This window comes from Streptomyces sp. NPDC002835 (assembly GCF_053591995.1).
In genome coordinates, this window is sequence record NZ_JBSFUW010000014.1 from 113,422 (window position 1) to 169,177 (window position 55,756).

At 72.1% G+C, this 55,756-nt stretch carries 53 protein-coding genes, 2 tRNA genes and 1 riboswitch (1 of these 56 cut by a window edge); of the genes, 17 read left to right on the plus strand and 38 right to left on the minus strand.

The genetic code is table 11. The annotated features are described in order from the left end of the window. Positions 1-160 precede the first annotated feature (160 nt). From ACWD01_RS17770 to ACWD01_RS17780, 3 genes are read left to right on the plus strand one after another with little or no spacing between them, the layout of a single operon-like run. The gene (locus tag ACWD01_RS17770; protein WP_451162754.1) at positions 161-610 is read left to right on the plus strand and encodes a hypothetical protein; all 450 of its coding nucleotides are present in this window, start codon (positions 161-163) and stop codon (positions 608-610) included. After that, positions 607-1,353: a hypothetical protein gene (locus tag ACWD01_RS17775; RefSeq protein ID WP_451162756.1), complete on the plus strand. Its 747-nt coding sequence runs from the start codon at positions 607-609 to the stop codon at positions 1,351-1,353. Before ACWD01_RS17770 ends, ACWD01_RS17775 begins: the two co-directional genes overlap by 4 nt. Positions 1,354-1,362: 9 nt before the next feature. Further along, positions 1,363-2,271 carry a transporter substrate-binding domain-containing protein gene (locus ACWD01_RS17780; RefSeq protein ID WP_451162758.1) on the plus strand — a complete coding sequence of 303 codons (909 nt, stop codon included), beginning with the start codon at positions 1,363-1,365 and terminating at the stop codon, positions 2,269-2,271. 116 nt (positions 2,272-2,387) lie between these two features. Here ACWD01_RS17780 and ACWD01_RS17785 read toward each other — a convergent pair whose 3' ends face one another. Both ACWD01_RS17785 and ACWD01_RS17790 read right to left on the minus strand, forming a co-directional pair. Continuing rightward, positions 2,388-3,086, minus strand: coding sequence for a GNAT family N-acetyltransferase (locus ACWD01_RS17785; protein ID WP_451162760.1), 699 nt, complete (start codon positions 3,084-3,086; stop codon positions 2,388-2,390). Positions 3,087-3,204: 118 nt separating this feature from the next. Next, positions 3,205-3,278: transfer RNA gene (locus ACWD01_RS17790), tRNA-Pro, on the minus strand. A 162-nt stretch (positions 3,279-3,440) separates the two neighbouring features. Between ACWD01_RS17790 and ACWD01_RS17795 the strand changes: the two genes are divergently transcribed. After that, complete coding sequence (locus ACWD01_RS17795; protein WP_451162762.1) at positions 3,441-3,914, plus strand: DUF309 domain-containing protein; 474 nt, start codon at positions 3,441-3,443, stop codon at positions 3,912-3,914. A gap of 239 nt (positions 3,915-4,153) precedes the next feature. Next, positions 4,154-4,954 carry a tetratricopeptide repeat protein gene (locus tag ACWD01_RS17800; protein ID WP_451162764.1) on the plus strand — a complete coding sequence of 267 codons (801 nt, stop codon included), beginning with the start codon at positions 4,154-4,156 and terminating at the stop codon, positions 4,952-4,954. On the opposite strand, the gene ACWD01_RS17805 is transcribed toward ACWD01_RS17800, so the two are convergent. Beyond that, positions 4,955-5,353 (minus strand): DUF488 domain-containing protein, encoded by a 399-nt coding sequence (locus ACWD01_RS17805; protein ID WP_451162766.1) that lies wholly within the window; start codon positions 5,351-5,353, stop codon positions 4,955-4,957. A gap of 208 nt (positions 5,354-5,561) precedes the next feature. Between ACWD01_RS17805 and ACWD01_RS17810 the strand changes: the two genes are divergently transcribed. Further along, entirely contained in the window at positions 5,562-7,985 is a 2,424-nt protein-coding gene (locus ACWD01_RS17810) for a SpoIIE family protein phosphatase (RefSeq protein WP_451162875.1), read from the plus strand. Positions 7,986-8,048: 63 nt separating this feature from the next. On the opposite strand, the gene ACWD01_RS17815 is transcribed toward ACWD01_RS17810, so the two are convergent. Together ACWD01_RS17815 and ACWD01_RS17820 are read right to left on the minus strand one after the other, a co-directional pair. Further along, positions 8,049-9,494: a glyceraldehyde-3-phosphate dehydrogenase gene (locus ACWD01_RS17815; protein ID WP_451162768.1), complete on the minus strand. Its 1,446-nt coding sequence runs from the start codon at positions 9,492-9,494 to the stop codon at positions 8,049-8,051. Positions 9,495-9,684: 190 nt separating this feature from the next. Further along, a tRNA-Pro gene (locus tag ACWD01_RS17820) sits at positions 9,685-9,758 on the minus strand. A 248-nt stretch (positions 9,759-10,006) separates the two neighbouring features. Between ACWD01_RS17820 and ACWD01_RS17825 the strand changes: the two genes are divergently transcribed. Then, positions 10,007-10,657: a transketolase gene (locus ACWD01_RS17825; RefSeq protein ID WP_451162877.1), complete on the plus strand. Its 651-nt coding sequence runs from the start codon at positions 10,007-10,009 to the stop codon at positions 10,655-10,657. 81 nt (positions 10,658-10,738) lie between these two features. Continuing rightward, positions 10,739-11,626, plus strand: coding sequence for a transketolase family protein (locus tag ACWD01_RS17830; protein ID WP_451162770.1), 888 nt, complete (start codon positions 10,739-10,741; stop codon positions 11,624-11,626). 40 nt (positions 11,627-11,666) lie between these two features. Here ACWD01_RS17830 and ACWD01_RS17835 read toward each other — a convergent pair whose 3' ends face one another. From ACWD01_RS17835 to ACWD01_RS17885, 11 genes are all read right to left on the minus strand, one after another. Next, positions 11,667-12,440 (minus strand): L,D-transpeptidase family protein, encoded by a 774-nt coding sequence (locus tag ACWD01_RS17835; protein ID WP_451162772.1) that lies wholly within the window; start codon positions 12,438-12,440, stop codon positions 11,667-11,669. Between the two features lie 167 nt (positions 12,441-12,607). Further along, the gene (locus ACWD01_RS17840) at positions 12,608-12,973 is read right to left on the minus strand and encodes an MmcQ/YjbR family DNA-binding protein (RefSeq protein WP_451162774.1); all 366 of its coding nucleotides are present in this window, start codon (positions 12,971-12,973) and stop codon (positions 12,608-12,610) included. An 88-nt stretch (positions 12,974-13,061) separates the two neighbouring features. Beyond that, positions 13,062-13,628: a GAF domain-containing protein gene (locus tag ACWD01_RS17845; RefSeq protein ID WP_451162776.1), complete on the minus strand. Its 567-nt coding sequence runs from the start codon at positions 13,626-13,628 to the stop codon at positions 13,062-13,064. Then, positions 13,625-14,260, minus strand: a complete 636-nt coding sequence (locus ACWD01_RS17850) for a GTP-binding protein (protein ID WP_451162778.1) — start codon at positions 14,258-14,260, stop codon at positions 13,625-13,627. The genes ACWD01_RS17845 and ACWD01_RS17850 overlap by 4 nt, the downstream gene beginning before the upstream one ends. Next, positions 14,238-14,609 carry a DUF742 domain-containing protein gene (locus ACWD01_RS17855; RefSeq protein ID WP_451162780.1) on the minus strand — a complete coding sequence of 124 codons (372 nt, stop codon included), beginning with the start codon at positions 14,607-14,609 and terminating at the stop codon, positions 14,238-14,240. The genes ACWD01_RS17850 and ACWD01_RS17855 overlap by 23 nt, the downstream gene beginning before the upstream one ends. Before the next feature lie 2 nt (positions 14,610-14,611). Further along, positions 14,612-15,046 carry a roadblock/LC7 domain-containing protein gene (locus tag ACWD01_RS17860; protein WP_451162782.1) on the minus strand — a complete coding sequence of 145 codons (435 nt, stop codon included), beginning with the start codon at positions 15,044-15,046 and terminating at the stop codon, positions 14,612-14,614. A 6-nt stretch (positions 15,047-15,052) separates the two neighbouring features. Then, on the minus strand, positions 15,053-16,876 hold the full coding sequence (locus tag ACWD01_RS17865) for an ATP-binding protein (protein WP_451162784.1): 1,824 nt from the start codon (positions 16,874-16,876) through the stop codon (positions 15,053-15,055). Between the two features lie 362 nt (positions 16,877-17,238). Continuing rightward, positions 17,239-19,284 carry a beta-galactosidase gene (locus ACWD01_RS17870; RefSeq protein ID WP_451162786.1) on the minus strand — a complete coding sequence of 682 codons (2,046 nt, stop codon included), beginning with the start codon at positions 19,282-19,284 and terminating at the stop codon, positions 17,239-17,241. A gap of 45 nt (positions 19,285-19,329) precedes the next feature. Continuing rightward, positions 19,330-20,667 (minus strand): extracellular solute-binding protein, encoded by a 1,338-nt coding sequence (locus tag ACWD01_RS17875; RefSeq protein WP_451162788.1) that lies wholly within the window; start codon positions 20,665-20,667, stop codon positions 19,330-19,332. A gap of 69 nt (positions 20,668-20,736) precedes the next feature. Next, a complete protein-coding gene (locus tag ACWD01_RS17880; protein WP_451162790.1) occupies positions 20,737-21,687 on the minus strand; it encodes a carbohydrate ABC transporter permease in 951 nt (316 codons plus the stop codon). 3 nt (positions 21,688-21,690) lie between these two features. Beyond that, complete coding sequence (locus tag ACWD01_RS17885) at positions 21,691-22,632, minus strand: carbohydrate ABC transporter permease (protein WP_451162792.1); 942 nt, start codon at positions 22,630-22,632, stop codon at positions 21,691-21,693. Positions 22,633-22,922: 290 nt separating this feature from the next. Between ACWD01_RS17885 and ACWD01_RS17890 the strand changes: the two genes are divergently transcribed. Beyond that, a complete protein-coding gene (locus ACWD01_RS17890; protein WP_451162879.1) occupies positions 22,923-23,909 on the plus strand; it encodes a LacI family DNA-binding transcriptional regulator in 987 nt (328 codons plus the stop codon). A 330-nt stretch (positions 23,910-24,239) separates the two neighbouring features. Here the strand turns inward: ACWD01_RS17890 and ACWD01_RS17895 are convergent, their stop codons facing one another. Beyond that, entirely contained in the window at positions 24,240-25,481 is a 1,242-nt protein-coding gene (locus ACWD01_RS17895; RefSeq protein ID WP_451162794.1) for an MBL fold metallo-hydrolase, read from the minus strand. Between the two features lie 219 nt (positions 25,482-25,700). On the opposite strand from ACWD01_RS17895, the gene ACWD01_RS17900 reads away from it, so the two are divergent. Together ACWD01_RS17900 and ACWD01_RS17905 are read left to right on the plus strand one after the other, a co-directional pair. Next, a complete protein-coding gene (locus ACWD01_RS17900) occupies positions 25,701-26,297 on the plus strand; it encodes a carboxymuconolactone decarboxylase family protein (protein WP_451162796.1) in 597 nt (198 codons plus the stop codon). Between the two features lie 140 nt (positions 26,298-26,437). Next, a complete protein-coding gene (locus tag ACWD01_RS17905; protein WP_451162798.1) occupies positions 26,438-27,058 on the plus strand; it encodes a TetR/AcrR family transcriptional regulator in 621 nt (206 codons plus the stop codon). Positions 27,059-27,310: 252 nt separating this feature from the next. On the opposite strand, the gene ACWD01_RS17910 is transcribed toward ACWD01_RS17905, so the two are convergent. Together ACWD01_RS17910 and ACWD01_RS17915 are read right to left on the minus strand one after the other, a co-directional pair. Further along, positions 27,311-28,336 (minus strand): DUF6745 domain-containing protein, encoded by a 1,026-nt coding sequence (locus ACWD01_RS17910; RefSeq protein ID WP_451162800.1) that lies wholly within the window; start codon positions 28,334-28,336, stop codon positions 27,311-27,313. A 115-nt stretch (positions 28,337-28,451) separates the two neighbouring features. Then, positions 28,452-28,778, minus strand: coding sequence for a hypothetical protein (locus ACWD01_RS17915; protein WP_451162802.1), 327 nt, complete (start codon positions 28,776-28,778; stop codon positions 28,452-28,454). Positions 28,779-28,958: 180 nt separating this feature from the next. On the opposite strand from ACWD01_RS17915, the gene ACWD01_RS17920 reads away from it, so the two are divergent. The 5 genes from ACWD01_RS17920 (at position 28,959) to ACWD01_RS17940 (ending at position 34,302) form a co-directional block, all read left to right on the plus strand. Then, complete coding sequence (locus ACWD01_RS17920) at positions 28,959-29,918, plus strand: STM4015 family protein (protein ID WP_451162804.1); 960 nt, start codon at positions 28,959-28,961, stop codon at positions 29,916-29,918. A gap of 2 nt (positions 29,919-29,920) precedes the next feature. Then, complete coding sequence (locus tag ACWD01_RS17925) at positions 29,921-31,069, plus strand: STM4014 family protein (RefSeq protein WP_451162806.1); 1,149 nt, start codon at positions 29,921-29,923, stop codon at positions 31,067-31,069. 139 nt (positions 31,070-31,208) lie between these two features. Next, complete coding sequence (locus ACWD01_RS17930) at positions 31,209-32,015, plus strand: STM4013/SEN3800 family hydrolase (RefSeq protein WP_451162881.1); 807 nt, start codon at positions 31,209-31,211, stop codon at positions 32,013-32,015. Positions 32,016-32,029: 14 nt separating this feature from the next. Further along, positions 32,030-33,406: an STM4012 family radical SAM protein gene (locus ACWD01_RS17935; RefSeq protein WP_451162808.1), complete on the plus strand. Its 1,377-nt coding sequence runs from the start codon at positions 32,030-32,032 to the stop codon at positions 33,404-33,406. A gap of 8 nt (positions 33,407-33,414) precedes the next feature. Further along, positions 33,415-34,302 (plus strand): STM4011 family radical SAM protein, encoded by an 888-nt coding sequence (locus ACWD01_RS17940; RefSeq protein ID WP_451162883.1) that lies wholly within the window; start codon positions 33,415-33,417, stop codon positions 34,300-34,302. Between the two features lie 31 nt (positions 34,303-34,333). On the opposite strand, the gene ACWD01_RS17945 is transcribed toward ACWD01_RS17940, so the two are convergent. The 3 genes from ACWD01_RS17945 to ACWD01_RS17955 all read right to left on the minus strand — a co-directional run bounded on the left by ACWD01_RS17945 (position 34,334) and on the right by ACWD01_RS17955 (position 38,827). Further along, positions 34,334-35,125 carry an SGNH/GDSL hydrolase family protein gene (locus tag ACWD01_RS17945; RefSeq protein WP_451162810.1) on the minus strand — a complete coding sequence of 264 codons (792 nt, stop codon included), beginning with the start codon at positions 35,123-35,125 and terminating at the stop codon, positions 34,334-34,336. A gap of 170 nt (positions 35,126-35,295) precedes the next feature. Further along, the gene (locus ACWD01_RS17950) at positions 35,296-36,249 is read right to left on the minus strand and encodes a M23 family metallopeptidase (RefSeq protein WP_451162812.1); all 954 of its coding nucleotides are present in this window, start codon (positions 36,247-36,249) and stop codon (positions 35,296-35,298) included. A 2-nt stretch (positions 36,250-36,251) separates the two neighbouring features. Beyond that, positions 36,252-36,410, minus strand: a riboswitch (cyclic di-AMP (ydaO/yuaA leader). 302 nt (positions 36,411-36,712) lie between these two features. Continuing rightward, a complete protein-coding gene (locus tag ACWD01_RS17955; RefSeq protein ID WP_451162814.1) occupies positions 36,713-38,827 on the minus strand; it encodes an alpha-galactosidase in 2,115 nt (704 codons plus the stop codon). 206 nt (positions 38,828-39,033) lie between these two features. On the opposite strand from ACWD01_RS17955, the gene ACWD01_RS17960 reads away from it, so the two are divergent. Further along, complete coding sequence (locus ACWD01_RS17960) at positions 39,034-39,846, plus strand: tyrosine-protein phosphatase (protein ID WP_451162816.1); 813 nt, start codon at positions 39,034-39,036, stop codon at positions 39,844-39,846. 45 nt (positions 39,847-39,891) lie between these two features. On the opposite strand, the gene ACWD01_RS17965 is transcribed toward ACWD01_RS17960, so the two are convergent. The 16 genes from ACWD01_RS17965 to ACWD01_RS18040 all read right to left on the minus strand — a co-directional run. Then, entirely contained in the window at positions 39,892-40,065 is a 174-nt protein-coding gene (locus tag ACWD01_RS17965; protein ID WP_451162885.1) for a DUF6126 family protein, read from the minus strand. After that, complete coding sequence (locus tag ACWD01_RS17970; protein WP_451162818.1) at positions 40,065-40,667, minus strand: helix-turn-helix domain-containing protein; 603 nt, start codon at positions 40,665-40,667, stop codon at positions 40,065-40,067. Before ACWD01_RS17970 ends, ACWD01_RS17965 begins: the two co-directional genes overlap by 1 nt. A gap of 78 nt (positions 40,668-40,745) precedes the next feature. Next, complete coding sequence (locus ACWD01_RS17975) at positions 40,746-42,140, minus strand: aspartate aminotransferase family protein (protein ID WP_451162820.1); 1,395 nt, start codon at positions 42,138-42,140, stop codon at positions 40,746-40,748. Between the two features lie 41 nt (positions 42,141-42,181). Further along, entirely contained in the window at positions 42,182-43,201 is a 1,020-nt protein-coding gene (gene hpnH, locus ACWD01_RS17980; protein ID WP_451162822.1) for an adenosyl-hopene transferase HpnH, read from the minus strand. A gap of 5 nt (positions 43,202-43,206) precedes the next feature. After that, a complete protein-coding gene (locus ACWD01_RS17985; protein ID WP_451162824.1) occupies positions 43,207-43,851 on the minus strand; it encodes a phosphorylase family protein in 645 nt (214 codons plus the stop codon). After that, positions 43,851-45,875, minus strand: a complete 2,025-nt coding sequence (gene shc, locus ACWD01_RS17990; protein ID WP_451162826.1) for a squalene--hopene cyclase — start codon at positions 45,873-45,875, stop codon at positions 43,851-43,853. The genes ACWD01_RS17985 and shc overlap by 1 nt, the downstream gene beginning before the upstream one ends. Before the next feature lie 171 nt (positions 45,876-46,046). Next, positions 46,047-47,165, minus strand: coding sequence for a polyprenyl synthetase family protein (locus ACWD01_RS17995; protein WP_451162828.1), 1,119 nt, complete (start codon positions 47,163-47,165; stop codon positions 46,047-46,049). Beyond that, the gene (gene hpnE, locus ACWD01_RS18000) at positions 47,162-48,541 is read right to left on the minus strand and encodes a hydroxysqualene dehydroxylase HpnE (protein WP_451162887.1); all 1,380 of its coding nucleotides are present in this window, start codon (positions 48,539-48,541) and stop codon (positions 47,162-47,164) included. Before hpnE ends, ACWD01_RS17995 begins: the two co-directional genes overlap by 4 nt. Positions 48,542-48,725: 184 nt before the next feature. Next, positions 48,726-49,676: a presqualene diphosphate synthase HpnD gene (gene hpnD, locus ACWD01_RS18005; RefSeq protein WP_451162830.1), complete on the minus strand. Its 951-nt coding sequence runs from the start codon at positions 49,674-49,676 to the stop codon at positions 48,726-48,728. After that, entirely contained in the window at positions 49,673-50,581 is a 909-nt protein-coding gene (hpnC, locus tag ACWD01_RS18010) for a squalene synthase HpnC (RefSeq protein ID WP_451162832.1), read from the minus strand. The genes hpnD and hpnC overlap by 4 nt, the downstream gene beginning before the upstream one ends. A gap of 439 nt (positions 50,582-51,020) precedes the next feature. Beyond that, positions 51,021-51,815 carry an ABC transporter ATP-binding protein gene (locus ACWD01_RS18015; RefSeq protein WP_451162834.1) on the minus strand — a complete coding sequence of 265 codons (795 nt, stop codon included), beginning with the start codon at positions 51,813-51,815 and terminating at the stop codon, positions 51,021-51,023. After that, positions 51,808-52,737, minus strand: coding sequence for an ABC transporter permease (locus ACWD01_RS18020; RefSeq protein ID WP_451162836.1), 930 nt, complete (start codon positions 52,735-52,737; stop codon positions 51,808-51,810). Before ACWD01_RS18020 ends, ACWD01_RS18015 begins: the two co-directional genes overlap by 8 nt. Positions 52,738-52,825: 88 nt before the next feature. Then, positions 52,826-53,710: a glycosyltransferase family 2 protein gene (locus ACWD01_RS18025; RefSeq protein WP_451162838.1), complete on the minus strand. Its 885-nt coding sequence runs from the start codon at positions 53,708-53,710 to the stop codon at positions 52,826-52,828. Beyond that, positions 53,707-54,486, minus strand: coding sequence for a CDP-alcohol phosphatidyltransferase family protein (locus ACWD01_RS18030; RefSeq protein ID WP_451162840.1), 780 nt, complete (start codon positions 54,484-54,486; stop codon positions 53,707-53,709). The genes ACWD01_RS18025 and ACWD01_RS18030 overlap by 4 nt, the downstream gene beginning before the upstream one ends. Further along, the gene (locus ACWD01_RS18035; protein WP_451162842.1) at positions 54,464-55,525 is read right to left on the minus strand and encodes an iron-containing alcohol dehydrogenase family protein; all 1,062 of its coding nucleotides are present in this window, start codon (positions 55,523-55,525) and stop codon (positions 54,464-54,466) included. Before ACWD01_RS18035 ends, ACWD01_RS18030 begins: the two co-directional genes overlap by 23 nt. Next, positions 55,513-55,756: the final stretch of a phosphocholine cytidylyltransferase family protein gene (locus ACWD01_RS18040; protein ID WP_451162844.1), read on the minus strand. 506 nt of this gene lie beyond the right edge of the window; only the last 244 of its 750 coding nucleotides appear in the window; its start codon lies beyond the right edge, outside the window; the stop codon is at positions 55,513-55,515. Before ACWD01_RS18040 ends, ACWD01_RS18035 begins: the two co-directional genes overlap by 13 nt.

A 55,756-nucleotide genomic window follows, 5' to 3' on the forward strand; every position in this document is an offset into this window, starting at 1 on the left:
GAGCGGCCCCGGCACGCGGAGCCGGGCGGGCATCTCCCCCATGATGCCCGCCCGGTTCCGTCGCTGCGCGCGGGCGGAATTGTGATCCGTGTGACGTCAAGTCACTTCCGTTGCACAGGGAGTTCAGTAGAGTTGTGGGTGATCCAGGAGGGGAGAGCGCATGTCCGAATTACTGACGGCCGCGGCTTTCATCGCGCCGTTCATCAGCACCGCGGCGACGTCGTTCGCCGGCGCCGTCGCCCAGTCCGCGCAGACCGCGGTGGCGGACAGCGCGGTGGAGCGGGGGCGGGTGCTGCTGGGCAGGGTGCTGCGCCGGGGCGCCGACGACCCCGTCCCGACCGAGGACGACACCGCGGCGGCCACCGCCATCGAGGAACTCGCCCCGGACGACCGGGAGATCCTGGAGACCGCGGTCGGCGAATGGCTGGCCGACGGGGACGACCTGAGCGCGGATTCCCTGCGTACGCGCATCCGCGTCGCCCATCAGGAGTACCACGCGGGCGACCGGAACAGCGCGACGTCGTACGGCAACAACTCCCCCGCGATCGGCAGGCTGGACACGGCCACCTTCAACTACGGCTCGCAGCCCGGGCAGGGGGGCGGTAGTTGAGCGGCGACCCGCCGACGCGACGCGGCAGCGCCACCACGACGGGTGACAATTCGCCGGCGATCGGCATCATCGGCAAGGTGGTTCTCAGCCTCTTCGCTGGAGACGCCGTCGACAAGTTCGCAGACAAGGCGAAACGCTGGAACGGCTGGAACTGGCCGCCTTTCCTTCTGATCGTCCTGCTCGGCGGCTACGCCCTGATCACCGCGCCCGACGGGCCGCTGCGTCAGTTCGTATGGGTCTACCTCGCCCTCGGTGTCGCGGTGGGCCTGGCGCTCACCCGGCTCATCGCGCCCGCCGGCGAGAAACGGGCCCGCCGCTGGCGCGTTCTCATGTCGGCGACGGCGCTGATCTGCGCGGTGGCCGGGACGGTCGGCATGGACCATCTCGCGGACCACGGCGAGATCAATGTCACCGGCCGGACCGACATCAAGGGCGGCGAGACGGTCACCAACGGCTCCCGGCTCCGGCTCGTGGTCGACAGCCCCGTCGACCGCTCCCGGCTGCGCATCACGCTGGCGATTCGGGACGCGGCCCGCGCCGCCCAGTTCTGCGCGCCGGAGACCACCTACTCCGCCGAACTGCGGGGGAACACGAGCACCCGCGTCGAAGAGGTCAAGAGCGGACAGACGATCGAGTTCCCCCTCGGCGGCCTGCAGGGCGAGATCGAGGTAGGGATCATCCTGAGCACCGACGAGGGCTGCGAGATGGGCCTGTTCGTCGCGGACGCCGTACTTCACGACTGAGAGGACACAGTGGCTGCCACCCCTGAATCCCGGCGCTCCGCCCCGCGGCTCCTCAGACGCGTCCTCGGGATCGCCGCGGCCGTGACCGTGCTGGTGAACCTCGCCTCCTGCTCCTCCGGCGAGCCGGCGCCCGAGTTCCTGGGCGTCAAACGGATCACGGTCGCGATGCACAACGACCTGCCCGGTGTGTCGTACTCGTCCAACTACGACCGGTCGGGACTGGACTTCCTGGTGCTCCAGCACATCCAGGAGGAGCTCGACGTCGCGTTCAGCGAACCCGTCGACGTCTCCTCGGGCGACCGGGTGACCCAACTCCTGGACCGCAAGGCCGACATGACGATCGCCTCGTTCTCCATCACGGCGGACCGGATGGACCTGATCGACTTCGTGGGCCCCTACCTCAAGACCCGGCAGGGTTTCCTCGTCGGCCCGCAGGGAGCCGACGTGGAACGCCTGTCCGACCTGCGCGGCAGCCGGATCTGCACCTGGCAGGGCACCACCTCGCAGGAGGCCCTCGACGGCATCAGGGAGACCGTCGGCGCGGACCCGGTCACCCACACCGACGCGTCCGACTGCATCGAGCAGCTCATCAGCGGCCAGGTACAGGCGGTCTCCACCGACCAGGCCATCCTCTACGGCTTCGCCCGGCAGCACGAGAAGGACGGCCTCCGGGTGGTCCCGGACGTGACGATAGGAGCACCTCAGTACTACGGCATCGGGCTCCCGAAGGGCCACGAGGAGGACTGTACCCGGCTCAAGACCTGGCTCAAGAAGCATGTGGGCACCAGCACGTGGATCAGGGACATAGAGACCTCCCTCCCCGCCCTCACGGAGCAGGACCGCGCCTGGATCAGCAGCCACAAACCCAACGGCGCGGAAATCGAGGCCCGCTCCTGCCGGAACAGCATCAGCCCGTGACCCGGCGCGGTCCGGGCCGGGTCCGGCCTGGGGCCGGGCCGGGCCTGGTGCGGGTGCGCACCGGCGGTCGCGCGCTCGGCGCGAAACCGGCGGGCCGGCCTGAGGGCCAGGGCCCGTTACGGTGTGCGGAAGCCGCGGAAGGTCACCGGCTTGCGGGTTTCGAAGCCGATGCGTTCGTAGAGGGCGATCGCCCGGGTGTTCGCCTCGGCGACGTGCAGGAAGGGGCGTTCGCCTCGGGCCACTATGCGTGCAACGAGCGCGCTCGCCAGGCGGGCGGCGTGGCCCTGGCCGCGGGACGCGGGGTCGGTGCAGACTGCGCTGATCTCGGTCCAGCCCGGAGGCCGGAGACGTTCGCCCGCCATGGCCACCAGCCTGCCGTGGTCACGGATGCCCAGATACGTGCCGAGTTCGTAGGTGCGCGGCCAGAACGGCCCCGGCTGAGCCCGGGCCACGAGGTCGAGCATCTCGGGCACATCGTCCGCGCCCAGTTCGACCACGCCGGCGTCGTCACGAGGATCGGCCGGGTGCCCGCTGTCCGGCCAGATCATCTGGCGGCCTTCGAGCACGAAGACCGGCTCCCACTCCGACGGCGGCGTCGCCGGGCAGCTGAACATGTCGGCGAACGCGCCCGGGCCGAGGAGCCGGGCGAGGTCGGTCCACTCCGCCGGATCCGGATCGGCGGAGACCGCGGCGAAGGTCGCGACGTCCGCCATATAGGTGGCGGCCCGGCCGACTTGGCGGGCGAGATGGGCGTGATGACCGCGCAAGGACTCGCGTACCGGCTCGTCGAGTGCGACGACGTCGCGGTTCACCATCGTGCTGTCCCTCTCGTGATGTTGCGTGAACGGCCGACCGACCGGCTGACCCCCGAGAATGACCAAAGGCCGTATCGGATTGACTCCGATACGACCTCTGGCCTGCGACTCCGCAGAGTCGGGACGACAGGATTTGAACCTGCGACCCCTTGACCCCCAGTCAAGTGCGCTACCAAGCTGCGCCACGTCCCGATGCGCCGTCCGGCCGATTTCCCGGCCCGAGCGCGCAAGAGAACATTACCTCACTCCGCAGGCCCGCCGAACGCCCGGCCCGGCCGACGCGGCCCGCGTCGCCGCAGGTACTCCGCCGTGGCCCGCCATCGCCGGCCGGTGCGGAGGAGGGACACTTGCTGCATGGACAAGGCACGCAGAGACCGCGACGCCGAGGGCCGCGCCCGCAACGCCCGCCCCCGGGACGGCCTGGGCCGTCCCCTCCCCCACGGCGCGCCCGGCGTGGAGCGCCAGCCGGAGGGGTTGGTGCGCACGCCCGCCGAGACGCTCTCCGAGGCACAGCGGCTGCTCGACGCGGGTATGCCGTTCCACGCGCACGAGGTGTTCGAGGACGCCTGGAAGTCCGGCCCCGAGGAGGAACGCGAGCTGTGGCGGGGCCTGGCGCAGCTCGCGGTGGGTCTCACCCACGCCGCGCGCGGCAACACCACGGGCGGCGCCCGGCTGCTGCTGCGCGGCGCAGAGCGCATCGTGGACTTCCCGGGCCCGCACGGCATCGACGTGCCGGGGCTGAGCCACTGGGCCAGGGAACTCGCGGAGCGGATGACCGGCCCGGTGGATCCGGCCGCGGAGGCGCCGCGGCTGACGGGCCGGACCTGACGGGACGCCGCGCACCGGCTCAGCAGCCGCTGCGGGACGTGAAGTCCCTGGCGCTACGCACCACTTCGCGTACGTCCTCGTCGAAGGCGCCGCGCCTGCGGCGGACCGGATCGCCCCAAGCCCCGGGGCCCTTGCCTTCGTTACCAGCCCGAACTTTCCTGGCCAGGCGTCTTCACCTAGCCTCACCCGCTGTGAAGATCGCACGGATGATACGGGGCCGCTCACGGCAAGCGGCCGCCTTGGAGGGCCTCCATCGGCTGTGGAAGGAGGGCCGGTACGAGGAGGTCGAGGCCGGGGCCAGAGCGCTCGAGGCGGAGTCGGGGCGTCTGCGCAAACGAGGCCGGAGGACCGCGGTGGCATGGCATGCCAAGGCCCTGGCCACGGCGGCGGCCTGTGTCCAGGGGCGCGGGCCGCAGGTGCGGGACGAGCTGGAGACCCTCATGACCGAGCTGAAGGACCTGACCGGGAGCGGGCGGGCGCTCCTGCTGATGGTCCGGAGCAACCACATGCTGGCCCTCAACAGTGAGGGGCGCTACGGCGAGGCGGAGGCCGAGGGGCTGGACATACTGCGCGGCCTGGCCCGCCTCAAACATCTGACGCCGGTGTGGAACATCGAGTTGTGCGTGCTGGACAACCTGGTCGACGCCCTGTGCGGGCAGTCCCGCTACGAGGAGGCCGAGGCCGTCGCCCGGGGGAACCTGCCCCGGGCCGAAGGGGCCACGGCCGCCGCTCTGCACCGCGGTCTGGTGCACAGCCTGAACGGGCAGGGGCGCCACCAGGACGCGCTCACCGAGGCGCGCCGGCTCGCCCCGCACCGGGACCGGAGCCTGGCCGGGAGCCTGTACATGGAAACGGCCGCCGCCCTGCACGGTCTGGGCCACCGGAGCGAGGCGGAAGCGGCGGCCCGCGGGGCGCTGACCGACTGCGAGCGGCATCTGCACCCGGACCATCCCCGCATCGGGGAGGCCCGCGCGCTGCTCGCCCGCATCACGGCGGACGAACCGCCGGCGCCGGCAGCCGAAGAGGCCGTGCACGGCTGATCATTTCCGGGGCCGCCCGGCATGGCCCCGGGGAGCTGCCTGGAGGAGGCTCCGGAGCACAGCGGCATGGCTGCGGTCGGGCTCCTTGGCCGCAGTCAGCAGCGTCAGCGGGCCTTCGGCGGCCAGGGCGCGCAGCCGGCTCAGGGCCTCCGCCGCGGCGGTGTCCGCGAGCTCCGCCTCGTAGCGCCGGCGGAACTCCTCGTACTCGCCGTCCGGGCCGTGGTACCAGCGCCGGAGCTCCGTCGACGGGGTCACCGACTTGGGCCACTCGTCGACCCGCGCCTCGTCCTTGCTCAGGCCACGCGGCCAGAGCCGGTCGACGAGGACGCGAACCCCGTCGTCCGGGTCCGGCGCCTCGTAGACCCTGCGGAGCCTCACCTTGCCGCTGCCTCGCTGCATGCCCCCCAGCGTCACAGGCCGAAGGCGTGAGTGCGACCGGGCTCACGCCCGGAACCGGGCTGTCCGGCGGCAGTCCGCCCTTCGCCGTGGGCGCGCCCCGCGCCACCGCCTCACGATCAATGTCGTCTCCTGACTAGCTCCCACCACGTGAACAACGGCAGCATGGGAGCAGCGCGGTACCTGACCGCGTACGGAGGCGGTGCGCGCATTGACACGGGCGAACTTTGCGTTCTGCGGGGCCGAGCTGGCCGCTGTCTACGTGCTCACGGAGAGTGGTGACGAGCTGCGGCTCGCCGAGGTGGTCGGCGACCGCGGCGGGTCGTACGGGCTGCCGTCCGTGGTGTCGCTGGGCGGCCGCTCCCCCGCCACGGACGCCTACCGGGCCGCCCGGCCGCTGTGGCTGAGCGCGGCGGAGCTGGCCGCGTACCTCTCGGCCGACGCCCGCGGGGTGTCGCCCGTCGGAGCCGGGACGCTGCCCGCCAAGTTCTCGCTCGGCGCGCTGCCGCTGGGCCACGGCACCACCCAGCTCGGCTGCCTCATCGTGGCCGGTGAGACGGCGGACGGCTTCGACGCCGACCGCCGCAGTCTCCTGGAGCTCTACGCCGATCAGGTGACGGCCGGACTGGAGTCCGTACCGGCCCGGATCGCGGGCCGGACGGCCCCGCGGGCGCACCCGGGGCCGACGCTGGTGCCGCTCCACAGCGGGGCGTTCACCCTGACGCTGGACACCGGGGAGATGGAGGCGGACGCTCGGGTGCTGGAGCTGCTGGGCATCGCGCAGGAGGACTTCGACGGGCGGGTGGAGACCCTGCTCGCCTGCGCCGTACCGGACGACATCCCGGCGCTGATGGCCGTGGTCGAGCCTGGCCGGCTTTCTTCCTCCTCGGGCGAGCAGCTGGCGTTCCGCATCCGCCGGCCAGGCGGCGAGCTGCGCTGGCTGGGCCTGCGCTGCCGCCTGCGGTTCGGTGCCGACGGCGCGCCGGAGCGGGTGCTCGGGGTGGTCGCCGACGCCGTGTACCTGCGCCCGACGGACGACGAGGTCGCCGTCGTGCAGGGGCTCTCGGCACGGCTGGCGGGGGCGACGACGGTCCGGGACGTCAGCCGTACGGTCGTCGAGACCCTGCGCCAGCCGCTGGCCGCCAGCCGGATCGCCGTCGCGGAGGTGGAGGCCGACCGGCTGCTGGTCACCGTGCTGGATCCGCCGGACCCGGACGCGTGGCCGGGCGTGTGGCAGACGGAGTGGCGGTCCGAGTGGCCGGACGCGTCGTGCCACGCGCTGCCCACCCTGGAGAGGGCGCTGCGGGACGGCCATATGAGCCTGTGGCCGCCGGGAGCCGATCTGGAGCCCGGCCTCATCGGTATCGGGCCTGGCGGGCTGGCGGTCGTACCGCTGCCGGCGGACGGGCGCCTGGTCGGGGTGTGCCTGGTCGGCTGGGACGCGGCGCACGAGTTCGCCCCGGAGGAGCGGTCGCTGCTGACGGCGGTAGCGGGCCTGGTCGGCAGCGCGCTGCGGCGCGCGCACGCCCTGGACGCGGGACACGAGCTGGCCAGGATGCTCCAGCGCAGCCTCCTGCCCCGCAAACTCCCGCTCCTGTCGGGAGGGGTCGCCGTGGCCCGCTATCTGCCCGCGACGGCCGGCCTGGAGGTGGGCGGCGACTGGTACGACGTGATTCCGCTCGCCGACTCGCATGTGGCACTCGTCATCGGCGACGTCCAGGGCCACAGCGCCGCGGCGGCCACCATCATGGGCCAGATGCGCACGGCGGTACGGGCCTACGCGGTGGAGGGCCATCCCCCGGACGTGGTGGTCTCGCGCGCCAACCGGCTGCTCGTCGGCATGGAGACGGATCTCTTCGCGACCTGCCTGTACGTGGACCTGGACATGGAGGAGGGCATCGCCATCTTCGTGCGCGCCGGGCATCTGCAGCCGCTGCTGCGGCACCCGGACGGCACGACCGAGGAACTGGCCGTCGACGGCGGGCCGCCGCTGGGGGTGCTGGCGGAGGCTGAGTTCTCCATGACCGAGGCCGGTCTGCTGCCCGGCACCCTGCTCACCCTGGTCACCGACGGCCTGGTGGAGTCCGCCCATCTCCCGCTGGAGGAGGGCATCCGGCGGGCGAACGAGGCGCTCGCCGCGGCCGACCCGTCCGACATCGGCCGGGTCGCCGACGAACTCCTCGGCACCGTGACCGGACGCGACGACGACGTCGCGGTGCTGCTGCTGCGCTACGACGGGACCCGGGTGCGTCCGCTGCGGACCCACTGGACGGTGTGGCGGCTGACCAACGCCGTGCTGCACGCCCGCCGCTTCACCGCGCGCACACTGCGTTCCTGGGGTCTGACCCACGAGATCGACATGGCACTGCTGGTGGTGTCCGAGCTGGTCACCAACGCCATCGCGCACACGCAAGGTGAGGTGGACCTCGACCTGACCCTGTCGTCGGACCGGCTGCGGATCGCCGTGAACGACACCTCGCCCCGCTCCCCCGTCAAACCGGCGAACGTCGACTGGGAGGCGACGGGCGGCCGGGGCCTGCTGATCGTCGAGGCGACGACGGCGGCGTGGGGCTCGCTGCCCCTCAGTGGCGGCAAGCAGGTGTGGGCCGAGATCGAGGTGGGCGGGCAGGGCTGACCGTACGCCACCGGCCGCCCACCTGCGGTGGGCGGCCGGGACGACACCGGAACGGTCGGCGGATCAAACCGCCGGGGCCGGGAAGGTGGGGTACTCCACCCCGGAGACGTGCTGGACGACCCGGATGACCTGGCACGAGTAGCCGAACTCGTTGTCGTACCAGAGGTAGAGGATCGCGTTGTCGCCGTCGACCTTGGTGGCGCCGGCGTCGACGATCGAGGCGTGGCGCGAGCCGATGAAGTCGTTCGACACGGCGTCGGGGGCGTTGGTGAAGTCGATCTGGCGGCGCAGCGGAGAGGTCAGCGAGACCTCGCGGAGGTGATCGAGGACCTCCTCGCGGGTGGTCTCGCGGCCGAGGCGCAGGCTGAGGATCGCGATCGAGACGTCCGGGACGGGGACGCGGATCGAGCTGCCGGTGATCGGCGCCTTCAGGTCGGGCAGCGCCTTGGCGACGGCGGAGGCGGCGCCGGTCTCGGTGATGACCATGTTGAGCGGCGCGGAGCGGCCGCGGCGGTCGGCCTTGTGGTAATTGTCCAGCAGGTTCTGGTCGTTGGTGAACGAGTGGACCGTCTCGACGTGGCCGCGCAGGACGCCGTACTCGTCGGCCATCGCCTTCAGCGGCGGGACGATCGCGTTGGTGGTGCAGGAGGCGCAGGACAGGATGCGCTCGCCCGGCTTGATCGTGTCGTGGTTGACGCCGTGCACGATGTTCGGGACGTCGCCCTTGCCCGGGGCGGTCAGGACGACCTTGTCGATACCGGGGCGCAGGTGCTCGGACAGGCCCTCGCGGTCGCGCCACTTGCCGGTGTTGTCGATGAGGATGGCGTCCTTGATGCCGTACGCCGTGTAGTCGATCTCCGACGGGTCTCCCGCGTAGATGACCTTGATCTCGTTGCCGTTGGCGATGATCGTGCTGTTCGCCTCGTCGACGGTGATCGTGCCCTGGAACTGGCCGTGGATGGAGTCACGGCGCAGCAGCGAGGCCCGCTTCACGAGGTCCTGTTCGCCGCCGCCGCGGACGACGACGGCGCGCAGCCGCAGGCCGTTTCCGGAGCCGGCCTTCTCGATGAGGAGGCGGGCGACGAGGCGGCCGATGCGGCCGAAGCCGTAGAGGACGACGTCGCGGCCCTCGCGGCACTCGATCTTGTTCTCGCCGGTGGCGCCCGCGACGGCCTGGGCGGTGAACGCCTCCACCGTCAGACCGCGGTCGTCGGCCCGGTACGTCTCGGCGAGCATGCCGATGTCGATCTGGGAGGGGCCGAGATCGAGCGTGGTGAGGGCCTGGAGGAACGGCATCGTCTCGGTGACCGAGAGCTCCTCGCCGGCTATCTGCCGGGCGAAGCGGTGGGTCTTGAGGATGCTGACCACCGACTTGTTCACCAAGGAGCGGCTGTGCAGCAGGACCGTGACGTCCCGCTCCCGGTGCAGCTTCCCGATGATCGGGATCATCGACTCCGCGATCTCCTCGCGGTTCTTCCAGTTGGTGAACGAGTCGTCTTTGACAGTCACAGGTTTATCTTTCGAGCTAGGCGGTGCTCATATGCTAGCCGTACCGGATTCGGGCTCATCCAGCGGTGCGGTCTGTACGAATCGCCCCGTTCGCCCCGTCGCCGGGCACGGCGGCCACGCCGTCCGGGCATGAAAAAAGGCCGCTCTCCCATTGGATGAGAGAACGGCCTACGACCCGCCAGAAGCAGAGTCGGGACGACAGGATTTGAACCTGCGACCCCTTGACCCCCAGTCAAGTGCGCTACCAAGCTGCGCCACGTCCCGGTGCCCGCTGACCTGGGGTTTCCCCCGGCCGAACGTGCACGAGAAGAATACCGCACTCGGACCGCTGGTCACGAACCCGTATTGCGCGGACCGACACGCTTGACCTCAAGCAAACTTGAGGTTGCACGGTGGTGGGCATGACGACAACGGCATCCACCACCGCATCCGTCCGCACGTCCACCACCGTGTCCGGCACCGTGTCCGTCCGGCGCCCGGCGCCCGTCGACTTCGGCGATCTCGACCGGCTCATGTCCCTGATGACCGGCGACGAGAAGCACGGACCGGCCGCCACGTCCACGCTCGACGCCCTCTGGGTCCTGTACGACCGCGTCCTGCGCGTCACGCCCGAGACCGCCGACGCTCCGGACCGGGACCGGTTCCTCCTCTCCAAGGGGCACGGCCCCATGGCGTACTACGCGGTCCTCGCCGCCAAGGGCTTCTTCCCGCAGGAGTGGCTGCCCGGCTTCGGCTCGTACGACTCGCCGCTCGGCCACCACCCCGACCGGGTCCTCGTGCCCGGCGCCGAGATCGGCAGCGGCTCGCTCGGCCACGGCCTGCCGCTGGCCGTCGGCTCCGTCCTCGGCCTGCGCGCCCAGGAGCTGCCGGACCCGCGGGTCTGGGTCCTGATCGGCGACGCCGAACTGGACGAGGGAAGCAACCACGAGGCCATCGCCTACGCGGGCCCGGCCGGCCTGGAGCAGCTCCACACGCTCGTCGTCGACAACTCGTCCGCGACGCACGGCTGGCCCGGCGGCATCGCCTCCCGCTTCGAGGCGGCCGGCTGGTCGGCGCAGGCGGTCGACGGCAGGGACCACGAGGCGCTGTACGCCGCGTTCACCGCGCCGCACCCGGGGCGGCCGCGGGCGGTCGTCGCCCGTGTCGAACCGAAGAGCGCCTGACCGACGGCCCCCTTCGTCGCATCTTTCACCGCGCCATTCATCGCGCCATTCATCGCGCCGCCGCAGAGGAGACTTCCGACCATGGACACCATGCGTGACCGTTTCATCGCCACCACCTCCCGCCTGCTCGACGAGGACCCCCGCCTCGCCCTCGTCCTCGCCGAGATCAGCGCCGCCGGTTTCGAGCAGGCGCACCGGCGCCACCCGGACCGGGTGGTCAACGTGGGCATCCGCGAGCAGCTGCTGATCGGCGCCGGTGGCGGCATGGCCCTCACCGGGATGCGGCCGATCATGCACACGTTCGCCAGCTTTCTCGTGGAGCGGCCGTTCGAGCAGGTGAAGCTCGACTTCGGCCACCAGAACACCGGCGGGGTGCTGGTGAGCGCCGGCGCCTCGTACGACTGGCCGGCCGGCGGCTTCACCCACATGTCGCCGGGGGACGTGGCCCTGCTGGACACCCTGGACGGGTGGACGGTCCATGTGCCCGGCCACCCGGACGAGGCGGAGGCGCTGCTGCGGCACGCGGCCGCCGGCGACGACCGGGTGTACGTGCGCCTGTCGCTGCAGAGCAACGCCGAGGCCCGGCCGGTCACGGGCGACGGGTTCCTCACCGTGCGCGAAGGACGCGGCGGCGTCGTGATCGCGGTCGGGCCGATGCTGGACAACGTCCTCGCGGCGACCGAGGGGCTCGACGTGACCGTGCTGTACGCGACGACCGTGCGCCCCTTCGACGGGGCCGCCGTCCGCGCCGCCGTGGGCGGCCGGGCGGACGTGGTGATCGTCGAGCCGTATCTGGAGGGCACGTCGACCACGGCCGCGAACGACGCCCTGGCGGACGTGCCGCACCGGGTGCTGGGGCTCGGGGTGGCACGGCGGGAGCTGCGCCGTTACGGCGCGATCGACGAGCACCTCGCGGCGCACGGACTGGACCCGGCGTCCCTGCGGGCGCGCATCTCCGCGTTCCTGTGACGGGCGCGGGGACGGGAAGCGGCTCAGGGGCGCCGGGCGGTCACTTCCGGAGCTCGGGGGCTGGTCCCATCACGACGACCGGCCGCTTGCCGGGGTCGAGCAGCCGGAGCAGTTCGCGCATCCGCTCCCTCGGCAGCGAGATACACCCCTGGGTGGGCCCCTCGTGGTCCACGTGGATCCACAGCCCGCTGCCCTTCTCGGGGCCGAGCGGCCGCTCCTTGTCGAGCGGGCTGGTCCCCGGGACCCGGTTGTAGTCGATGGCGATCACGTAGTCGAAGGACCCTTCGAGGGGCTCCCCGAGGAATCCGGTCCCCGGGGCGACGAACTCCTCGTCCTGGTCGTACGGCAGCCGGGTCCCGGGGTCCGGTTCGAGTCCGCCGGCGTCGCCGAGGCCGAAGACCCCGATGGGGGTACGCAGATCACCGGCGTTGTGGTCGTGGGTCCAGCCCCGCAGGGCGTTGTGGGCGGGCCAGGGGCCGGCGACGCGCCGCCAGTCGTCTCCCTTCCCGCTCTCACTCCCGTTCTCGTAGAGCGTGGTCTCCGCGACGTTGGTGTCGGCCGTACCGCCGGACACGACCAGGGCCTGACGGGTGCCGCCGGGGATGCGGGAGCGGAAGTCCGGGCCGAGGCCGGGGATGTGACGGGCCGACGGCTTGTGCGGTCCGGGGCCGGCGTGCCTGGCGGGGCTCTTCGCGGGCGCCTGAGTCGCGGGGGATGCGGGCGACACGGACGAGGTGTCCGTACAGCTGGTGAGAAGCAGTGCGGCGCAGACCGCCGCGGCCAGCGTGCTCCCGGCGCTCTTGGTGACGGGCATGGGTGGGGGTCCTCCCGGCGTCGTGGAACGGCGCCGCAATCCGTACCCGGTCCGCGCGGGAAGTGGTTGCCCCGGGCGCGCACTCACCCGACCGTGGCACCGGCCGCGCGGCCATCCGGCCCGCCGGGCACCCGGACCGGCCCGCCTCCAGCGCGGAGACGGGCGTGTCACGGCGGCGGCGGGGCCAGCTCCGGGTGGGCGTCGAGCAGTTTGCGGGGAGCGGCCTGGCGCCACGAGTCGAGCAGGATCGCCCGCAGTTCGTCGTCGTCCTCCAGCGCTTCGAGGCGCACGCGCACCCAGGCGTAGTGGTCGTCGTGTCCGCCGCGGAGGAAGAACTTGTCCGGCTCGGCGGCGGTCAGCTCCTCGCGTTCCTCCTTCGGGCACTTCACGCCCATCACGCGGTCGTCGTCGTCCAGCGACGCGAAGACCAGGCCGCGGTCCTGCAGCCGGAAGGTGGGCATGCCCCAGGCGAGCTTCTCGATCGCCCCCGGGAGCGACAGCGCGATCCTGCGTACGTCATCGGCGGTGGCCATGGCACCACCGTAAACGCCGGCGCTGACAACGCCCGCCGGCGTCCGAGTCGCCCCGCGCTTGCGCGGCCCCGACGGGGGCCGCAGGGCCTCAGATGCGGCCGTCCTCCCGGCGGTGGATCTGCTCGACCAGTTCCGCCGCGAGCGACTTGATCGTCTCGAGCCCGGGCCTGCCCCAGGGCCTCGGCCGGGTGTCGAACACGCAGACGGTGCCCAGCGCGATGCCCGTACGGTCGATCAGCGGCGCCCCGAGGTAGGAGCGGATGCCGATCTCGTCGACGACCGGGTTGCCCGCGAAGCGCGGGTAGTCGCACACGTCCTCCAGGACCAGCGCCTTGCGGCGCACCACCACATGAGGGCAGTAGCCGTGGTCTCGCGCCATGAACCGGCTGATCTCCTCGCCCCTCGGCGCGGCGCCCGTATCGGTGCCGCGCCGGGCCCATGACGGATGCAGTCCGGCGAAGAACTGACGCTTCTCGTCGATGAAGTTGACCATCGAGTACGGAGCTCCGGTCACCTCGGCGAGGTTCCGCGCGAAGTCGTCGAAGGCCGCGTCGGGCCGCTCGCCGAGGCCGAGCCGGCGCAGGCGCTCGACCCGGGCGGGGGCTTCGCGGTCGACCGGCGTCAGCAGCAGATGGCCGGTGGGGTCGTACGTCATGTCGGTGCTCCATGGCTCGGTGCCGGGCCCGGCACGACGGCGGTGGTGGTGGTGAGCAGGTGCTGGACCAGCGTGACCAGGGTCCCGATGCCGGAGCTCGCGGCCCGCGCGTCGCACAGCACGATCGGCACCGCGGGTTCGAGACCGATCGCGGCCCGCACCTCGTCCGGTTCGTAGCGGTAGGCGCCCTCGAACTCGTTGACGGCGACGACGAATCCGATGCCGCGCCGCTCGAAGAAGTCGACGGCGGAGAACGAGGCCTCCAGCCTTCGGGTGTCGGCGAGCACGACGGCGCCCAGAGCACCCGTCGACAGCTCGTCCCACATGAACCAGAACCGCTCCTGCCCGGGCGTGCCGAAGAGGTAGAGCACATGGCGGGCGTCGAGGGTGATCCGCCCGAAGTCCATGGCGACGGTGGTCGTGGTCTTGGACTCGACGCCTTCGAGGCTGTCGGTCGCCGCGCTGACCTGGGTGAGCACCTCTTCGGTACTGAGGGGGTCGATCTCGCTGACCGCTCCGACGAAGGTCGTCTTGCCCACCCCGAAGCCCCCCGCTATGAGGACCTTGAGCGCGGTGGGGAACCGGTCGTCGCCCCCGGCGCCGTAGCGGTCAGAGCCGTCGTCGTAGGCCATCGAGCACCGCCTCCAGCAGTGAACGGTCCGTGGGTGTGTCGTGGCCGCGCGGCGCGCGCGCCGTGACGGCGCCGCAGTCGACCAGGTCGGAGAGGAGCACCTTGGTGACGGCGGCCGGAAGGCGCAGTTGGGCGGCGATCTCGGCCACCGACACCGGTCCGTGGCACAGGCCGAGGGCCGTGGTGTGCTCCGGGCCGAGATGCGCCTGCGGCGCCGCCCCGGTCGCCGTCACCATGGAGAGCAGGTCCAGCGCGGCCGTCGGACGGGTCCGGCCGCCGCTCACGGTGTACGGGCGGATCAGCCGGCCCGCCGCGTCGTCCAGGAGCGGCCCGTCCAGGGGCGAGGGCATGGTCACCGTCCTGCGGCGCCCGGGGCTCCCGCGGCCGCTCTGGCGGGGGTGGCGAGATACGGGCGCACGCTCTTGACCAGCATGGCCATCTCGTAGCCCAGTACGGCGGCGTCGGCCTCCCGTCCGGCGAGCACGGCGAGACAGGAGCCGGAGCCGGCCGTGGTGACGAACAGCAGCGTGGAGTCGAGCTCGACCACGACCTGGCGCACCTCTCCCCCGTCGCTGAAGCGCGTGCCGGCGCTGCGGCCCAGGGAGTAGAGGCCGGAGGCCAGGGCGGCCATGTGGTCCGCCCTGTCGCTGTCCAGGCCGTGCACCGACTTCACCAGTCCGTCGGAGGAGAGCAGTACCGCACTGCGGGTGTACGGGACACGCTGGACCAGACCGCTCAACAGCCAGTCGAGGTCCGAGACATGGCCGGTCGGCACATCGCTCGCCATGGCGTATTACTCCTTGGTGTGGTCGGTGTGCGGGGCGTCGGTCGGGCCGGCGGGCCGGGGCGCGCGCTCCGGCCGGGTCTCCGCGAGGTCGATGCCCCGCTGGAAGGCCGCCATCAGTCCGGGGTCGTGCAGGGCGGGCTCGTCGTCCCCGCGCGGGGCGGGCGTGTCCCGCAGCTGTGGGACGAGGTGCTCCTGGCTGCGGCGTCTGGGCAGTTGGGGTCGGCCGACGGTGCCGCGGACGACCTGTGGGGCGGGGCCCTGCGGCGCGGTACGGGCCTGCTCGGGATCTGGGTCGGGCGCGGAGACAGGAGCGGGGCCGGGGGCAGGCTCGTGCGGTGGATGGTCCGGGCCGGGGCCGGGCGCGCCGGGATACGGGCGTTCGAGGTGCTCGACCTGTACGGGCGGCGGCTCGGCGGGCGCACCGCCGACGGCCGGTTCGCGCTGCGCCGGCACGGGGCGGGGCCGGTCGGACTGTGCGGACCGGTCCGGCTGTGCGGAAGTGGGCAGCGTGGGCGGTGACATGGCCGCGAAGTGGGGCCCGGTGGTGGGCGCTTCAGGTGCGGCGGCGCTCGCGCTCTGCCCGGCCTCTTCCCGGTCGCCGCCGAGCAGCCCCTGCGGAAGGACGAGTACGGCCTGGACGCCTCCGTAGATGTTCGACTGGAGCCGTACGACGATGCCGTGGCGGCGGGCCAGCGCGGAGACGACGAACAGGCCGATCCTGGCGTCCTGGAGCAGATGGGCGACGTTGACCTGGTCGGGGTCGGCGAGCAGGGCGTTCATCCTGTCCTGCTCGGACAGCGGCATGCCCAGGCCCCGGTCCTCGACCTCGACGGCGAGGCCGGCGGTGACGTGCGTGGCGCGCAGCAGCACCTGGGTGTGCGGGGCGGAGAACAGCGTGGCGTTCTCGACGAGTTCCGCGAGGAGGTGGATCACGTCGGCGACCGCGTGTCCGCGCAGTGTGCCGTCGATCGGCGGCACGAGCTTGACCCTGGGGTACTGCTCGACCTCGGCGATCGCGGACCTGAGCACCTCCGTCATGGTGACCGGGTGGGACCACTGCCGCCGGGAGACGGCGCCGCCGAGGACTGCAAGATTTTCGGCGTGCCTGCGGATCCGGGTGGCGAGGTGGTCGACATGGAACAGGCCCTTGAGCAGCTCCGGGTCCTCGACGTCGTTCTCCAGGTCGTCGAGGAGCTGGATCTCACGGTGCACCAGGGACTGGAGCCGGCGGGCCAGATTGACGAAGACCTCGACCTTCTGCTCGTTGCCCACGCTGCTGGAGAGCCGGGACGCCTGCACCACGGCCGTCAGCGCGGTGTCGTGCGAGCGCACCAGCTCCTGGGCGAGCAGGTCGAACTCGTCCCCGCCACCCGGCGCCCGCTGCGGCGGCGCCGGGCGGGGCGGCGGGCCCTCGCCGCGCCGGAGCCTGTCGACGGCGGTACGCAGGTCGTTCTGGGCGCGGGCGGTGGTGCGGCGCAGCTCCGAGCAGCGGTCGAGCACGGACCTGGCCGTGCGTTCGGCGCCGCGTGCGGCGACGGCCACGGCAGCCAGGGCGACCCCAGCCGGCAGGATCAGCGCCACCCACAGGCCGGCGGACGGCCCGGGACCGGCGGCATGCACCGTGAGAGCGACGGCGATCACGCCGCTGAGGGCGGCGACCACGGTCGGCAGCACAGCGGTGCGCAGCAGGCGGGTTCGTATACGGGTTTCCGGCGGCGCGGCCGCGGACGGCGTCCGGCTCGCGGCCGCCAGGGCGCGGGAGCCCGGCCGGCCGTGACGTCCGCCCTCGCGGCGGTCGGACCGCGCGGCGGGTGCGCGTAGTTGAGACATCAGCGTCCTCGGTACGTGGGGCCCCAGGGATCGGCACAGTGCTGTCGGTCGGCGTCCGGCCGACGTCCGGTCGGCATGACTCCACGGCGGGCTCCGGGCACGCGGACGGGAACCCACCGTCGATCACCGGACACACACGGTAGCCGCGCGGGGAAGGCGTCCGACGGTCAGTTGTCGAAGTTCCCCGTCATTCGTCCCACTCCGGTATGAGGACTCGCACGGCAGCACGAATACGGAGGGTGAGGCCGTCGGCCCGGCGTACTTCCCCGACCGGCGGCGCACACGCGACCGGGCCGCGGCCTCTGAGTTACGAGGCCGCGGCCCGGTGTGCCGCAACGCGCGGCGGACGGACGGCGTGCGGGTCAGCCGGCGGGCTGCCGCAGTACGGTCACTCCGCGCGGGGCCACGGTGAGCGCGCCGGGGACGGCGGCCTCGCCGACCAGCACCTCGCCCGCCAGGCCCGGCACGGTCACCCGGTCGTCGGTGCGGTTGACCAGGAAGAGGTAGCGGCTGCCGGCGGCGGTGCGCACGGTGGCTTCGACGCGGCCACGGGCCTCCTCGGGCAGTTCGCTCTCCACTCCCGCCGGGGCGAGCAGCCGCGGCAGCAGCCGGGTGAGCCCGTCCCGGCCGAGGCGGGTGGAGACGTAACCGGCCGAACCGGCGCCGGTGGTGCGACGGGTGACGGCGGGGCGGCCGGCCTGCTCGCCGGCCGCGTAGCGGGCGAGCACCTCGGTGGCGGGGTCGGTGACGGCGAGGCGGTCGGTCCACAGGGTGCCGGTGGTGCCGTCGTCCAGGGCAACGCTCTCCCCGTCGGGCAGCGGACCGAACTCCTCCGCGCGGACGCCGAGAAGGTCCCGCAGCGCGCCGGGGTAGCCGCCGAGCCAGATGTGGTCGTTCTCGTCGACGATGCCCGAGAAGTAGGTGGTGACGAGGTGGCCGCCGTTCTCGGCGTACCGGGTGAGCCGCTTGGCCAGGGCCGCGGGCATCATGTGCAGGACCGGTGCGACGACGAGCCGGTACCCGTCGAGGTCGGTGTCCGCGGGGACGACGTCGGCACGGATGCCGAGGTCGAGGAGGGCGGAGTACCAGTCGAGGGCTTCCTGGTGGTAGCTGAGCCGCGAGGTGGGATGGGAGTCCTGTTCGCTCGCCCACCACGACTCCCAGTCGAAGAGGACCGCGGCCTGCGCCGGCTCCCGTACGGACCCGGCGACCGGGGTCAGTTCGCCGAGGGTCGTGCCGAGGTCCACGACGGAGCGGAAGACGTCGCTGTCGGCGCCGGCGTGCGGCACCATCGCGGAGTGGTACTTCTCCGCGCCGGCGGCGGACTGGCGCCACTGGAAGAAGCAGACGGCGTCGGCGCCGTGGGCCACGTGCAGCAGGGAGTCGCGGCCCAGCTCCCCCTTCTTCTTGGGCAGGTTGACGGGCTGCCAGTTGACCGCGCTGGTGGAGTGCTCCATCAGGAACCAGGGGCGGCCGCCGGAGATGCCGCTGGTGAGGTTGGCGGAGAAGGACAGCTCGTCGCGCGCCTGCGGGCCCGGGTGGGTGTAGTGGTCGTTGGAGACGAAGTCGATCTCGTCGGCCCAGTCGGCGTAGTTCATGCCCTTGATGCCGGGCATCACCATGAAGTTGGTGGTGACCGGGACGTCGGGGGTGAGCCGGCGCAGTACGTCGCGTTCCGCGCGCAGATACTCCTTCAGCGCGTCGGAGGAGAAGCGCTTGAAATCGAGCTGCTGCGTCGGGTTGGGGTGGGAGGCGGCCAGCCGGGGCGGCAGGATCTGCTCCCAGTCGCTGTAGCGCTGGGACCAGAAGGCGGTGCCCCAGGCGTTGTTGAGACCGTCGAGGGTTTCGTAGCGGCCGCGCAGCCAGTCCCGGAAGGCGCGGGCGGCGTCGTCGGAGTAGTCGTGGACGTTGTGGCAGCCGAGTTCGTTGGAGATGTGCCAGGCGACCAGGGCGGGGTGGTCCGCGTAGCGGGTCGCGAGGGCGGTCACCAGGCGCAGCGCGTGGGTGCGGAAGACGGGCGAGGTGGGCCGCCAGTGCTGGCGGGCGCCCGGCGAGAGCGTCTCCCCGGAGGCGGTGACGGGCAGCACGTCGGGGTGGGCGGTGGTGAGCCAGGGCGGCGGCGAGGCGGTGGCGGTGGCCAGGTCGACGCCGATGCCGTGGGCGTGCAGCAGGTCCATGACCTCGTCGAGCCAGCCGAAGTCCCACTGGTCCTCGGCCGGTTGGATTCGGGCCCAGGAGAAGATGGCGAGGGAGACGATGTTGACGCCGGCCTCGCGCATCAGCCGGACGTCCTCGTCCCATACCTTGCGCGGCCACTGGTCGGGGTTGTAGTCGGCGCCGTAGGCGATCCGGCGGGTGGGTTCACCGTCCGGCCCGGGGTGCCGCTGGGACAGGAGGGTGCTGATCATGATGGTCCTTCCGATGCGCCCGCGGGGGCGGGGGTGGCGTGCCGGCTACTTGTTGACGCTGAAGCCCTGCTCGGTGCCGTACTTGACGATGGCCTGCTTCCAGTTCCGCAGCCCGTCGGCCAGGGGTGTGCCGGAGACGTAGGCCTGGCCGGCGGTGTCGTTGAAGACCGAGTTGGCGTACGCCTGGTAGGGGAGGTAGGTCCAGTCGTCGGCGACCATGGCGGCGGACTCGGCGAATATCTTGTTGGCCTGCTGGCCGCCGAAGTACTCGAACTCGGTGTTCTGGAACTCCTCCGACTCCAGCTCCGCCCTGGTGGCGGGGAAGGCGCCCTCGGAGATGCGGGTCTTCACTCCCTCACCGGCGTTGGCGTACCGGACGAAGGCGTAGGCCAGGGCCTCGTTCTTGCCGGTCTCCGGCAGGGTGAGGGAGCTGCCGCCGTTCTCGGCGCTCGCCTTGCCGCCCGCCTTCCACTGGGGCAGCGGGGCGGCGCGCCAGTCGCCGGAGGCTCCCTTGACGCCGGAGGCGAAGTTGGCGGGCATCCAGGCGGCGGAGACCAGGGTGGCGATGGTGCCGTCGCCGAGGCCCTGGTACCACTCGTCCGTCCAGCCGGTGATGGGGGCGAGCAGGTCCTCGGAGATCAGCTTCTGCCAGGTCGCGGTGTACGTGGTGGTGGTCTGCTCGGAGAAGTCGACGGTGATGTCGCTCCCCTCGGTCTTGAAGGGGCGGGAGCCGGCCTGCCACAGCATGCTCGACGTCATCCCGGCGTCGCCGGTGTCGTTGGCGATGTAGACGTCCGGGTCGGCCTTGTGGAGTTTGCGGCCGGCTTCGACGTACTCGTCCCAGGTGGTCGGCACGTCGATGCCGTGCTTGTCGAAGACCTTCTTGTTGTAGAACAGCGCCATCGGCCCGGAGTCCATGGGCAGGCCATGCACGCCCTGCTCGGTGGCGACGGCGTTCCAGGGGCCGGGGGTGTACTTGCCGGCCAGGTCCTTCGCGCCGAAGGCGGACAGGTCGGTGAGGGACTTGCCCAGGGTGTACTGGCCCAGGGCGAAGTACTCGATCTGGGCGACGTCGGGCACGCCCTTGCCGGCGGAGACGGCGTTGCTCAGGGCGGTGTACGCGTCGTTGGAGGTACCGGGGTTGACGAGTTCGACCTTGACCTTCGGGTACTTCTTCCGGAAGTCGGCGGCGACCGACTTCAGCGTGGGCTCCCAGGCCCAGACCTTGATGGTGCCGCCCTTCTCCAGGGCCGCCTGGATGTCCTTCTCCGACAGGGCCTGCGGGCCCGAGGTGTCGGACGAGCCGCCGCAGGCGGTGGCCGGCAGGGCGAGGGCGCAGAGGAGGGCAGTGCCGCTCAGGGCGCGGCGGGTCTTCAGGGACATGAGGTGATTCCATTTCGTCGAGGTCCGAAACGGCGCGGGTTGGAGCTGGGGGGCCGGGGCGACGGGCGGCTATTCCTTGACGCTTCCGGCGGCGAGCCCGGACCGCCAGTACTTCTGGAGCAGCAGGAAGGCGGCGATGAGAGGCAGGATCGTGATCAGCGATCCGGTGATCACGAGGTGGAAGACGGCTTCGCCACCGGCCGTCGCCGCCTGGGCGTTCCATGCGTTCAGGCCCAGGGTCAGGGGGTACCAGTCCGGGTCCTTGATCATGATCAGCGGCAGGAAGTAGTTGTTCCAGGTGGCGACCATCGTGAACAGCAGCACGGTGACGAGGCCGGGCGCGAGCAGGGGCATGCCCACCCGGAAGAAGATGCGCGCCTCGCTCGCGCCGTCGATGCGGGCGGCCTCCATCAGCTCGGTGGGAATCGCCTCGGTGGCGAAGACCCACATGAGGTAGAGGCCGAACGGGGAGATGAGCGAGGGGATGATCACCGCCCACGGGGTGTCGGTCAGGCCCAGCTTGCTGAACATCAGGAAGGTGGGCACCGCCAGTGCCGTCCCCGGGACGGCCACCGCGCCGATGACGACGGCGAACACCGCGCGCTTGCCGGGGAACTGGAACTTCGCCAGCGCGTAGCCGCCCAGCACCGCCAGGAAGGTGGCTCCGCCGGCGCCGACGACCACGTACAGCAGGGTGTTGAGCAGCCAGCGGGTGAAGACGCCGTCGTCGTAGCCGAAGGTCTGGGCGATGTTGTCCCAGAGCGCGAAGTCGTCACTGAACCAGAGGCCGAAGGAGCCGGACAGGCCCTCCTGGGTCTTCGTGGCGCTGATCAGCAGCCAGCACAGCGGCACCAGACTGTAGAGCAGGACCAGTCCGGTGAGCACGGTGAGCAGGACGCTGCGGCGGGTGCGGCGCGGTCCCGGCTCGACGCGGCGCGGGGTCCTGGTCCGCAGTCTCGGCGCGCCGCGGGCGGTGGACTTCGGGGTGCCGCCGGACGCGGTCACGGTGGGGCTGCCCATCGTTCACGCTCCCTTCCGGATGCCGCGCAGCTGGACCGCGTAGGCGATGACCATGGTCACCAGGCCCATCACGATGGCGACCGTCGCGGCGTAGTTGTGCTGCCCGCCGGAGAAGGCCAGCGAGTACGTGTAGAGGTTCGGCGTGAAGTACGTCGTGATCGCGTTGGGGGCGAGGTTCCGCAGGATGCTCGGCTCGTTGAAGAGCTGGAAGCTGCCGATGACGGAGAAGATCGTCGCGATGACCAGCGCGCCCCGGATGGCGGGCAGCTTGATCGCGGTGACGACGCGGATCTGGCCGGCGCCGTCGATCTCCGCGGCCTCGTAGAGGGAGTGGGGTATCACCCGGAGCGCGGAGTAGAAGATGAGCATGTTGTAGCCCACGAACTCCCAGGTGACGATGTTGCCGATCGAGGCGAGCACCAGGTCCGGCGAGAGCGGGTCCGGGAGCGCGGTGCCCAGCGCGTCGTTGACGTCCCCGAGGAGCCCGAAGCGGGTGCCGTACATGAAGCCCCACATCAGGCTGGCGACGACGGCGGGAACCGCGTACGGCAGAAAGACCGAGATGCGGAAGAAGCTCTTGCCGTAGAGGCGGCCGCTGTCCAGCGCGAGTGCCACGAGCAGTGAGATGCCGAGCATGATCGGCACCTGCACGGCGAGGAAGAGCGTGACCCTGCCCAGCCCGGACCAGAACTGCGGGTCCTCGAGGGCGCGTCGGTAGTTGTCGAGGCCCACGAACTGGTTGCCGCCGATGAGTTGTTCCCGGAAGAGGCTCAGGAACAGCGAATAGGCGATCGGGGCGAGGAACACGAGGGCGAAGACGATCACGAACGGGGCCATGAAGCCCCAGCCGGTCCACGCGTACCTCTGCCGTTTCACGGGCCGCATCCGCCGCTCCGGCCGGTCGGCACCGACCTCCTCGGCAGGTGGGGGTCGTAGCGTCGTCATGTCGTTCCTCGCTCGGGTGTCCGGGAACCGGGCGCCGGCTCTCGGGGCGACTCGATGTTTACGCAAACATAGAGGCCACCGGCGATCCGGAGAGCTGTTATGTTTACGTAAACATCGGATGGCGGAATGTCTACACTGCCCCCAGGACGAGCGTCAAGGGTCGGCGGGCGGATTCGACGCCGGTAGGTGGGAGGAGCCGGGTGGACATCGCGGACAGCACACCAGTGGGCGGGCGGCAGACCCGGAAGCACCCGGGCGGACCGACCACGCGGCGTACCCGTACGGCCTCCATGGCCGACGTCGCACGCGTCGCCGGCGTCTCCTCACAGACGGTCTCCCGGGTCTCCAACGGCTTTCCCGGCGTGACGGAGGAGACCCGGCAGCAGGTCCTCGCCGCGATGAAGGAGCTGGGCTACCGGCCCAACAGCGCCGCCCGCGCCCTCAAGCGCGGCGAGTTCCGCACCATCGGCGTCATCCTGTTCTCCCTCTCCACCACCGGCAACGTCCGCACCCTGGAGGCGATCGCCACCTCGGCCGCGGAGGAGGGGTACGCCGTCACCCTGCTGCCGGTCGCCGTGCCCACCCAGGACGAGGTGCGCGGCGCCTTCTCCCGCCTGGGGGAACTGGCCGTCGACGCCGTCATCGTCATCATGGAGGTCCACCTCCTCGACACCGCGACCGTCGCCCTGCCGCCGAACGTCCAGGTCGTCGTGGCCGACTCCGACGCGGGCGACCGCTACAGCGTCGTCGACACCGACCAGGCCGGCGGGTCGCGCGCCGCCGTCCGGCACCTGCTCGACCTCGGCCACCGCACGGTGTGGCACCTCGCGGGCCCCGAGGAGTCCTTCGCCGCGCAACGCCGCGCAGCGGCCTGGCGCGCCACGCTCACCGAGGCGGGACGCGTCCCGCCGCCGCTGGTGCGGGGCGACTGGTCGGCGGAGTCCGGCTACCGCGCCGGCCTGCGGCTGGCGGCCGAACCCGACTGCACGGCGGTCTTCGCGGCGAACGACCAGATGGCCCTGGGGCTGCTGAGGGCGCTTCAGGAACGGGGCCGGAGGGTCCCGCAGGACGTGAGCGTGATCGGCTTCGACGACATCCCGGAGTCCGGCTCCTTCCTGCCACCGCTCACCACCGTCCACCAGGACTTCGCCGAGGTGGGTCGCCGTTGCGTGGCGGGCGTGCTGCGCCAGATGCGCCTCCAGAGCGCCGAACCGGGCACGGCCCTCGTCCCGACGAGGCTGGTGCTGAGGGACAGCACGGCCCCGCCACGGGGGTGACGGGCCCTGCGGGGCGGCCGGGTCGGCGCTGGCCGGTCAGCGGCGACGTTGCCGGCGGCACCGGCCCGGCTGGGGTAAGCGCCGGCCCCACCCGGCTGGTGTCGGCAGCGGGGCTGCCGGCCGCAGGCCAGCGGCGCAGCTGCCTTGTCGGCGGGCTGGCCGGTCGGGGCGGCGCTGGCCGGTCGGGGTCGACGTTGCCTGGTCGGCGGCGGGGCCGCCGGGTGGGGCGGCGGAGGCGCTGCCCGGTCGGTGGTGGGGCTGCCGGCCGTAGGCCGTCCGCGGCGCCGGTCCGGTCGGTGGCTGCGGGCTGCCTGCGCAGCCGTCGTGGCGCTAGCGGTCGGCCGCCAGGTCGGGTTCGCGGTGGTCCTTGATCGTGGTCGTCGCGACGGCCGGCCAGGCAGCCCAGCCGCCGGACGGGGTCCCGGCGACCTCGCGCCACCAGGGGTGGGCGGAGTCCATGGCCGACGGCTCGAACGGCTGCCCCGGTCGCGGCGTCGCGACGGTCTGGCCGACCTTGTGCCCGGCGTGCAGGGTGCGTTCGGCGGGCTCGTGCCACGGGTGGGGCGCGAGGTTGAACGTGCCCCAGTGGATGGGGAGCAGGACGCCGTGCGGCTTGCCCCGCTGGAGGTCGAGCTGGGCCCGGACCCCTTCGTCGGGCGTCATGTGGATGTCCGGCCACGGCCCCGGATCGGGCACACCGTTGTGGTTCTTGGGCCAGTACTCGGAGTACGCGCCGATCTGGATCATCGTGACGTCGAAGGGTCCGTGCTCCGCCCCGATGTCCTTGAAGCCGGGGAAGTACCCCGTGTCGCCGCTGTGGTAGAGCCGGTGCTCGGGCCCGGCGACGACCCACGAGGCCCACAGGGTGTGCTGCTGGTTGCGCAGTCCGCGCCCGCAGAAGTGGCGCGCGGGGGTCGCCGTCAGCCGGAGGCCGGCCACCTCCGTGGACTCGTTCCAGTCCAGCTCGCGCAGCCGGTCCGGGGAGACGCCCCAGCGCTCGAGGTGGGCGCCGACGCCGAGCGGCACGGCGAAGACCGTGTCGCTTGCTGCCAGCGCACGGATGGTGGGCAGGTCGAGGTGGTCGTAGTGGTCGTGGGAGATCACGACGACGTCGACGCTGCCGAGGGCCGCGATCGGGGCGGGCACCGGGTGCAGGCGCTTGGGCCCGGCGAAGGGGAACGGAGAGCACCGCTCTCCCCAGACCGGGTCGAAGAGCACCCGGCGGCCGTCGATCTCCGCAAGGACGCTGGAGTGCCCCATCCAGGTGAGGCGGAGCCCGGACGCGGCGGGCCGGGCGAGGTCGGCGGCCGTGGTCCGATGCACGGGTACGGGACCAGCCGGCACCCGGCGGGCCCGCGACTCCCTGGCGAAGTAGACCTTGGCGAACTCCATCATGGAGCTGCCCGACGGTGCCGTCCTGGACCCTTCCGGGTTCCGGAAGACGCCGTCGACGAAGTTCGGCGAGCGGCGGATGCGCGCCATGCGTTCTCCGGCCGGGTCGGCCCCGAAGGCGGCCGGCCTGTGCGAGCGCAGCCGCGAGCGCAGCGAGTGGGGGGAACCAGCGCCGGACACGGCACCTCCTGATGCTCGGAAGTCATTCCATTATGTGCGGTTCGGATGCGGTTCGGGCCGGTCCGCAGGCCGCCCGGCCCGGACACTCCGCCTTGACCTGGCAACGCCCGCCCGCGTTCCGGTGTTCCTCGAAACGGTCCGCCGCCATGTCACATTCGGCGCCGCCAGGTCCGTCGTACCCGTGACAGCACACGGATTTCAGACGACGAGGAGCACGTCATGGCCCGCATTTCCCTCGAACCGCGCCCCACTCTCTTCCTGCGCGCCGTCGAGTGGTACTCCCGGCGCACCTACGGCAAGGTTCTCGACCCGGTCCGCGCGCTGGGGCACCACCCCGGGGTGCTGTGGGCGGATCTGCGCTTCGAGCTGGCGGTCGGCAAGTGGAAGAAGCTGGACGCCGACCTCAAGGCGCTCGCGGTGATGGCCTCCGCCGCGTCCATCGGCTGCAGCTGGTGCATGGACTTCGGCCACTGGGAGAGCCGGCAGCGCGGGATGGACGCCCGCAAGATCCGCGAGGTGCCCCGGTGGCGGGAGAGCGACGCGTACACACCGCTGGAGCGCGACGTGATGGAGTTCGCAGAGGCCGTGACCGCGAACCCGCCCGAGATCGACGACGACCTCGCCGCGCGGCTGGTCGCCACGCTGGGCGAGGCGGCGTTCGTCGAGCTCACGACGATGGTCGCGGTGGAGAACCTGCGGTCCCGGATGAACACCGCGCTCGGCCTGACCAGCCAGGGCTTCAACGACCACTGCGAGGTCCCGGCTCCCGAGCAGACCGCGGCCCCGGCCGCCGCGGACGGTGTGGGCGCCGCATGAGAGCCCATGGACATCTCACCGGCGTCCCGCAGACGCGCCACGGGCACGCCACGGACACGCACAACAGGTACCGGCGTGGTGTGAGGTGATGCTGTTGCAGGGCTGGACTTCATCCAAGATCGGCTGTGTACTGTGACGCCGTGGCCAGAGTCCGGTTGAGCGTGGCGGAGAGGCGCGAGGAACTGCTCGGCGCCGCCGTCCAGCAGATTCAAGAGCGGGGTGTGGCGGCCGTACGGATCGCCGACGTCGCCGCCGCCCTCGGCGTGAGCAGCGCGCTGGTGCTCTACCACTTCTCCACGAAGGAGAAGTTGGTCGCGGCCGCCTTCACGCATGCCGCCGACGCGGATCTGGCCCATCTGCGCAAGCTGCTCGGCCGGCGTACCAGCGCACTGCGCCGGCTGCGCGCCGCGGTGCGCTGGTACGCGCCGACGGGCCAGGCCAAGGGCTGGCGGCTGTGGATCGACGCCTGGGCCGCCGCGCTGCGCGAACCGGCGCTGCGGGACGTGTTCCGCGACCTCGACCAGCAGTGGAAGTCCGCGCTGACGGAGGTCATAGCGGAGGGCGCGGCCGCCGGCGAGTTCCCGTGCGAGGACCCGGCGGCGGCGGCCTGGCGGCTGACGGCGTTCCTGGACGGGCTGGCCGTCCAGATGACGTCGTACGCCGGGTCGCTGTCCCGTGCGGCGATGCTTCAGTGGGCCGATGAGGCGCTGGCCCGTGAACTGGGCATCGACCGCAGCGAGTTGAACCCATCGGCCCGCTGAGCACAAGCCCGCCGGGAGGCGCGCCGAGCGCCCCGGCCGGCGAGGCACGCCGAGTACGGCGCCCGGTTGCGGGCCCGTCGACCACCGCGAGCCCGCGGATGCGCGCACCGCGGTCGGCGGAGGCACCTGCGCACGGCGTCCGGCCGCAGACGCGGCGAACACCCGGGTCGGCGGGACGCGCCCCGAGTGGTGACCCCGGCCAGGGGCCCGCCGGGCACCGCCGACGCCAAGCCCCCGCCCCACGCCCGCCGTTCAGGTCTGCCGCAGTGGTTCGTAGACCGTGGCGTCCAGGCCGAACGTCCAGGCGACACCCTCCTTCGCCGTCCTCGTCGTCGGCGGCACCCGCAGCCAGTACGTCCGGTGGGTGCCGTCGGGCTCCGGCGTGGAGTTGACCACCTCGACCATCACCACGTCCTCGTCGTCGGCGAGCGCGATCCGCCACAGGATGCCGGTCTCGTCGCGGTGCACCGGCTCGGCGCCGGACTCGGCGAGATACCGGTCGTATCCGTAGTACTCGAGCATCACGCGGCGCAGTTCCGCGTTCTCCTCCGTGCGTATCCGCTCCGGCGTGAGCGCCGCCAGCTCGCACAGGAACTCGGCGGGCACCGGCATGCCGCGCCAGGCGTGGAGCGCGAATCCGTCGGGGAAGACCAGCGCGGGGCCGTCGCCGTTGTCGAGGCGACCCGCCTCGTCGCGGTGGAGCTGCGAGGGCCTTTCGCAGATCACGACCGCGTTCTCGAAGGGCCACCACCAGCCCGCGTGGGCCGCGACGCGCGCGAGTCCCTCCAGCCGGTCGCTGCGGCCGTCGAACGCCGCGAGCCATGCGGCGTCGTGCTGCCCGAGCACCGCGTCGAGCAGCACGACGCGGATGTCCGTCTCCGCCTGGGAACGGGCCGCCGTGTCGTCCGGCGTCTTCTCCAGGAGCTCGTCCACGATCCCCGCGCGTATCCGCTCGGCCAGTGAGCGGGTGCCGTCCCACAGCAGCGCGCCGGTCGTGCTCCACAGCGCGGTCCAGCCGCCGGGCCCCAACTCGTCGTGCACCCGCCTTCGTTCGTCCGCCCAGGGACGGGTGCGCACGTCGTCGCGCACGGAGCGTCCCGGATCCTCCAGGGCCCGTACCGCCTCGACGCCCGCGAGGGGCGATCCCGCCCAGACGATCCGGTCCGGAGCGGCGAGCCCGGCCGTGCGGTACGCGAGCCGTACGCCCTCCTCCGCGGCCGCCCGGTCCGCCGGTCCGGTCGCCGCCGCGATGGCCCGCCACTTGTCCGCATACTGCATGTGAAAGTCCCGTCCCCTGTCGTCGTTCTGCGTCGCGCCGTGTCGTGCCGCGTGCCGTGTCGTGTGTTGTTCCGTGCCCGCGTGCCGCGTTGTGGGCCGTGCCGGTCGCCGCGGGTCAGTCGGCGACGATCCGCACCGCTCCCGGCAGGTACTCCCGCTGGCGCACCACCCGGTACCACCCCTTCGGCAGCGGTATCGCGGCGTGCTCCTCGTGCACGACCCGGCCGCCTTCCGGCAGATGGAGCAGCATCGGCCCGAACGGCCCCGGCTCGCGCACCAGTCGGCCCGGCCCGGTCACCGCGTGGGCGTGGCCCGTGACCTCGCCGAGGGCGAGCACCATGCGGCCGCGTGCGTCCCGTGCCTCTCCCGGCGCGTCGACGACGTGCGACGGCACGGCCTCCTGCGCGACGGGCACGATCAGCACGTCTCCCTGCCGGTACATGGCTCTCCCCTTCCCGCCGGACGCCGTGTGCCTCCGACCTGCTCACGACGTTAGGGCGAGGGACTGACAACGCCGTCCGTCCGCGCGCCGAACCGGGCCCGCGGGCGGCGATGTCAGTGGCACTTGGTAGAACTTGCTCGCACGTCAGCGATCAAGCCTCACCGGTGTCTGGAGCCCGTCATGACCATTTCGGACCATCTGCAGGAGTGGTACGGCCTGCCCGTGTTCGACTTCCCCGACTCCGAGACGCAGGCCGCGTCGACGACCGGGCTGCCGGCGGCGGAGAGTGTCGCGTGGCGGGTCTCCGTCGACAGCTACGAAGCCGAGGAGGAGTGGGCGGAGGCGTTCGCCCGCTTCACCGCGGCGGTGGACACCACGCGGGTGCGGGCGCTGGTCGTCGGCTCGTGGAGCGAGGCGTACGACTCGGGGCCCGACGGCATCTTCGAGGCGCTGATCGGGGCGAAGGAGAAACTGCCGCGGCTGCGCGGGCTGTTCCTCGGTGACATCACGTACGAGGAGTGCGAGATCTCCTGGATCCACCAGGGAGACGTCACGGGGCTGCTCGGCGCCTTCCCGGACCTCGAGGACCTGGGTGTGCGCGGCGGGGAGGGGCTGCTGTTCCCCGCGGTGCGGCACGAGAGGCTGCGCTCGCTGGTCGTCGAGACGGGCGGGCTGGACGTGGGCGTGGTCCGCGGCATAGCCGCGAGCGACCTGCCGGCACTGGAGAACCTCGACCTCTGGCTCGGCACGTCGTGGTACGGGGCGAACGCGGACGTGTCGGACCTGGAACCGTTCCTGTCCGGTACGCGGCTGCCGAGCCTGCGGTATCTGGCGCTCCGCAACAGCGAGATACAGGACGAGATCGCGGTCGCGACGGCCGGCGCACCGGTGGTCGCCCGCCTGGAGGTCCTGGACCTGTCGATGGGCACCCTCGGCGACGACGGCGCGGAGGCGCTGCTGAACGGCCAGCCGCTGACCCACCTCAAGAAGCTGGACCTGCACCACCACTTCATGAGCGAGGCGATGGTGCAGCGGCTGTCCGACGCCCTGGTGCCGGCCGGTGTGGAGCTCGACGTGTCGCAGTCGGAGGGCGGCGGCTCCCGCGACAGGGAAGACCGCTACACGGCTGTCGCGGAGTGAGCGTGCCCACCCGGCGCACCGGTCCCCGCCTCGCCGTCGTCGGCGTTCCGGCGGGCCGCCGGGTCACGTTGTTCCAGGACGCGATGCGTGCCGCGGGGCTGCCCGCGGCGCGTGTGGTGTCGTGGCTCGATGTGCTGGGCGGCCGGGCGGAGTTCCGGCCGGGCGAGCTGGTGCGGATCGACTCGCCGGGCGAGGACGCCGAGGTGGACCGGGCCTTGCGCGGGGCGGACGACCCGACCCGGGTGGAGGGCACCCGGCTCTGGTACGAGCGGTTCACCGCGGCCGTCCGTGAGATCGGGGTTCTCGCCGGGGCCGGTGGGGCGACGCTGCTCGACGATCCGGCCCAGTTGGCCGTGCTGTTCGACAAGCGCCTGTGCCACGGGGGCCTGTCGGCGGCGGGCGTTCCGGTGCCCGAGTCGCCGACGTCCGGCGCCGGTGCGCCCGAGGTCCGCGGCTGGGACGACGTGTGCGCGCTGCAGGCCGCGACCGGGCTGCGCCGGGTGTTCGTCAAGCTCGCGCACGGCTCGTCCGCCTCCGGGGTGCTGGCCCTGGAGACCGCGAGCCGGGGCCGGGTGCAGGCGACCACCTCGGTGGAACGGGACGCGCGGGGGCGGCTCTTCAACTCCCTGCGGGTCCGGCGCTACAGCGGCGAACGCGAGGTCGCCCCCCTGATCGACGCCCTCGCCCCGGACGGTCTGCACATCGAGCGCTGGGTGCCGAAGGCGTCGCAGGACGGCCGGGTCGCCGATCTCCGGGTGGTGGTGGTCGCGGGCCGGGCCACCCACGCGGTGGTGCGTACCAGCCGCTCCCCCATGACCAATCTCCATCTGGGCGGCGGGCGCGGCGATCTGGCGGCCGCCCGGGCGGCCACGGAGGCGGCCGGCGGGAGCTGGGCGGAGACGCTCGCGGTCTGCGAGCGGGCCGCGGAACGGTTCCCCGGAATGTCGCGCGTCGGCGTCGACCTGCTGCCGGGGCGGGGCTGGCGGCGTTTCTCCGTCGGGGAGGTCAATGCCTTCGGCGACCTGCTGCCGCGGCTGACCGGCCTGCCCGGGAGCGGCGCGGAGAGCCTGGACACCTATGCGGCGCAGGTCGCCGCCGTACTGAGCGGGACACTGAGCGGGACGAGGAACGAGCACCGTGCACATGCCTGACCACGACACACCCACCGACACCGCCGACCACGCAGCCGGCGACACCGGCCACGACACCGCCCCCGCCATCGAGGCCGCCGCCATCGAGGCCGCCGCCGTCAAGGCCGCCGCCGTCAAGGCCGCCGCCGAGCCGCCCGACATGAACGAGGTCGTCGGGCGGGACGACCTGCTGCTCGTCACGCTCGACACCCTGCGCTACGACGTCGCCGCCGAGCTGGCGGCCGAGGGCCGCATCCCGAACCTGGCCCGTCATCTGCCCGGTGGCGTCTGGGAGAAGAGGCACGCGCCCGGCAGCTTCACCTACGCCTCCCACCAGGCGATGTTCGCGGGTTTCCTGCCCACGCCCGCGGTGCAGGGCCCGCACCCGAGGCTGTTCGCCTCCCGGTTCGCGGGCAGCGAGACGACCGCCGGCCGCACCTTCGTCTTCGACAGCCCCGATCTGGTCTCCGCGCTCGCGGACTCCGGCTACCGCACGGTGTGCATCGGCGGTGTCGGATTCTTCAACAAGCAGGGCCCGTTGGGTTCGGTGCTGCCGGGGCTGTTCGACGAGAGCCACTGGGAGCCCGAGTTCGGGGTCGCCTCGCCGACGTCCTTCGAGGCGCAGGTGCGGCGCGCCGAGCAGGTGGTCGCCTCGCTGCCGGCCGAGCGCCGGCTGTTCCTGTTCGTCAATGTGCCGTCGCTGCACCAGCCGAACTGGTTCCATCTGCCGGGCGCGACCGACGCCGACGGCGACTCCCGTGCGACACACGCCGCGGCCCTGGAGTACGTGGACCGGCACATCGGCCGGCTGTTCGCCGCCGCCAGCAGCCGCCGCCGGTGCTTCGCGATCGTCTGCTCCGACCACGGCACCGCCTACGGCGACGGCGGCTTCACCGGCCACCGGCTCGGCCATGAGGCCGTCTGGACGGTCCCCTACGCCCACTTCTTCCTCGAGGCCACCGCATGAGCACCATGAGCGACATGAGCACGACAAACACACCAAGCACCGCGGCCCCGCGCCCGTACCAGAGCTACGTCTACGCCTATCCGCACAAAACGGCCTACCGCCCGCTCGACCGGAACCGGCCCACGCTGCGCGAGCTGTGGGCGAACGAGCCGAAGGACGCGCTCTCGCTCTATCTGCACATCCCGTTCTGCGAGGTGCGCTGCGGCTTCTGCAACCTGTTCACCAGGATCGGCGCTCCCGACGAGCTGACCGGGCGCTATCTGGACGCCCTCGACCGCCAGGCGACCGCCGTGCGCGAGGCCCTCGGGGACGGCTCGTCCGTCCGCTTCGCGGCGGCAGCGTTCGGCGGCGGCACACCGACCTTCCTGACCGCCGGTGAGCTGGAGCGGCTCTGCGACATCGCGGAGAAGCGGATGGGCGCGGACCTGGCGGCGGTGCCGCTCTCCGTCGAGACGTCCCCGTCGACGGCGACGGCCGACCGGCTGGCCGTGCTCGCGGGGCGCGGCACGACCCGCGTCAGCATCGGCGTGCAGAGTTTCGTCGACGCGGAGGCGCGCGCCGCGGTGCGCCCACAGCGCCGCGCGGACGTGGACGCGGCCCTCGGCCGGATCCGGGACGCCCGGATACCCGTCCTCAACATCGACCTCATCTACGGCATCGACGGCCAGACCGAGCGCAGCTGGCTCTCCTCGCTGGACGCCGCCCTCGGCTGGGAGCCGGAGGAGCTGTATCTGTATCCGCTGTACGTGCGGCCGCTCACCGGTCTCGGCCGGCTGAGCGCCGGCGCGGACGGGGACGCGCACGCGGCCTGGGACCTCGCCTGGGACGAGCAGCGGCTGCGGCTGTACCGCGCAGGCCGCGACCACCTGCTCGCCCACGGCTACGAGCAGGTGTCCATGCGCATGTTCCGCCGCGCCGATGCGCCGCAGTCCGCCGCCGACGACCACGCCTGCCAGACGGACGGCATGATCGGTCTGGGCTGCGGCGCCCGTTCCTACACCTCGTCCCTGCACTACTCCTTCGACTACGCCGTCGGCATGGGCGAGATACGCGGCATCATCGACGACTTCACGACCACAGAGGACTTCTCCCACCCGGAGGTGGGCCGGTGGGTCGACGGGGACGAGGCGCGCCGCCGCCATCTTCTCCAGTCGCTGCTCCAGGCCGAGGGGATGGAAGTGGCCGGTTACCGGGAGCGGTTCGGCGCCGCGCCCGCCGACGACTTCCCCGTGGAGCTGGAGCGGTTCGCCGCCCTCGGCTGGCTGGACCCGGCCGCCGCCCCGGGCCGGCTGCGGCTGTCGCCGGAGGGCCTGGCCCACTCGGACGCCCTGGGCCCGGAGCTGTTCTCACCCGCGGTGCGCGCCGCCATGGCCGCGTACGAGCCGAAGTGACCGGGCCCATGGACCTGACCGTGCTGTACCGGGGCCCGCTGGCGTCCTGCGACTACGACTGCCCGTACTGCCCGTTCGCGAAGCGGCGCGACAGCCGCGAGCAGTTGCGCGCCGACCGCGCGGCGCTGGAGCGGTTCACGGCCTGGGCCGCCGCGCAGCGGGACGACCGGCTGTCGGTGCTGTTCACCCCGTGGGGCGAGGGGCTGGTGCGCTCCTGGTACCGGAAGGCGCTGACCGAGCTGTCGCGGCTGCCGCACATCCGCCGGGTGGCGATCCAGACGAATCTCAGCGGCCGCACCGACTGGGTGGCGGACGCGGACCCGGCGAAGCTCGCGCTGTGGTGCACCTATCACCCGGGACAGACTCCTTACGACCGGTTCGTTGGCAAATGCCGGGATCTGATCCGGCGGGAGATCCGGTTCAGCGTGGGCATCGTCGGCTTCCCCGCCCATCTCGCGGAGGCGCGCCGGCTCCGCGCCGAGCTGCCTGCGCACGTCTACCTCTGGGTGAACGCGCCCGAGGGGCACGAACTCTCCGACGCCGAGGCCGACGCCTGGACCGAGCTGGACCCGCTCTTCCCGTTCAGCCGCCGTCCGCACCGATCCGCCGGGCTGCCGTGCCGCACCGGCGAGTCGGTGGTCTCGGTGGACGGCGACGGGACGGTCCGCCGCTGCCACTTCGTCCCCGCCGAACTGGGCAACCTCTACGACGGTTCGTACCGCCGGGCGCTGCGCCCCCGCGCCTGCCCGCTCGCCGTGTGCGACTGCCACATCGGCTATGTCCACCTGGAGACGCTGCCGCTGTACGACGTCTTCGCGGGCGGCGTCCTCGAACGGATCCCCGCCCCGGCCGCACTCGACCGGACCCCCGCCCGGACCCCCGCTGACCTCCCCTGACCTCCCCGTCATCCGCCGTCCTCCGCCGCCCTCAGAGCGGCAGCAGGTCCGGGCGCTTGGCCTCGACGTGGTCGCCGGAGCTCTCGCCGCGCAGCCGTCGTCCGATCCAGGGCGCCAGGTACTCGCGCGCCCATTGGATGTCGTCCCTGCGCACCTCCAGCGCCCCGCGCGGGGGCAGCGGCGGCCACGGCTGGTCGGGGTCGGCGGGCACGTCGAGTCCGAGGACCTGTGCCGCGCGGAGCGCGACCCGGGTGTGCCCCTCGGGCGACAGGTGCAGCCGGTCGGCGTCCCAGGCCCGCCGGTCCTGGACGGACTTGAGCGACCACAGGTCCAGCACCGGGCAGTCGTACCGGTCGGCGATGGCCCGCACATGCGCCGTGTACGTGGCGATCTTGCCGCGCAGATGGCGCAGGACGGGCACGTTCCGGGTGTCGAAGCCGGTCGTCACCATGACCGTGCCGACCGAGGCCGTGAGGTCGGCGACGGCCCGCTCGAAGCGTTCGGCCACGTCGTCCGGGTCGGAGCCCGGGCGGATGATGTCGTTGCCGCCGGCGCAGAAGGTGACGAGGTCGGGCGCGAGCTCCCGGGCCCTCGGCACCTGCTCGTCGACGATCTGGTCGAGGAGCCGCCCGCGCACGGCGAGGTTGGCGTAGCGGAAGCTGTGCTCCGGCCTTCGGTCGGCGAGCAGGACCGCGAAACGGTCCGCCCACCCGACGAAGCCGCCGTCGGGCCCCGGGTCGCCCACGCCCTCGGTGAAGCTGTCACCGATCGCCGCGTACGACCCGAATGCGCCACTGTTCTCTGTTCTCGAATCGTCTGCCACAAGGGCACATCTTTCCTTTATGGATGTGACCTACGCGACCGTAAGGAGGGGTTGACGGGGGGTGATCTTTACCACCCGTCAGTTTCCGGCGGGCCGGAATACGCGGAAGTCCCCGCTCCGCCAGGACGGAACGGGGATTTCCGGAATTGCCGGACGGTGGGCCGCACGGGTCAGAGGGAGACGCCGTGCTCCCGCAGGTAGGCCAGCGGGTCGATGTCCGAGCCGTAGGACGGGCCGGTGCGGACCTCGAAGTGCAGGTGCGGGCCGGAGGAGTTGCCGGTGGAACCGGACAGGCCGATCTGCTGCCCGCCGCTCACGGACTGTCCGCCGGAGACGGCCAGGGAGGAGAGGTGGGCGTACTGGGAGTAGGTGCCGTCCGTGTGCTGGATGACGACCTCGTTGCCGTACGCGCCGCTCCAGCCGGCGGAGACGACGGTGCCCGCACCGACGGCCTTGACGGAGCTGCCGGTCGGGGCGGCGAAGTCGACGCCGGTGTGGTAACCGCTGGACCACATCGCGCCGGAGGCGCGGTACGGCGTGGTGACGGCCGCGTCGACCGGGGCGCTGAAGCCGGACGCGGACGCCGGGGCCGCGGCCTCCTTCGCGGGAGCCGGCTTCGCGGGCGCCTTCTTCGCCGGGGCCTGGGCCTGCGGAGCGGCGGCCCGCGAGTCGTCGCGCGACGGGCGCGGCTTGGACTCGGCGCGGGGCTCGGGGTCGTTCTTCGCCTTGGACTTGGCGCCGATCGTCAGCTCCAGACCCGGGTGGATCAGCGACGGGTCGGAGCCGATGGCGCGGCGGTTGTCGTTGAAGAGCTGCTTCCAGCCGCCGCGGACGCTCTGCTCTTCGGCGATCTTCGACAGGTAGTCGCCGGCGACGACGGTGTACGTCTTCGGGGCCTTCTTGGCGGCCGGCAGCGCCGACTCGGCGAGGGCCGGGGCGGCCAGCGCCGGGGCGGCGGCCTGCTGGGGTGCGGCGACCGGTGCCGCCGCCGGGGCGGGGGCCGCGGTGGCGGTCGTGGCGCCGATCAGCGGGAGCGCGATGACGGCGCCGCCCGTGCCGGCGACGACGAAGCCGCGGGTGAACGGGTTGAACTTGGGACGACGGTGCTTACCCTTCGCGGGCATGGCGCATTCCTCTCCGGCGCCTACGAGGTGAGCTGTCGGGTTCGGGCTGGAGATGCCCGGTCGCACTGCTTGTACGACTTCACCCCAAGCCGTCCGGTTTTCCCGGAATCGGCGTACTACCTGGGTCCCCCGCTCCTGCCACACGTGGGTGGGTTCGAATTCCGGGCGGCGGCAGGATTAGGCGTTCCGTCCGGATTGAGCGTGACCGTAGGCGAGTCGGGCAGTCGTGGACAAGCGAGGATTTTCCACGATCAATGCAGAGCCCGATATCACCGGGGATTTCCGGTCACCCTCCGTGGACGACGGTCCTTCAATTGCCTTGCCGGTTACGGAATTGGCCCGCCGGTCCCGGCCACACAACGTCACGAATATGACGCTGCTCACCAGCCGGGGACCATCTCCCCCGCTTACGGGGCACGTTATGCCGAACCAGCCAATTCGGACAGAAGAAGCATTTGGCCATCTAGTGCCGCACTACGACCGCGGTCCACGCCCGCCTGAGCCGGATCACGGTGGCGTCCATGTCACCCTTCAGTCCGGTGTGCAGTCCGTGGTGCAGCAGCACCGCGCCCCGATGGACCGCTCCGGTGTCCACGCACGCGTAGGCGGCGGCCGGGTCGAGGCCGCGCAGCCGGAGCGCCGGCGGCCGCTCGCCGTACCGCTGCGCCTCGAGCAGCGCGAGCACGACCGTCTCGTCGCCCCGGACGTACTGCACGGCGCTCAGCCCGCCCTCCGGGGCCCGCAGCCGGTACAGCTCCCCGTGCTGGACGAGCGGCCTGATCTCCTTGTAGAGCCGGATCCAGTCAGCCGCCTCCGACAGTTCCGCCTCGCTCCACTGTGCGAGGTCTCCCCCGACGCCCAGTACCCCGGCCATGGCGCTGACGAAGCGGAAGCGCAGACTGCTCCGGCGGCCGTTGAGCTGGGCGTTGGGGCTGTCGGTCACCCAGGCCGCCATGACCCGGGCCGGGTGCAGCTGGCTGAAGCCGTGCTGGACGGCGAGCCGGTCCAGCGGGTCCGTGTTGTCCGAGGTCCACACCTGGTCGGTGCGGCCGAGGACCCCGAGGTCGATCCGGCCGCCGCCGCCGGAGCAGGACTCGAAGGCGACGCCCGGATGCGCGGCCCGCAGCCGGTCCAGCAGGGCGTAGAAGCCCTCGACGTGCCCGGTCCACAGCTTCTGCGGATACGGCTCCCCCGGCCAGCCCGCGTCGGTGAAGCAGCGGTTGAAGTCCCACTTCACATAGTCGACGGGCGCGCCGGACAGCAGGGCGTCGAGCTGCTTCCACAGATGCTCCCGGACGTCCTCGCGCGCGAGATTCAGTACGAGCTGGTTGCGGAATTCGGTGCGCGTGCGTCCCGGATGGTGCTGCACCCAGTCGGGGTGGGCGCGGTAGAGGTCGCTGTCCGCGTTGACCATCTCGGGCTCCACCCAGATCCCGAACCGCATGCCGAGACCGTGGACTTCGCGGGCGAGCGGCGCGAGGCCGCCGGGGAAGCGGTCCGGGTTCGGCGTCCAGTCGCCGAGTCCGGCGCGGTCGCTGGTGCGCCGCCCGAACCAGGCGTCGTCCACGACGAAAAGCTCGACGCCGATCCCCGCGGCCAGCCGGGCGAGGGCCAGCTGCTGCTGCTCCGAGATGTCGAAGCCGGTGGCCTCCCAGGAGTTGTAGAGCACCGGACGCGCCTCCTGGGCGCCGGGGATCACATGGGCGAGCTGCCAGGCGTGCCACGCCCTGCTGGCGCCGCCGAACCCGCCGTCGCTCCACAGCCCCGCGAAGACGGGCGAGGTGTAGGTCTCCCCCGGCGCGAGCAGTACCAGCCCGGAGTCGTCGTGACCGGCCCCGCCGGTGATCTGTACGCATTTGTCCGGGAGCTGCTGTACGGCGATCCGCCACGATCCGGACCAGCCGAGGGCGCAGCCGTACACCTCGCCGCGCTCCTCGGTGGCGCCTTCCGCGTCCAGGGCCACCCAGGGCAGGTGCTGGTGGCCGGTGTGGCCGCGCCGGCTGCCGATGATCTTCTCGCCGTAGCTGATCTCGGAACGGACCAGCCGGGACTCGGCGGCCCAGCGGCCGTGCAGCTGGGAGAGCCGCCATGCGTCCCGGTGCGGCAGCGTCCAGGCGGCGGCGTCGGCCCGGAGCAGTTCGAGGTCCGGCCCGGCGCCGTCGTGGGCGACGGTGGTCCAGCGCTCGATCACGTCGGAGTCGTCGCGCATCCGGTAGTGCAGCGTCAGGCCGAGGCCGACCTGTGCGTCGGTGAAGCGCAGCCGCAGCTCGTCGTCCTCCGCGGCCCAGCCGGCGAAGGCCCATTCGGTGCCGCGCACGGACTCGGTTCGGACCGACAGCGCGGGGCGGACGAACCGGGGGCCGCCCTCGACGGGGTACTCCTCGCGCCCGTCGAGCTGGGACTCGAACGGCCAGTACGGCGGCGGCCCTTGCGCCGCCAGCGCCTCGGCGTCGGCGGCCGTGATGCGGGCGCCCCAGTGGAGATGGACGAGCTCGTCGGCGTCGGTGAGATGGAATGCGTAGCTGCTCGCGGGCCCGGAGAGGATCCACGTACGCCCGTCGCTCAGGTTCTCGATCATCTCGCCCCTCAGATACTCACAGTCCCACACAGACTCGAACATCATCGGCCGTGCGGGGCGCCCGGGGCAACGCCGGGAAGTAGGGAGTCTCACCAACGCCCGCCAACAGTGGACAAGATGATTGCCCGATGAATGCGTGTCGTATGGTCGAAGGCCGCGCCGTCGTCGGCGAGCAGCGCCGGCCACCGCCCCCCGAAGGAGTCCACGTGACGCAGCAGCTGCCGCAGACGACCTCGTCAGAGCCCGAACTGTCCGGGGTGCGCAACTTCCGCGACGTGGGCGGACTGCCGACCGTGGACGGACGGCGGGTGCGGTCCGGCAGGCTGTTCCGCAGCGGGCACCTGGCGCACGCGACCGAGACCGACACGGCGTTCCTGTCGTCCCTCGGCCTCCACACGATCTTCGACTTCCGCAACGCCGCCGACCAGCGGCTGGAGGGGCCGGATGTCGAGCTCCCCGGCGTGCGCAATGTGAATCTGCCGCTGAGCGACCCGGCGGACGGGGCCGAGTTCTGGAAGATGGTCCGCGACGGCAACCTGGACCAGCTGAAGGCCATCCTCGCCGACGGCAAGGGCGCCGGTCGCATGATCGACTCGTACCGGATGATCATCACGGAGCGGACGGCGGAGCACAGCCGGGTGCTGCACGCCCTTGCCGAGGACAGCGTCCCGGCCCTGATGCACTGCGCCGCGGGCAAGGACCGGGCCGGCCTGTCGATAGCCGTCTCCCTCCTCGCCGTCGGGGTGGAGCGGGACGCCATCGAGGCGGACTACCTCAAGTCCAACGACCCGCACCGACGTTACAAGATCCGGCGCGGCGACGGCTCGCCCGACGCGATGTCCCCCGAGGTGATGGAGCTGCTCAGCCCGCTCTTCGACGCCCGCGCCGAGTATCTGGCCGCGGCGTTCGACGCCATCGAGCAGACCTGGGTCACGACGGAGCGCTATCTCGCCGAGGGCCTGCGGCTCGCCCCCGAGACGCGCGAGCGCCTGCGGGATCGGCTTGTCGAGCAGGGCTGAGCCGAGGGCTGCGGTTCCTGCCGGGGGCCACTGGTTCGGCCGGGGCTACTGGTTCTGGCCGCCGACCAGGAAGAGTAGATAGAGGAAGCCCGCGATGACGTGGCCCGCGATCAGATAGACGAAGAGCCGGATCACCAGCCCGCGGGGGAACCGCTCCTCACGCGGGCTGTCGCCGGCGGAGCCGCGCCGGTCCAAGGGGTCGTGCGACATGTCGTGGATCACATTCCTTGCCGGTCGGATGAGGGATGCAGCTCGGGCGCCTGCAGCAGAGTGTGGACGAAGAGCAGTTCCGCGCCTTCCGGCGACAGCGCCTCGATACGGTGCGGTGTGAGCGAGTCGAAGTGCGCGCTGTCGCCGGGGGCCAGCTCGTGGGCGGCCTCCCCGAGACTCAGCCGCAGCCGTCCCGCGACGACGTGCAGCCACTCCTCGCCGGGGTGCACCCGCACCAGATCGCCCTGGACGCCGTGGGGGACGAACACCCGCAGGGCCTGCATGGCCCGTCCGGGGCTGCCCGCCCGGTGGTAGTCCCAGGAGCCGGCCGCCACCGGCTCGGGGCGGCGGCCGCGGATGACGGGTTCCCGCTCGGACGGCTGCTCGCCGAGCAGCTCGGCGACCGTCGTACCGTAGATACGGGCCAGGGCGAGGAGCATCGGCAGCGAGGGCTGCCGCAGCCCCGTCTCGAGCCGGGAGAGGTGCGCGGGCGAGAGGCCGGCCCGGTGGGCCGCGGCCTCGAGGGTGAGCCCGCGGCGGCGGCGCAGTTCGCGCAGCCGGGGCGCCATCTCGGGCAGGCCCCCGGCCGCCGGGTCGGCGGAGGTGGTCATGCGTCCATTGGGCCAGAGCATTGCCCCTGAGGCAACTTTCTTGCCTCAGGGGCAAAAGCCCGCCGCCTCCCGGAAGAGTCAGCGGTTGGCGACCGCCTGCTTCATGAGGGTCTTGCCGAAGTCCCACATCAGACCGCCGCTGCCGTGGGCGTCCTCCATCACAGCCGTGAAAGCCGCCACGAAGCGGTCCACCTCCCGCTCGCCGATGATCAGCGGCGGGATCAGCTTGATCACCTCCATGTGGTCGCCGGAGACCTGGGTGAGGATGCGGTGCTTCTGGAACAGCGGAACCACCACCATCTGCGCGAACAGCCCCTTGCGGGCGGCCTGCAGCACGGTCCAGCGGCTGCGCAGCCTGATCGACTCCGGGCGGCCGAACTCGATCCCGATCATCAGCCCGCGCCCCCGCACCGCGTGCAGCAGCTCGTACCGGTCGACCAGGGCCGCCAGCCGGGAGCGGAGCAGTTCACCGGTCACCCGCGCGTTCGCCACGACGTGCTCGTCCTCCAGCACGGACAGCACGGCGAGGCCCGCCGCCATCGCCTGGGCGTTGGCGCCGAAACTCGCCGAGTGCACCAGGACCCGGTCCATCGACGAGTAGACCTTCTTGAAGATCCAGTCCCGGCCGATCGTGGCGCCGACCGGCACATAGCCGCCCGACAGGGCCTTGGCCACGCACACGAGGTCCGGCTCGACGCCGGCCTCGTACTGGAAGCCGTAGAAGTCGCCCGTGCGCCCCAGGCCCGTCTGGACCTCGTCCACGATCAGCAGGGCCTTGTAGGTGTGCAGCAACTCCTGGGCGGCGCGCAGGAATCCCGGCGGGGTGGCGTGCACGCCCTTGCCCTGGACCGGTTCGACGACGAAGGCCGCCACGTCACCGCGCACCAGCTCGCGCTCCAGCGCGGCGAGGTCGCCCATCGCGATGGCGGTGTCGGGCAGCAGCGGGGCGAAGCCGTCGCGGAAGCCCGCCTCGCCGTTGACCGACAGCGCGCCCGTCGTCAGCCCGTGGAAGGCGTGCGAGCAGTACACGACGCGGGGCCGGCCCGTCGCGTACCGGGCGAACTTAAGCGCCGCCTCCACCGCCTCCGCCCCGCTGTTGCCGAAGTACACCCGGTCCAGGTGCGGGGTCTGGGCGAGCAGCTTCTCCGCCAGCAGCCCGGGCAGCGGCTGGCAGTCGAAGCGGGTGAGGTCGGCGAGCGAGGCGTCGAGCACGTCGTGCAGGGCCTTGCGCACGACGGGGTGGTGGCGGCCCAGGCCCATCACCCCGAAGCCCGCGAGCATGTCGAGGTAGTCGTTGCCCTCGGCGTCGTAGAAGTAGGCGCCCTCGGCCCGGGTGTAGACCTTGTCGAACCCGAGGGTGCGGAGCATGCGCGGCAGTTGGTGGTTGAGGTGCCGGGCGTGCAGCTCATAGCGCTCACCGCCGCGCCGAGCCAGCAGGTCCGCCAGGTCGAAGCCCTTGGGCTGCTCGGTCATTCCTCGCCCCTCCTGATCAGTCGTCCGCCGTGGCGGGTCGCTCACCGGCCGCCGGAGACCGTCTCGCGGGCGGCCCGGAGGGACTCCTTGAGCGAGCCCATGGTGGCGAGCACGGCGGTGGGTTCGTAGCCGCAGTGGGCCATGCAGTTGGCGCAGCGCGGGTCCTTGCCGCGGCCGTACTTGTCCCAGTCCGTGTCCTCGACCAGCTCGCGGTAGGTGGGGACGTAGCCGTCGCTCATCAGATAGCAGGGTCGCTGCCAGCCGAAGAGCGAGTAGTTGGGGATCGCCCAGGCGGTGCAGGGGAAGTCGGCCTTGCCCTCGAGGAAGTCGAGGAAGAGCGGGGAGTGGTTGAGCCGCCAGCGCCGCCGGTTGCCGCCGGCGAAGGCCTTCTTGAACAGCTCCCTGGTCTGTTCGACACCGAGGAAGTGCTCCTGGTCGGGGGCCTTCTCGTAGGCGTAGGCGGGCGAGATCATCATCTCGTCGACCTTGAGGTCGTCGTTGAGGTAGTTGAGCACCTCGACGACGGTCTGGGGGGTGTCGGTGTTGAAGAAGGTCGAGTTGGTGGTGACCCGGAAGCCGCGGCGCTTGGCCTCCTTGATCGCCTCGACCGCCTCGTCGAACACGCCCTCCTTCGCCACCGACTCGTCGTGCCGCTCCCGCAGCCCGTCGATGTGCACCGCGAAGGCGAAGTACGGGGAGGGGGTGAACTTCTCGATCTTCTTGCGCAGCAGCAGGGCGTTGGTGCACAGGAAGACGTACTTCCTGCGGCGCACCAACTGGCGGACGATCTCGTCGATGTGAGGGTGCATCAGCGGCTCGCCGCCGGCAATGGAGACCATGGGGGCGCCGGACTCCAGCACCGCTCCGACCGCCTGCGCCACCGGCATCCGCTGCTTGAGCACCCCCGCCGGATGCTGGATCTTCCCGCAGCCCTCGCAGGCGAGGTTGCAGGCGTACAGCGGCTCGAGCTCGACGATCAGCGGGAACTTCTCGCGCTTGCGGAGCTTCTGTTCGAAGAGATATGTCCCGACCCTGATGGTCTGGCGGAGCGGCATGGCCATCTGGCTCACCTCCTGGGGAGCAGCAAAGAACGGTGCCATTCGGAAAAAGCGGGCATGACGGCACGAAGGACACGGAAGGCCGATATTCCACCGCGAAGCGTGCCGATACGTACCAGTTCGTGTTCCGGGGCGTCCACGACCACCCGTACGGCGGCAACCGGGCGCGGTCCGGCCTCCAAGGCGCTGTTCAGTGTGGCCGCGGACTCCATGTCCGCGGCGATCGCGCCCGTGGCCAGCAGGCGCGCGCGTTCGGGACCGCGTACGACGTGGTCGACGCCCATCAGCGGTCCGGTGTGCACCGTGCGGCCAGGGACGGCCCTGGCGACGGCCTCGACCAGCAGGTCCGTGTGGGTGCAGGCGGTGGGCGTCCCGTCGAGCCTCACCTCGTCCACGACCACCAGGTCCCCCGGGTGCATTCCGGGCGCCAGTCCCGCGCAGAAGCCGGACGCGACGACCGCCGCGTCCGCGAGGGAGCCCGTCCCGCAGGCCGCGCGCACGGCACGCCCCGCGTTGACCGGCCCCATCCCGGTGCGGAGGATCGTCACGTCGCCCGCGGCGCCGCCGGCGCGCAGGGCCAGCTTCTCGATGCCGAGCGCGCAGGCGATCAGCAGCGGGACGGCGGAGCCGGCCGGCTCCCGGGTGTCCCCCATCAGCCCCCCTCACGGGCGCCCGTACGGCCGGGGAGCTGCTCCCCGCGCACGTAGCGGCCGAGTGCGGTCAGCGGGAACACCTGCCGGTACAGGTGGTAGTTGATGGAGAAGTCCCACGGGAAGCCGGTGCCGGTGAAGTACGGCTCGTCCCAGGAGCCGTCCGCCTGCTGGGTCCGGGCCAGCCAGGCCACGCCCCGCTCGACCGCCTTGCTCTCCCGCTCCCCCGCCGCCAGCAGGGCGAGCAGCGCCCAGCCGGTCTGGGAGGCCGTGGACGCGCCGTGGCCGATCGACTTCTCCTCCCGGTAGGAACGCAGGTCCTCGCCCCAGCCGCCGTCCTCGTTCTGCACCGACTCCAGCCAGCCGACGGCCCGCCGGATCGCCGGGTGGGAGACGGGCAGCCCCGCCGCCGTCAGGGCAGGCACCACCGCCCCCGTCCCGTAGACGTAGTTGACGCCCCACCGGCCGAACCAGGCGCCGCTCGCCTCCTGTTCGGCGAGCAGCCACCGGATGCCCCGCAGGGTGCGCGGGTCCTGGGCCATGCCCTCGTGGGCCAGCATCTCGACGACGTGCGCGGTGACGTCCGCCGACGGCGGGTCGATGACCTCGCCGAAGTCGCAGAACGGCAGCCGGTTGGGGAACGGGCTGGTGTTGTCCGCGTCGAACGCGGCCCAGGCGCCGTTACGGGACTGCATGCCGAGGTTCCAGCGGGTGGCGCGCGCCACGGCGGCGTCGAGCCGCTCCGGGTCCGGATGCCGCACCCGCCGCAGGGCGAGCACCACCTCGGCGGTGTCGTCGATGTCCGGGTAGTTGTCGTTGTGGAACTCGAACGCCCAGCCGCCCGGCCCGACTCCAGGCCTGCGCACCGCCCAGTCGCCCGGCCGGACGATCTGCTCGCTGAGCATCCAGTCGGCCGCCTTCACCAGCGCCGGGTGGTCGGCGGGCAGTCCGGCGTCGGCGAGGGCGATCACGGCCAGGCAGGTGTCCCACACCGGGGACTGGCATGCCTCGATCATCCGGACGGGCAGGCCGTCCTCCTCGTGCCACACGGCGAACCGGTCCAGCGACTCCAGCCCCGCCCGCATGACCGGGTGTTCGAGGTCGTAGCCGAGCAGGCGCAACGCGATCACCGAGTACACGGCCGGGGGCTGGATGCCGCCCCAGCAGCCGTCGTTCTCCTGGCGCTCGACGATCCAGCGGGCCGCCGCGTTCATCGCGGTCCGGCGCAGCCGGCGCGGCGCGACCTTCCGGTAGGCGTGCAGTGCCTTGTCGGCGCGCTGGAAGAAGCCGTCCCAGCTCGCCGCGGGCGCGAGTCGCCTGCCCGGGTCGGGCCGGGCGGGGTCGGTGTGCAGCTCCTCCAAGGCGAAGGGCGCGGGCCGCACCGGCCGCTTCGCGGAGACGACGGTGAGCGGCACGATGGTCTGCCGTGCCCAGCAGCCGAAGTCGTAGATGTTCAGCGGGAACCACTTGGGCAGGAAGATCAGCTCGGGCGGCAGCTCGGGCAGGGCGTCCCACTTCCACCAGCCGAACAGGGCGAGCCAGATCCGGGTGAAGACCCGGCTCGCGGCGATGCCGCCCCGGCTGCGGACCCAGGAGGCGGCGCGCCGCATGTGCGGGTCGTCCGGCCGGTCGCCGGCCAGCCGTAGGGCGACGTACGCCTCGATGGTGGTGGACAGGTCGCCCGGCCCGCCGTAGAAGGTCGCCCAGGTGCCGTCGTCGCGCTGCTGCCCGCGGATGAAGCGGGCGGACGCCTCGACGGTCGCCGCGTCCTGGATGCCGAGGAACTGCCGCAGCAGCAGGTCCTCCGCGTCCATGGTCACGTTGGTCTCGAGGTCGCCCTTCCACCAGCCCTGGGCGTCCTGCCGTGCGAGCAGATGCTCCACGGCGCGTTCCGCGGCCCGGCCGGCCGCGTCCCGTACGTCTTCTCCCGGCCCGGTGGTCCGGGGGGCGCTCGTAGGAGTGGTTCCGCCGGCAGTGGCAGCGCCGCCCCGCAGGGGCCCGCTGCTTCCGTCGGTCGTCGCTGTCATGTGTCTCCCCTTCGTGGCAGTGGTCTCTGCTGAGCTGGGGTCTGACGTCGGCCGGTGACACGAGAGGGTCACCGGCCGGCGACGCGCTTCATATGGTGCGGCTGCTGCTCCGGTAGGTCCTGGGCCGTGCGGAGCACGGCCTGGCGGCGGCGAGGACGGTGACGATGGTGATCATCTCTTTCGTACGACGACGAAGTCCGCGAGCGCGACGAGCTGCGCGCGGACCCGTTCCGGCATGTCGACACGGCTGAGGGCCTCGATCGCGACGGCGTGCTGCCGGCGGGCCTCCTGGGAGGTCCACTCCCGGCCGCCGGCCTCCTCGATCAGAGCCGCCCGGGTGGCGAACTCCTCCTCGGAGAAGCTGTCGAAGTCGCTGATCTTGGCGTCGGCGGCGAGCAGTGCGCCCAGCCGCTCGGAGGCCGGGCCGCCGGCGGCGAGCGCCGCGACGACCGGCAGGGACTTCTTGCGCTGGCGCAGGTCGCTCCAGGTCTGCTTGCCCGTGGCGACCGGGTCGCCCCAGATGCCGAGCAGGTCGTCGACCGCCTGGAAGGCCAGGCCGAGGTGGTGGCCGTACGCCTCCAGCGTGTCGGCCGTCTCGTCGTCGGCGCCGCCGAGCACGGCGCCGATGGAGACGGCGCAGGCCAGCAGCGCGCCGGTCTTGTTGCCCTCCATCACCAGGCACTCCTCCACGGTGACCCGCTCGCGGTGCTCGAAGGAGATGTCCTGGGCCTGGCCGTCGATGAGCTTGCGGGTGGCGGTGGTGAGCCGGCGGGTGGCCCGCCCCGCCTCCACGGTGCCGATCTCCAGCAGCACCTCGTTGGCGAGGGCGAAGAGCGCGTCGCCGACGAGGATCGCCTGCGCGGGTCCGTGCACCTTCCAGACGGTGTCGCGGTGACGGCGCTGCTCGTCGCCGTCCATCAGGTCGTCGTGCAGCAGCGAGAAGTTGTGAACCAGTTCGACGGCGACCGCGCCGGGGACGCCGACCTCGGGCGCCGCGCCGGCGGCCTCCGCCGACAGCAGCGCCAGCGCCGGGCGTACGGCCTTGCCGCCGTCGCCGTCGGACGGCCGGCCCTGTGCGTCGATCCAGCCGAAGTGGTAGGCGGCGACGGTGTCCATGGGCGGCGCGAGCCGGTCCACGGCGGCGCGCAGCACCGGCGTGGACAGGGTCCGTCCGCGCTCCAGCAGCGCGGAGATGTCGACGCCCTCCGCGCTCTGCGCGGTGTCGTCAGCCGGATACGCCGAGTGCACTGTCGGCACGCTTTCTCCTCTGGTTCCAGTACTGGTGCTCACGCCGCCTCCTCGAGCGGATGTACATGGCGGCGGCCGAGCGCGGAGAGCGCGGCGGCCGCGGCACTGAACCCGCTGCGGACCGCACCCTCCATGGTCGCAGGCCAGCCGGTGGCAGTCCACGCGCCAGCAAGGTACAGGCCCGGAGCCCGAGTTGGGGCATCCGGTCGCAGCCTGCCGACGCCCGGAGACGGGGCGAACGTCGCCGTCCGCTCACGGGTGACGAAGAAATCCCGCACTCCGGCGCCGCGGGCCGCGGGCAGCAGCCGCTCCAGTTCGGGCAGATACCGCTTCCGCAGCACGGACACGGGCTCGTCGATCTCGTCCTCCGCGGCCGACTGGGACACGGCCAGATACTGGCCCTGGTTCGCCCCGGACGCCTCCGTGCGGTCGAAGACCCACTGGACGGGGGTGCCGAGAGCGGCGAAGAAGGGGCGGCGCAGCACCTTGCGGTCGTAGTGCACATGAACGTTGAGGATCGGAGCGGTGCCGATGTCGAGCAGCCGGTCCGGGTCCTCCAGCGCGCCGTCCGGGAGCAGCGCGTGGGCCTCGCGCTGCGGTACGGCGAGCACGACGGCGTCGGCGTCGAGCTCCTCGCCGTCCACCGCGACCTGCCAGCCGCCCTCGGTCGGGGTGATGTCCCGTACCCGGGTGGACAGTTCGGTGCGGACACCGGCCGAGTCGAGGGCCTTGCGGGTGAGCGTGTCGTGCAGTTCGCCGAGGGGCACCCGGGCCCAGCCGATGTCGGCGGCGCCCGGGTCGGAGAGCAGCCCGGTCTTGAACACCATCGCGGCGAGCCCCATCGACGCCTGCGGCGCCCTCGCGTTGAGCGTCGCCACCCCGACGAGGTCCCACAGGGCGGCGACGGCGCGCGGCGACTGGCCGTGGCGGCCGAGCCAGGTCGCGAAGTCGATGCCGTCCAGCGCCGGGTCGGCCGGGTCGAGCCTGCCGAGGGCGAGCGCGGCCCGCCCGACGCCGGCGCGCTCCTTGAGGCTCAGATGCGGATAGCGGGCGAGGCTCGCGCCGAGGTGCAGCGGTACGGGCAGCGCGCTGCGCCGCAGCCGGCCGAGCCGGGGCCCGCGCCTGGCGGCCACGTCGAGCACGGGCACGTCCAGGCGGTCCTGGACCGGGGCGAGATGAGCGCCGTCGATCCGGTCGAGGAACCAGCGGTAGGCGGTGCAGCAACGCAGGTACACGTGCTGGCCGTTGTCCACGGTGAGCTCCCCGCGCCGGAAGGAGAACGCGAGCCCGCCGAGCCGCGGCCGTCCTTCGAGCAGCGTGACCCGCACGCCGGCGTCGGCAAGCTGCAGCGCGGCGGTGACCCCGGCGATCCCCCCACCGACGACCACGACGTGCCGCGCGGCCGCACTGTCGGACATGGTCATACCCTCGCCTCCCTGCCCACTACGGCCCCGCCCTGCGTGCGACCCCACCGGCCACCAGCGGCTCCACCGGCGGACGAACGAACGGCACCGGCCCGCTGCCCGGACCCGGTCCGCGCGGCGGGCGCCGCGCATCGCAGGGCCGGCCCGGTCCAGGCCAGGGGCGGTCCCGGGCGGGGGGTCATCGGGGGCCGCCGTGGGGACGGCGGGCGATGAGGCGGGCGTCGAGGCCCGAGAGGCCGCGAACGGCGACGTACGCCTTTTCGCGGCCCGGCAGGGAGACCCGGCCGCGCAGCACCGCCTCCGGCTCGCGTTCGATGCGGTCGAGGAGGCGGCGGTAGATGCCGGCCATCGCCGCGACGCACGCGCCGCTGCGCCGGTCGAGCATCGGCAGCAGGCGGTAGCCCTCGGCGAACAGGGCCCGTGCGCGCCGGACTTCGAAGTGGACGAGGCCGGTGAAGTCGGCGCCGGGCGGCGGGACCGTCGCGCGGAAGCCGTCGGAGCAGCCGAACTTGGCGAGGTCGTCCGCCGGGAGGTAGGTGCGGCTGTTGGCCGCGTCCTCGGACACGTCCCGGAGGATGTTGGTCAGTTGCAGCGCGAGCCCCAGCGTGTCGGCGTACTCGGCGGCGCGCTCCGCCCCGCGCGCGCCGGGCTGGGTGCCGAACACGCCGAGTGAGAGCCTGCCGATCGCGCCCGCGACGCACCGGCAGTACACCTTGAGGTCGTCCCAGGTCTCGTACGTCGCGCCGCGTACGTCCATCAGTACGCCGTCGATGAGTTCGTCGAGGCCGCCGAGCGGCAGGGGGAAGCGGCGGGCGGCGTCGGAGAGCGCGACGGCGACGGGGTCGGTGTCGTCCTCGTCGACGGCGCCGCTCCTGACGCGTTCGAGCAGGGCGCGGGTGCCTTCGAGGCGGTCCTGCTTGGCCTGCGGCGTCAGCGTGCCGTCGCCGATGTCGTCGACGCGCCGGGAGAACGCGTACAGCGCCGACATCGCCTGGCGCTTGTGCGCCGGCAGCAGCCTGATGCCGTAGGCGAAGTTACGGGCCTGCTGCCCGGTGACGGCCTCGCAGTAGCTGTACGCGGCCTGCACCGGCGCGGGCACCACGGTCGGTCCCTCCATCGTCCGGCTCATCCCTCTCTACGCGCTCTTCGCAAGACGGCTGCCACTTCACGCAGCAGATGCGGCCTGGTGGCTCTGGGCGGCCCGGGCAGCACATCATGTCCGGCCGCGGCGATCGCCGCGAGCGCGGCACGCCCGCCGGCGACGAATCCCGCCAGCAGCAGCCGCAGTCTGCCTTCGACGCTGCCGACCAGGGGCGTGCCCTCGTCGAGCAGTGCGCGGGCGCGCCGCGCCTCGTGGGCGACGAGGGCGCGCACCGACGCGTTGGCGGTCGGCGCGGCCAGGTCGGCCTCGGTCACGTGGAAACGTTTCATGTCCTCGGCGGGCAGGTAGATCCGGTCGCGCGCCAGGTCCTCCGCGACGTCCTGGAGGTGCTCGACGATCTGCAGCGCGGTGCAGATCGCGTCGGAGCGGCGCACTCGCTCGGGGGTGGTGGTGCCGGTGATGCCGAGCACCAGCCGGCCCACGGGGTCGGCGGACAGCGCGCAGTAGGCGGCGAGGTCGCCGTACGTCTGGTAGCGGCGGACCTGCTGGTCCTGCCGGTTGGCGGCGATCAGCCCGAGGAACGGCTCCGGGGTGAGCGAGCAGCGGTCGATCGTGGGGCGCAGCGCGCGCAGCAGCGGGTGCCGGGGTGCGTCGCCGGCGGGGGCGAAGACCCGGCGCAGGTCGGCCTCGAAGGCGTCGAGCAGGGCGAGCCGGTCGTCGGCCCGGTCCGGCGGGACGCCCAGGTGCCGGGCGTCCGCGCCGCCGGGCGCGAGGTCGCCGTCGCCGATGTCGTCGACGAGGCGGGCGTAGCCGTAGACGGCCATGAGGTCGGCGCGCCAGGCGCGGGGCAGGAAGAAGGGGGCGACGGGGAAGTTCTCGTCGGCCGCCTTGTCGAGGGTGGCGCGGGCGGGGGCCTGCGCGGCGCCCGTCACTGGGCGCTGCCGGGAGCGGGGTACGGCGCACCGCCATGGGCGGGGACGGCGCAGCACTCCCGGAGCTGGAGATTTCCCGTCATGGCCGTCACATCTCCCGTTCTACACTGCCGACGCAATACATCTCATTTCGGACACGCCGCAGCACGCTGCGCCCCCATGTCCATCGCGCGGCGGCGACGGACTCGGCCGGTCGGACCACGGCATATCACCCGAGTTGCCGCGTTCAGTACCGGTACAGCTTACGTTGCACAACGCTCCGCGACGCCCCCGGGTGGCCGCGCATCGGCGGAGCGCGGCCTTCCGGCCCAACCTCCCCGCGCGGTGCGGAACTTGACCGTACCTTGACCAACCGGCCCGGCGCGCGCAGCCACACACGGACGCGGCGCACAGGAAGGCCCCCGCCGCGGCGGGGGCCCGGCCGTCCGTGCGGAGGCGGCTACTTGCCGGTCTCCTTCTCGTACGCCTTGATGACCTCGTCGGTCGGACCGTCCATCAGCAGCTCGCCCTTCTCCAGCCACAGGACGCGGTCGCAGGTGTCCCTGATCGACTTGTTGCTGTGGCTGACCAGGAACACGGTGCCGGCCTCCTTGCGGAGCTCCCTGATGCGCTGCTCCGAGCGGATCTGGAACCGGCGGTCGCCGGTGGCCAGCGCCTCGTCGATCATCAGCACGTCGTGGTCCTTCGCCGCGGCGATGGAGAAGCGCAGCCTGGCCGCCATGCCGGAGGAGTAGGTGCGCATCGGCAGGGTGATGAAGTCGCCCTTCTCGTTGATGCCGGAGAAGTCGACGATGCCCTGGTACCGCTCGCGGATCTCCTCGCGCGTCATGCCCATGGCCAGGCCGCCGAGTATGACGTTCCGCTCGCCGGTCAGGTCGTTCATCAGCGCCGCGTTGACGCCCAGCAGCGAGGGCTGGCCGTCGGTGTAGACCTTGCCGCTCTCGGTCGGCAGCAGACCGGCGATGGCGCGCAGCAGGGTCGACTTGCCGGAGCCGTTGCTGCCGATCAGGCCGATCGCCTCGCCCCGGTACGCGGTGAAGCTGACGCCCCGCACCGCGTGGACCTTGCGCACGCCGCGCGACTCGCCCTTGTCGCGGCGCAGTATCCGGCTCAGCGCCGCCGTGGCGCTGCCCTTGCCGCCGCCGCCCGCGTTGACGCGGTAGACGATGTGCACGTCGTCGGCGATGACCGTCGGGACGCGTGCTCCGGCCCGGTTGTCCTTGTTCTCAGCCACGGCCGTACCGCTCCTCAGCCTTCCAGAAGTACACGAAGCCCGCGAAGCCGATGAGGACGGCCCAGCCCAGGGCCGTGGCCCACACGTGCGAGGGCAGATACCCGGAGCCGTAGTCGTCGATCAGCGCGAACCGGATGAGGTCCATGTAGACGGCCGCCGGGTTGTACTGGAGCACGTCCGCGATCCAGGCCGGCTTGTCGGCGAGCATCACCGGGATGGAGAACATCACGCCCGATGCGTACAGCCACGTCCGCATGACGAACGGCATCAGCTGCGCGAGGTCGGGCGTCTTCGAACCCAGCCTGGCCATGATCATGGCAAGGCCGGTGTTGAACACGAACTGCAGGGCGAGCGCCGGGAGCACCAGCAGCCAGGACAGCGCCGGGTAGCTGCCGAAGCCGATCACGATCGCCAGCAGCACGATCATCGAGAACAGCAGCTGCTGGAGCTGCTGGAGCGCGAAGGAGATCGGCAGCGACGCCCGTGGGAAGTGCAGGGCCCGCACCAGTCCCAGGTTGCCCGAGATCGAGCGCACGCCCGCCATGACCGAGCTCTGGGTGAAGGTGAACGCGAACACGCCCGTCACCAGGAAGGGGATGTAGAGGTCCATCGCCATCCCGCGGCTGGTCTTCAGGATCACCCCGAAGATCACCAGGTAGACGAACGCGTTGAGCAGTGGCGTCGCCACCTGCCAGAGCTGGCCCAGCTTGGCCTGGCTGTACTGGGCGGTCAGCTTCGCCTGCGAGAAGGCGATGATGAAGTGTCGCCGGCCCCAGAGCTGTTTGATGTACGGGACCAGGCCCGGACGGGCACCGCTGACCGACAGCCCGTACTTGGCTGCGAGCTGCGACGGGGACAGGCCGTCGTCGGGCGATGGTACGGAACTCATCGCGACGGCGCCGTCATGGGTTGTGTCACTCACAAGTTGAAACTTTCGTGTTCAAGATGCGCGGCAATTCGGGGCGCGGTCTCACCGGCCTGTGGTCCCGATGCTCTCAGAGCCGAGCATGTCAGATGACAGGAGGTCGGCCCAGCCTGGTGAGACGCCACACCGTACGCCATCTCATCGGGCGGCGCGCTCCGCACGGGGTGCGCCAGCCCTCCGCGAAGCCGCCGAACCAGGCCTTCAGCGCCGGGAGCGACGGGCGGCGCAGCAGGGTGAGCAGGATCCACACCGCCAGGTAGACGGGGATCAGCGGCGCGGGCAGGTTGCGGCGCGCGACCCAGACCCGGTTGCGGGCCACCATGCGGTGGTAGACCGCGTGCCGGGACGGGGGCATCGTCGGGTGGAGGAGCAGCATGTCGGCGCGGTACTCGATGGACCAGCCGGCGTCCAGCGCGCGCCAGGCGAGATCCGTCTCCTCGTGCGCGTAGAAGAACTCGTCCGGCAGTCCGCCGACCTCGGCCAGGACCTTGGTGCGCACGGCGTTGGCGCCGCCGAGGAAGGTGGTCACCCGTGAGGAGCGCATCGGGTCGGAGGCGCGCAGCCGCGGGACGTGGCGGCGCTGGGTGAGACCGGTCTCCGGGTCGGCGATGCGGAAGCTGACGATGCCGAGCCCCGGGTCCGCCTCGAAGGCCTCGCGGACCAGCCGGGCGGTGCCGTTGTCGGGCAGCAGTCCGTCGTCGTCGAGGAAGAGCAGGACGTCGACGTCCGAGCCGCCGGGCCCGAAGGCCTCGATGCCGACGTTGCGGCCGCCGGGGATGCCCAGGTTCTCCGGCAGCTCCACGGTGCGCACACCGGCGGGCACGTCGGTCACGGGGGCGCCGTTGCCGACGACGACCACCTCGATCGGGTCCCCGTCCTGCTTGGCGACAGAGTCGAGGAGGGCGCGCAGTTCGTCGGGCCGGGTCCCCATCGTGATGACGACGGCGCCCAGCTTCAGCGAGGACGTCATTTCAGCCTGCTCGACACCAGGACGGAGACCAGGTGCAGCAGCGTCTGGAGCAGCGCGATGCCGGCCAGCACGGCGACGCCGAGGCGGGTGAAGAACAGGTCGCCCCGCAGCTGGTCCAGAACGGCCAGCACCACGATGAGCAGGGACGCCTCGATGCCGAGGATCAGCCGGTGGAACTTGAGCGCGGCGGCCGCCCGGCGGGCGAGCGCCACCCCGGACGAACGCGGCTCGGCCGCCGACTCCTTGACCGGCGGCAGCCCGCCCTGGTGCCGGGCGACGCCGACCAGGTCGGTCTCCGCCTTGATCAGGATCGCGCCGAGCGCGGCCAGGGTGCCGAGGAAGGCCCACAGCCAGTCGATCCGGCCGGTGCCCCACAGGTCCGCGGCGCGCAGGCCGAGGCCGACGAGCACCGCCGCGTCGCACAGATAGGCGCCGACCCGGTCCAGATACACGCCGGAGAGCGAGAACTGCTTCTTCCAGCGGGCCACCTCGCCGTCGACGCAGTCGAGCAGCAGATAGAGCTGGACCGCGACCACACCGAGGACGGCCCCCCATATGCCGGGCACGAGCAGGGCCGGAGCGGCCAGCACGCCGGCGACGGTCATCACATAGGTCAGCTGGTTCGGCGTGACCCTGGTGGTGACCAGGTGACGGGTGATGCGCAGGGAGATCTCTCGCATGTAGAGGCGGCCGCCCCAGTGCTCACCACTGCGCCGGTCCTTCACACCCGGGGGGTGAACGACCGGGCGGAGTTCAGCTACTGATGGTTTTGGCATAGTCGGCGTACGCGTCCCTGATCTGGTCGTGGGTGAGGTCGAGATGCTCGAGGATCGTGAAGCGGCCCGGGCGGGTCTGCGGCGCGTACTCGACGGCGCGCGCGAACTCGTCCGGCGTGAACCCGATCTCCTCCGGCAGCACGGGCAGCCCGTGCCGGCGCAGCACGTCGGCGAACAGGCCCGCGTCGTCGACCGCCCCGCGCAGATGCATCGCGAAGGCGGCGCCGATCCCGCACTGCTCGCCGTGGCTGGCGGCGCGCTTGGGGTACAGCAGGTCGAAGGCGTGGCTGATCTCGTGGCACGCGCCGGACGACGGGCGGGAGTCGCCGCTGATCGACATGGCGATCCCGGACAGCACCAGGGCCTCGGCGAGCACGGTGAGGAACTCGTCGTCGCCGACGCCGCCGGGGTGGCGCAGCACGGACTCGCCCGCGGTGCGGCCCATGGCCGCGGCCAGGCCGTCGACCTGCTCCCCGGTGACGCGGTGCGAGAGCTCCCAGTCGGCGATGGCCGAGATGTTGGAGATCGCGTCGCCGATGCCGGAGCGGACGAACCGCACCGGCGCGTCACGGATCACGTCGAGGTCGATGACCATGGCGATGGGCGTCGGGACACCGTAGGAGCCGCGGCCGTTGTCGTTGTCGAGCGTCGAGATCGGGGAGCACAGACCGTCGTGCGAGAGGTTGGTCGCGACGGCGACGAGCGGCAGCCCGACCCGCGCCGCGGCGTACTTCGCCACATCGATGATCTTGCCGCCGCCGAGTCCGACGACCGCGTCGTACCGCTTGCCCTTGATGTCGTCGGCCAGCTTGACCGCGGCGTCGATGGTGCCGCCGCAGACCTCGTACCAGTCGGCGCCGGGCAGCGTCGGGGCCATCTCGGCGCGCAGCTTCTGCCCGGAGCCGCCGCTGACCGCGAAGGCGAGCCGGCCGGAGGCCGAGATCCGCTGGTCGGCGAGGATGCCGGCCAGGTTGTCGAGGGCGCCCGCGCGGATGTCGACGACGACCGGCGAGGGGATGAGTCGGGTCAGTACTGGCACGCGATCTCACGGCCCTTCGCGAGGTCGTCGTGGTTGTCGATCTCGACCCACTTGACGTCGCCGATGGGCGCCACGTCGATGGTGAAGCCGCGGTTGACGAGCTCCTGGTAGCCGTCCTCGTAGTAGAGGTCGGGGTCGCGCTCGAAGGTGGCCTTGAGGGCGTCGGCGAGGTCGGCGGCGGCCTCCGGCTCGATGAGCGTGACGCCGATGTACTCGCCGGTGGCGGTGGCC

What these genes read in the sequence shown, in the direction of transcription:
- hpnE (WP_451162887.1), bottom strand. Translation starts at nt 48,541, where the DNA reads ATGTCCGACAGTGCGGCCGCGCGGCACGTCGTGGTCGTCGGTGGGGGG.
- ACWD01_RS17835 (WP_451162772.1), bottom strand. Translation starts at nt 12,440, where the DNA reads ATGCCCGTCACCAAGAGCGCCGGGAGCACGCTGGCCGCGGCGGTCTGC.
- ACWD01_RS17830 (WP_451162770.1), top strand. Translation starts at nt 10,739, where the DNA reads ATGGACACCATGCGTGACCGTTTCATCGCCACCACCTCCCGCCTGCTC.
- ACWD01_RS17930 (WP_451162881.1), top strand. Translation starts at nt 31,209, where the DNA reads ATGAACGAGGTCGTCGGGCGGGACGACCTGCTGCTCGTCACGCTCGAC.
- ACWD01_RS17875 (WP_451162788.1), bottom strand. Translation starts at nt 20,667, where the DNA reads ATGTCCCTGAAGACCCGCCGCGCCCTGAGCGGCACTGCCCTCCTCTGC.
- ACWD01_RS17950 (WP_451162812.1), bottom strand. Translation starts at nt 36,249, where the DNA reads ATGCCCGCGAAGGGTAAGCACCGTCGTCCCAAGTTCAACCCGTTCACC.
- ACWD01_RS17825 (WP_451162877.1), top strand. Translation starts at nt 10,007, where the DNA reads ATGTCCCTGATGACCGGCGACGAGAAGCACGGACCGGCCGCCACGTCC.
- ACWD01_RS17920 (WP_451162804.1), top strand. Translation starts at nt 28,959, where the DNA reads ATGACCATTTCGGACCATCTGCAGGAGTGGTACGGCCTGCCCGTGTTC.
- shc (WP_451162826.1), bottom strand. Translation starts at nt 45,875, where the DNA reads ATGACAGCGACGACCGACGGAAGCAGCGGGCCCCTGCGGGGCGGCGCT.
- ACWD01_RS17840 (WP_451162774.1), bottom strand. Translation starts at nt 12,973, where the DNA reads ATGGCCACCGCCGATGACGTACGCAGGATCGCGCTGTCGCTCCCGGGG.
- ACWD01_RS17915 (WP_451162802.1), bottom strand. Translation starts at nt 28,778, where the DNA reads ATGTACCGGCAGGGAGACGTGCTGATCGTGCCCGTCGCGCAGGAGGCC.
- ACWD01_RS17785 (WP_451162760.1), bottom strand. Translation starts at nt 3,086, where the DNA reads ATGGTGAACCGCGACGTCGTCGCACTCGACGAGCCGGTACGCGAGTCC.
- ACWD01_RS17975 (WP_451162820.1), bottom strand. Translation starts at nt 42,140, where the DNA reads ATGACCGAGCAGCCCAAGGGCTTCGACCTGGCGGACCTGCTGGCTCGG.
- ACWD01_RS17900 (WP_451162796.1), top strand. Translation starts at nt 25,701, where the DNA reads ATGGCCCGCATTTCCCTCGAACCGCGCCCCACTCTCTTCCTGCGCGCC.
- ACWD01_RS17865 (WP_451162784.1), bottom strand. Translation starts at nt 16,876, where the DNA reads ATGTCTCAACTACGCGCACCCGCCGCGCGGTCCGACCGCCGCGAGGGC.
- ACWD01_RS17885 (WP_451162792.1), bottom strand. Translation starts at nt 22,632, where the DNA reads ATGACGACGCTACGACCCCCACCTGCCGAGGAGGTCGGTGCCGACCGG.
- ACWD01_RS17890 (WP_451162879.1), top strand. Translation starts at nt 22,923, where the DNA reads ATGGCCGACGTCGCACGCGTCGCCGGCGTCTCCTCACAGACGGTCTCC.
- hpnD (WP_451162830.1), bottom strand. Translation starts at nt 49,676, where the DNA reads ATGAGCCGGACGATGGAGGGACCGACCGTGGTGCCCGCGCCGGTGCAG.
- ACWD01_RS17970 (WP_451162818.1), bottom strand. Translation starts at nt 40,667, where the DNA reads ATGACCACCTCCGCCGACCCGGCGGCCGGGGGCCTGCCCGAGATGGCG.
- hpnH (WP_451162822.1), bottom strand. Translation starts at nt 43,201, where the DNA reads ATGGCCATGCCGCTCCGCCAGACCATCAGGGTCGGGACATATCTCTTC.
- ACWD01_RS17795 (WP_451162762.1), top strand. Translation starts at nt 3,441, where the DNA reads ATGGACAAGGCACGCAGAGACCGCGACGCCGAGGGCCGCGCCCGCAAC.
- ACWD01_RS17850 (WP_451162778.1), bottom strand. Translation starts at nt 14,260, where the DNA reads ATGGCCTACGACGACGGCTCTGACCGCTACGGCGCCGGGGGCGACGAC.
- ACWD01_RS17880 (WP_451162790.1), bottom strand. Translation starts at nt 21,687, where the DNA reads ATGGGCAGCCCCACCGTGACCGCGTCCGGCGGCACCCCGAAGTCCACC.
- ACWD01_RS17845 (WP_451162776.1), bottom strand. Translation starts at nt 13,628, where the DNA reads ATGACGTACGACCCCACCGGCCATCTGCTGCTGACGCCGGTCGACCGC.
- ACWD01_RS17955 (WP_451162814.1), bottom strand. Translation starts at nt 38,827, where the DNA reads ATGATCGAGAACCTGAGCGACGGGCGTACGTGGATCCTCTCCGGGCCC.
- ACWD01_RS17935 (WP_451162808.1), top strand. Translation starts at nt 32,030, where the DNA reads ATGAGCACGACAAACACACCAAGCACCGCGGCCCCGCGCCCGTACCAG.
- ACWD01_RS17860 (WP_451162782.1), bottom strand. Translation starts at nt 15,046, where the DNA reads ATGGCGAGCGATGTGCCGACCGGCCATGTCTCGGACCTCGACTGGCTG.
- ACWD01_RS18030 (WP_451162840.1), bottom strand. Translation starts at nt 54,486, where the DNA reads ATGCCAAAACCATCAGTAGCTGAACTCCGCCCGGTCGTTCACCCCCCG.
- ACWD01_RS17985 (WP_451162824.1), bottom strand. Translation starts at nt 43,851, where the DNA reads ATGGGGGACACCCGGGAGCCGGCCGGCTCCGCCGTCCCGCTGCTGATC.
- ACWD01_RS18025 (WP_451162838.1), bottom strand. Translation starts at nt 53,710, where the DNA reads ATGACGTCCTCGCTGAAGCTGGGCGCCGTCGTCATCACGATGGGGACC.
- ACWD01_RS17870 (WP_451162786.1), bottom strand. Translation starts at nt 19,284, where the DNA reads ATGATCAGCACCCTCCTGTCCCAGCGGCACCCCGGGCCGGACGGTGAA.
- ACWD01_RS17770 (WP_451162754.1), top strand. Translation starts at nt 161, where the DNA reads ATGTCCGAATTACTGACGGCCGCGGCTTTCATCGCGCCGTTCATCAGC.
- ACWD01_RS17855 (WP_451162780.1), bottom strand. Translation starts at nt 14,609, where the DNA reads ATGCCCTCGCCCCTGGACGGGCCGCTCCTGGACGACGCGGCGGGCCGG.
- ACWD01_RS17910 (WP_451162800.1), bottom strand. Translation starts at nt 28,336, where the DNA reads ATGCAGTATGCGGACAAGTGGCGGGCCATCGCGGCGGCGACCGGACCG.
- ACWD01_RS17940 (WP_451162883.1), top strand. Translation starts at nt 33,415, where the DNA reads ATGGACCTGACCGTGCTGTACCGGGGCCCGCTGGCGTCCTGCGACTAC.
- ACWD01_RS17805 (WP_451162766.1), bottom strand. Translation starts at nt 5,353, where the DNA reads ATGCAGCGAGGCAGCGGCAAGGTGAGGCTCCGCAGGGTCTACGAGGCG.